This is a genomic window from Paenactinomyces guangxiensis (assembly GCF_016055185.1).
GTDB lineage: Bacteria > Bacillota > Bacilli > Thermoactinomycetales > Thermoactinomycetaceae > Paenactinomyces > Paenactinomyces guangxiensis.
Window position 1 is genome coordinate 173,015 of record NZ_JAECVR010000003.1, and the last position, 54,949, is coordinate 227,963.

Sequence of the window (54,949 nt, forward strand, 5' to 3'; positions counted from 1 at the left end):
TCTCTCTCTTCGTCCACTGGTTTGTTCGTTTGATTATTCACTATTGATATTAATATTCAAAAAATGGACACATGCTTTTATCCCCAACAGAGAGAAAAGGCCTTACAATAATATTGTAATCTTGATGAAAGATTACTGAAATTTAACTCAAAATTCTGTCCTAGAGTAGAAAGGGCGATTATCATATGGCAAAGTATTATGGAAAATACGAAATGAATGAAACCCAAACTCCAAACGCGATGACCTGGCTGCAACTGGGTGATGAGGTCCACTTGGTAAACCGGGTGGGGAAAAAGATGGGCTTCACGGTGAAAAACACATACAAGTACAACAACAAAATTGTGTATGTCACAGATCGTTTTGGCATCGTCTATGCAGATGAATTAAGAAATGTTCCGGTCCCCTCTTTGCAAAATTAATCTGCCGTCACATTCCGGGCTTTAAATAGTCTGATGATTCTTTTAAGTAGCTCAAAAATCCAACTGTGTATAATCACGAATAGCAGGGGATAATGAGATTTCCGTTACTCCCTGCTATTCTTTTATTTTTAGTTTGTGTCCCATATAGAGACCATTCGCTTTTCTTGACCTAAAGTGAATAAAGGAATGCGTTTCCCATACTTTTGGATCATAGTCTGATTATGCTCATCCGCCCCATCAATGTTACCGCTCAGGAAAACCGGCATTTCGGCATTGTTCTCAACCAGGATTTGAATTGCCTCATTTCGTGCTGCTTCTTTTAAAGCTGTCATATCGCCCAAATGGTCACTTAAAAGGATGAAAATACAGAGCCCTGGGCACGTAAACTGTCTCCCAGATCCGTAATGCTCCTTTTCTTTTCATGTCATAGTGTTTTTTCTTTTCTCTACACAGCTATTGTAGATATTTGATGAAATCATAACGTTTCTAAATTAAATTTTTTTTAAAATGAGCTGGTACTCCAGCATATAATGTATTCTTCGAGACATCCTCTTTAACAAAAGCTCCCCCTCCTATAACAGACCAAGCTCCAACTGTAATTTTTTCACGGATGGAGGCACCTATGCCAAGATAAGCCCCTTCCTCAATTGTTACGTTACCAGCGATATTGACACCAGGGGAAACCGTAACATAATCTTTAATAATATTATCATGACTCACGTTTACACTCCGATTAATGATTACAAAATTTCCTATATAAACGTTTGTAGTTAAAATACTTCCTTCACATATTATACTCCCACTTCCTAAGTGATTACGTTTAGAGATATAAACGGAGGGATGCACAATCGTGTTTGCCAGCTTAAAGCCAGCCTTTCTTGTTTTTTCAACAAAACGCTTTTTTAAAGCCGGACTACCAACTCCTGCACAAACAATTTCTACCTTATCTTGAAGGTGAATAATATCCTTAAGATCACCTAATACTGGAACATCATCTACTATTTTTCCTTTCATTTCGGATCTTTCATCGAGAAATCCGATCACCTCATATCCTAATTGCTCACAAAGATGATTTACTTCACGGGCATGTCCTCCACATCCCCAGATAACAATTGTTTTCATCAATCGCAAATCCCCTCAATAACAAAAATTACGTGATTCAAATCCATTTCTTCCCATAATGGCAAACTAATGATCCGTTTCGACAGGTTCTCAGTAACGAATAAAGAAGTATGAGGACATGATTTAAATTGACTTTGTTGATGACAAGCCGGAGAAAAATATGTCCTCGCTTCAATTTTTTTATTAGCAAGCCGTTGAATAAAATCTATATTACTCTGTCCTTCTGGGCATAATGCGGGCATAAATTGATAAGCTATTTTTCCATTAGTCTTTTGAACATGCCAACCTTTTTCTAACAATTTTTTTTGGTTCAATTTCTCTAAATACCACTGATGAATTTTCATTCTAGTCTTTAATTTTTGAGGGAAGACTTTCAAAGTTGATAAAGCGATGGCTGCTGAGTATTCAGACATCTTTCCGTTCAGTCCCTGTAAAGTCGATTCTCTTTCAATGGAAAACCCGAAATTTGCAGCTTGACGTATCTTTCGGATTAACTTTATATTTGCGCTATATAGTAAACCACCTTCACCAATGCCAAAAGATTTAGTAGCATGAAAACTAAATACAACAATACCCGGAAAATTCTTCCCGAAATGTCCTTTTCCTTTGTCTCCCATAGTCCCAAAACTGGCAGCAGCATCAACAACAACGGGTATTCCTGATTCATGTATTTCCCGATAATATCTCAAATCCAAATTAGTTCCAAAAGTAGCATATGGAATCACAATCGCAATCTGATCGCCAAGCCTTTTTAAAAGATCACTAAGTAACTCTTTATTCATACACCAGTCATCTGAGTAAATATCTATAAAATAAGGTTCTAATCCACACCACATCGCTGCCAGAGGTGTAGCAGCAAAGGTAAAACTAGGCATTAAAGCATATTTTCCTTTAGAACGCTTACACTTAGAAATTGCCAGCATTAAGCCGATCGTAGCATTATTAACGGTAGTTACAGCTCCGATATTATCGAAATATTCATTAAGAACCCGACTTTCGAAACGGGTATTTATAGGACCATAGTTACTGTATATTCTGGATTCCTCAATTTCGGAGAAATACTGTGAAAATTCCTCTCGTTTAACTAGATTCGGGCGTAAAAAAGGTATTTTTGTCAAAAGAATTTGATACCTCCTTTCAACATAGAAAATGCATTGTTCAAATCGTCTTCAATATGAATTCGATTCGTTTTAAATCTTCGATCAGCTTATTTTTCTCGGATAGGGTTTGGGGGGCTGGAATCACCTGCTGGTAACGAGAGAGTGCAGCCTTATATAAATCTACAGTATGAAGGAAACCATCTTCCCTTGAATCGATAATTAAATCCAAAAATTCACGGATTGGTAAATAACCAGAACCGAGCGTACTGCTGTTTTGGTTTGGATGGATCCTAAAATAACTTAATGCTTCTGAGATATATACTGCTTTTCCTTTTGATAATAATGACAACCAAGAAGCTAAGTCATTGAGATGAGTATATTGTTTGTTTTTATATACTCCAAATTTTTCAGTAAGATCTCTTTTTCTAAATAATACAGTTGTGGGCTCACCAATTACATTCATACATTTAGTCAAAACGTAATTCCCCAGATGCTTACCATCCAGTATTGTTGTTTCTTCAAATAACTTTTCGGTGCCGAGTATAGGGGGAATAAAGTTACCGTTTAAATCTATGGTTTGCCTGAAAGAAGAGACAAGAGCTATATCTTCGCTTTGTAAATAATATCTCATCATTTTTTCAATTTTTTCTCTATGAAAGACATCATCATCCATAAGATAATTGATATATTCTCCAGATGCTAAGTCAAAACACCTGTGCCAGTTTCCAAGAAATAGGTTTTTCTCATTTTTAAAATATTTGAGTTGAGGGTATTTAGCAAGATAAGGAACAAGCATTGCATAGACTCGATTGTCTGTACTATCATCGCAAATGATAACTTCTATATTCGAATATGTTTGTCTTAAAGCACTGGTTAATGCTATTTCTAAATAATGTGGTCTATTATATGCTGGTATGAGTATACTGACCAAAGGAAGGTTATTCTTTACCATTACCATACTCCCCTTAATTATACTTTTTGAGTTAATCAGATTTTTCGGATCCGTCTCCTTTGTTATCCGAAGATTGTTTTTAACATTTTTAGTACTCTTTTTTGGAAAGTATGTTCACGCATAGTTTTTTGAAAACCCCTCAAGGCCATTTCATATCTTTCATCCTCATGCTGTAAATAATAGTGGATTTTTTCGATTAATTCATTGGGTGAAGTATAAGTAACAATCTCATATCCCGGAGTATAACAGCTGCTTAAATCCTGACGGACATCAGTTAATTGAAATGCTCCGCAAGCTGAAATCTCAAATGTTCGAGGATTAATGGAATAGGCATTTAAATTTCTGGTGTTCTTTTTAAATAGAGTCTTGTCATCATGAGAACGATGAAGATTGATAACGATATTAGCACCGTTGAAAAAATTTGCCACTGTGGTAGATGGTATACCTGTGGGAACAATTTTGTTTGACAGCAGAGAATAATGTGAGAGTTTATTCCATAAAGGACCTATAATGATAATGTTCATATTTGACAAATATTTTGCTATACTGTTGAAAAAGGAAATTCGATTATTCCATGCAGTTCCTATAAAACAAATATCTCTTGCGTAGGCCATATCTACATAGTTTGGATAAAAAATATTTGTATTTGCGGCAAATGGAAGATAATGAACTTGTTTACACCCCAACATCTTATACAAAGAAACACAACTTAGTTCATTGGTAAATACAAAATCATAATATTGGGCAAACTGTGTTGTTACATCCGTATAATAAGGATCATCCGTAAACCATACTGCCGTTTTGATTCCCATTTTTCGAATGGCTTGAATTTGTTGGTAAGGGGTCTGATCACCCAGTAAAACCAAGACAAGATCTGGTTGTGTCTGGACAGCTAGATTTATAATGTCTGCATCAGGAGTTACTGTGATAACCTCACGTACCAATCCCTTAAGACCTTCAACAATTCCTTGATTAATTATCGGATAAGGACCTCCAAGAGGACCTCCGATAAAAAGTAACTTAATGTCCCAAAAAGCTGTTTCATTTTGAATTAGGTGCTGTACCGATTCTTGACATCTTTTAATATGAAGATTACGTTTCCAAGAACCCATTTAGTATCACGCCTTTTTAGGAAATAAGATTTAGTAACAGGATTAAGAGGAATAATGTTGGATAAAAATCTTTTGAACAGCCCTATAATCCGATAAGTTAAAGGTTTGGTTGTGATGTAGGTGGTAATGAAAACACCAGGGTTTGCGCTGATTTGCAACACCGACGAGGTAACGCCGTCTCGTAAATTCCCTCGATTGTGAAATATCATAGAAGTGATAACCTTTAAATAAATCCGACCTCCATGGAATATCATATTGTGTCGCCATTAAGAACCCATCAACGGCTTGTACTGGTTCAAAGAGACCATGAACTTCACCAAAATTCTGTAAAGTTCTAATCCCATTAGGGAGTCCGATTACCTTTCCAACTAACCCTGTACCTTGCCACCAGATGCCATTTGAAGGAAGATTTTTACATCCAGCTAGACCTAGCAGACCTAAAGAAGGATTAGATTGAAATATGGTCAAAATATCTTGAAGAAAATTTTGGTTTACAATATAGGTATCTTGATGAAGATAAACTTTGTATTTTGCATCATTTTTTAAAGCCAGGTTATAACCTTCAAAAATACTTTGTATTCCATGAATTGGGAACAATTCAACTTGATAACCGCTTGGAACAATCAAATTCCGTATATACTTGAGACAACTGGAGTATAGTATGTCATTATTTACACAGGTGACAAACAAAAATTTTCGTTCATTCATCTGTATTCTTCCTCCACTTCTCTCACCTTATATTTTTGTATTTTCCATACAACAAGAAAAATGATTGAAACTATACTGAAATGTTCAATAAATTATGCAAAGATAGGCTGTCCCTTTCTAAATAAACGTTGAAGTTACTTATACTTCTTTTAGTCTAAGTTAAAGATATCTCTTTAAATAATATATAATTCAACTGATAAAATGGTAACGGTTGTTACCTATCCAGATAAGCCATACAGATGATCTGTTATGTCAGACGTAAAAAACCTAGCATCCATTTTACTTTTTATGCTAGGTTTTCAGTCTAATTATAGTCCTGAAAAGGCGATGATTTGTCTAATCGTTAAATCATCTTCTTGATTGTTCGGGATTAAAATTCCTAATCCATTATTTGTTTTAACCCGATAAAAGCGGATGGGAAAATAGGTTTCTCGCAAAAAATCCTCAATAGCTGTTAATACACCATTTTTTTCACCACCCTCATAAGTAGCATTATTTAACCCTTGATTGGTGCCTCCTTGATCTGCAAGTTGAGATTGACCCGCTTTTATTCCTTTGGTAGAGTATGGTTTGCGATAATGAGCCGGAATGGTGTCTGGTAGATAATACATATCCCTTCTGCCATACGGCCATTCAGTGTCGTGCAAGAAAACGATGGGGAACTTGCCCGTTTGTTTCGCTTTGTTTTCGATTATTTTTAATTCATGGTAAACCGTATACCAGTTATGATCACCATCGATTAAAACAGCATCATAATGTTTGATTTGCGGCAAAGCGCAGAGACTTATTTGCCTCCATATTTGCAAGCGATTTCCGTAAATAGATTGAAATGAAGCTGTATCAAATTGCGGAAACGGATCAATGACAAATAATTTGGCATTTCTTTCACAGCAGCATTTCAATATCTTTACCGTATGTGCTCCCGAAGCTGCTCCAATCTCTACGATAGATTGCACATTACGTTTCTTAAAAATCGGTTGTATAATCTTTTCCCAAAAACGGTGCATGTCTTGACCATCTCCTTTATTATATTTTTCATAAAGGTCTTTAAATTATCTCTCCTGTGTCATTCAGTCTATAAAATGTGGCATGTGATTTAAAACAGGTTTTGAAATTAAAGGCTAAATCCTTGTCTTATCAGGTACTGGTTGAATGGTTGCGTGATGTGGTAGTCTATCATTACGAGATAAGTTTTTTATCCTTTTTATTGTTGTGGAGACTTATAGCTTTCTACAAAAGAAGGCAGGTTTGGTGTGGGTTGGTGCTTTCATCTAACCACATTTAGGCGGATTTTTCTATTTAACTTTTAAAAGAGTTATGCAACAACCTCGAATATGATAATGTATATGATTTAAGTAATCTGTTTGTGTAGTTCAAATAGCATTCACCCTGAAAATTTCTGTATTACAGGGTACACTGACGTAACAAACCCACTTGGACGTCAGTGTACTGCGCCCCTAAATGTCAACACAACTAGGCTACTTTTTGTATAGATTGGTTTAATGCAAATATCGAACGGCATGCGATGAAGATTCATAGTTTAAAGAAGATGTAGACGACTATTTTTCAAGGAGAAGGTGTTCATCTGACTAAGTTCAAGAAAAAACTTTTCTAATTAATTGTTTTATTCGTATTTCATAGGTATTTTCTTTCATTGTTCGTTGAAAACCTCTTAAAGCAATTTTCTTTCTTTCATTGTCATTACGCAAATAGTAATCAACTTTTTGAATAAATTCATTAATCGATGTGAAAGATTCGATTTCTACACCGGGTGTATAAAATTCCGATAAATCTTGGCGTACATCGGTTAACTGAAATGCTCCACAGCTTGATATTTCAAAGGTTCGATTATTAATCGAAACAGCTTGAATATTCTCGCTGTTTCGATTATAGGAATCGTTATGGGAACGGTGCAGATTAACAACAATTTTTGCTCCATTGTAATAGCGGGCAGTTTCTTCAGGTTTCATCCATTTATTCAAACGAATCTTGTCTTTCAGGAGCATAAAGTTACGAAGGCGATCCCACCATATACCTGAGATAATCACACTTTTTTCAGATAGATAGCTTGCCAAAGCATCGATTAAATAGACTCGGTTCCAATATCCACTACCTATGAAACATATGTCCGACTGATAAGAAAGATCCACATCTATTGGACGAAAAACACTGTGATCCGCAGCTAACGAAAGATGAAAAACTTTTTGGCATCCCAATCTTTGATAAAACGAAACGCACCCCAGATCCTGTGTAAAAACATAGTCATATTGAGGGGCAACACTCCTTGTTATATCCGTATAATAAGGATCATCTGTAAACCATACAGCAGTTTTGCATCCTAATCCTTTTATAATATTTATTTGATTGACAGGTCGGAAAACACCGCAAAATGCAAGTACAAGGTCAGGATGCAACCTTTTTAAAAGTTCTTCTAAGTTCTGATCAGGATGAATCATTGTAACTCTCTTAACAACTTTTTGCAGCGCATTAAAAATAGCTTGCTCGAGTGGTGTATAAGGTTCTCCCTTGATTCCTGAAGTCACAAAAAGAATATTTTTGTTCAATCTGGAAGATCTTTCGGTCAAACTCATCCTTGATCACCCTTTTTTGTCCATTATCATTGCAATAAAGATCTCATTATGACCAAATCATGAATGTATATTTATTTCATTTTTTATAACTATTTATCAGTTTCAGATCATAAAAATACCCAAGGAAGGTTCTTTATTTTCAAATAAAGCTTTTTTGTTCTGTGCTAACCACTTTGCAATTAAGTCTGTACCTAAATTACCTCTCTAGGAGTGTTTTCTATAATGAATTTACACCAATCCGATTTCGGTACCAAAATTATTGCGATTTATTTGCCACAATTTCATCGGATACCTGAAAACGATCGGTGGTGGGGCGAAGGATTTACGGAGTGGACGAATACCCGTAAAGCAAAACCATTATTTTCAGGACATTACCAGCCAAGAGAGCCTTATCGGGATTACTATTATGATCTGACCGATCCGAAAGCAAGAAAATGGCAGGCAGATATAGCAATGAAATACGAAATATACGGATTCTGCTATTATCACTACTGGTTCAAAGGAAAATTACTGCTTGAAACACCTTTCAAGGAAGTGCTCCGAACGGGAGAACCGGACTTCCCATTCTGCCTTTCATGGGCAAATGGGCATTGGACTCGGACATGGGATGGTTTGGAGCACCACATCTTAATGCGTCAGGACTACGGGGATGAAGAGGATTGGAAGATGCATTTCGATTACTTATTACCGGCATTTATGGACAAAAGATATATTCGTGTTGATAACAAACCGCTTTTTTTAATTTATCAACCCTGGCATGTTAGACGCTGTGAAGATATGCTGGAATATTGGAATAAGTTGGCGAAAATAAACGGTTTAGAAGGTATCTATTTTGTGGAAACAATAGGAATTGGTTGCCATAGAAATATGCCAGGATTTAATGCCCGTATGCTATTCGAACCCTTCTTTACAACTTCATACGATCTCCCTAAACATACATTCTCTAGATTTGTCAAGACAGTACCTGCCCTTGATCAGAAACGATATATCAAATTATTTAATTATGATGTCGTTTGGGAGCAGATTTTGCAGCGCATAGTACCATCAGATAAGCCAACCTTTTTAGGCGCATTTCTGGATTGGGATAACTCAGCACGACGTGGTTATGATGCTCTTATTTTTTATGGAGCACATCCGGAAAAATTCGTTATCTATTTCGATCAGTTAGTTAAAAAGGCGAATCGGGTAAAAAGTGAGTTTGTGTTTATCAATGCCTGGAATGAATGGGCCGAGGGAACTTATTTGGAACCTGATAAAAAGTACGGTTTTGGATATCTGGAAGCAGTAAAGAAAGCATCGGAAATATAACCATATTTCCTATATAAACAGTGATATAGGACTAAAATGATCCATAATCAAGATCACTAATCCAAGTCATACCCCAAGTGAAAAACAGAAATTTATCTATGACTAAATATGAACATGTTTAGTGCATAAATTCGAAGATCAAGTACACTCAAAAAAAGGTGATGTAGACCTTTTATATGGTTATATGGTTATAATGCTGAAGAAAGATATTCTGATGATATCGATATTCCACCTCATTAAAGGAACTTGTATGATAATGCAGGCACCAGGGCTTTGTTTGTTTTGGAACGCCAACCAGGTACCCTTGTTTGATAAACTCAATCGACTGGGAACTATCATAAAAGTGAAATCCTTTACATATGTCTTCCCGCCAGGGGAGGTCATACTGAGTGGCCATCAATAATCCGTCAATCGATTCAACTGTTTCAAAGGGGGCATGAACTTCCCTGAATTCCACTAATTCGTATTTCCCCCCTTTGTAAGCGACCACTTTTCCGAATATATCCTGTGCTTCCCACCAAATTCCATTTTGCGGAAGAATTTTGCAACCAATTGTCCCCAGAATCCCCAGAGAAGGATTTGATTGAAACAAACTTAAAATATCATGCAAAAAGTTTCTGTTTAGAATGAATGTATCTTGATGAAGATAAATTTTATATTTTGCATCGTTTGACAATGTTTGATTATATCCTTCTGCCATGCTTTTTGCTCCACGAATGGGTAACAGTTCGAAGGTATAATCTGGAGGAACGTCTAACTTCTGAATATAGTTGATGCATGTCTCGTACAACTTTTCATCATTTACGCAGGTGACAAACAGAAATTTATGTTCGTTCATCATAACTCCTCACTTTTTTGCTCATACAGATTGAAATGTCTCCACATCAGTGGAGAACTCTTTAGTATTCATTTGAAAACCAGATAACCAAGACTCCCCTGGCTTTGCCACGGGGAGTGGGGTTAATGGTCTTGAAATAGTTTAAACACAAGTGGAATCACTTGCCTATTCTGGATCCGAAAACACCCAATTTCCGGTATTCGCTTCGCCAGCGAGACGATTATATAAGCTAATTCCGGATCGGGGGCATGATCAATGTCATTAGCAGACGGAAAAGGTGGAGCAGTAGGATGGGAATGATAAATACCGATCAGATCTTCACCTTTATTTTTGATCAACTGGAATACGTGCTGGATTTGTTCCGTATCCATTTCAAATGAAACAGGAGTGCGGCGGATATTCTCCATCATCCAAACTGTGTATGACTTGCAGTTCTTGCCTGACAAAAGGCCACAGGCTTCATATGGAAATTCTCTCAGGCAATGGTTAACCATTTGAACCCACACATCGTATTGAACCAGGAAGATATTTTTCCATGTTTTACTAAAATCTTTTTCCACAACAACGTCGCTGTTGAAACGGTTGCTGGCTGGAATGAGACAACCTTCTTTCTGTTTGCAAAGAATCTGATGGTAGAGGTTGGTTTTTATCTTCTTTTCGCTGAGTATTTACAATCACAATCCCATATTTTTTGTATATCTCCCAACGCTGGTCTTTGGTCATTCATGATCCCTTCCTTTGTAAGACGAGATATCTTTATCTTATTCTTTGTCCTACTGAAAGGTTAGTAAAATAATGAAAAACGGGCGAAGATATATTCATCTTTTTTTAGAAGGGTGATATGGAACTTGGTGTTCTCGCAGAAACCTGGATAATTGATTAGAATCTGCACTTGGGGCTTGCGGAACCTGATATTTTGGATCCTGAAAAGCCGCATTTTTTGAAAAGTATTGATGGTTAGTGCTCCTCTGTCTCTCATAAGCTAAATGTTTTTCCTCATCATATCTGTCGTTCCGATCTGGTTGTTTTTCTTCATCATATCTATTATTCTGATCTTGTTCTTTTTGCGAAACCTGATGTTTTGGATCCTGAAAAGCCGCATTTTTTGAAAAGTATTGATGGCTGGTGCTCCTCTGTCTCTCATAAGCTAAATGTTTTTCCTCATCATATCTGTCGTTCCGATCTGGTTGTCTTTGCGTTTCTTCCTTTTGTCTCCACACATTGAGGATGCTAAACAAAGATTGTTTATTATTTTTTGATTTTTCTTTATATTTTTTTATCTCTTCCTCTTTCTTTTTCAAAGTTTTTTGATACTCAGCAAGTTGGTGAATCACTTTTTCTTTTTGTTCCAGGAATTTCTCCAATTCCTTTCCCTTCTCCTGAAGCTGACGAATCAATTCATTCTTTTCAACATTCGCTTCTTGATATTGTTTCAGGACTTGGTCTTTCTCTTCCATCATCCGTTGATATTCCTCTTCCTTCTTCCGCAGTTCCCAGATCACCTGATCCTTTTGATTTTCTCTTTCCTTAAATGTTTTCAACTCGTACTTGAACTGCTCCAATGCTTGTTCATACTCTGTCTCTTTCATTCTAAGCTCCCTGAGCGTCTGCTCTTTTTGTTCCAATAATGTTTGCGATTCCCTTTCTTTTTCTTTCATACGGCGAATTTCTTCTGCATACTCTTTTAAAACCTGTTCTTTCTCTTCCATCACCCGTTGATATTCCTCTTCCTTCTTCCGCAGTTCCTGGGTCATTTGAATCTTTTCACCCTCTCTTTCCTTAAATGTTTTCAACTCGTGCTTGAACTGCTCCAATGCTTGTTCATACTCTGTCTCTTTCATTCTAAGCTCCCTGAGCGTCTGCTCTTTTTGTTGCAATAATGTTTGCAATTCCCCTTCTTTCTCTTGCAAACAACGGATGACTTCAGCTCCCTCTGCTTCCCTGGATTGATGCTGTTTTAGGGTTTGATCTTTCTCTTTCATCACCCGTTGATATTCTTCTTCCTTCTTCCGCAGTTCCTGGATCATTTGATTTTTTTGATTTTCCCTTTCTTGAAGCGTTTTTATTTCTTCCTTCAATTGCTCTACTTCACTTTGATACTTCACATCCCTTGCTTTCAGGTGTTGGATGGTGTGCTCTTTCTGTTGCAGCAACTTTTTCCATTCCGACTCCTTTTCTTGAAGTAAATGGATCGTTTCATTCTTTAAGGTTGACCTTTTTTTGTATTTATTTAAAATTTTTTCCTTTTGTTGTAATTTTTGTTCAAGTTCGTTTTTTCTGTCTTGATGCTGCTTTATCATTTCTAGATATGTTTTTTCGCCCTCCTCATATTCCTCTATTTTTTCTTTTATTTTCATTAAATACTCTTTGTATTTCATTTCTTTTGCTTCATATATTTTCATAATATTATTCAGATATTGAATATTTTTTTTGTAGGCACTAATTGGATCAGATCCCCTTTTCTCTGCCATTTAGAATTCCACTCCAATACATTGCCATTTATCCTACACATATGATGCTGGGCCAAAAATGTGCAAAGAAAAACAGGAGAAGGATGTCTTCTCCTGACTCATTCAAAATTGCTTAAACTGGATAAGGTAATCTCAGACAGTCACGGACGATAAGCGTGGAATCCGGAACAAGCACGCCGCCTGGGACCGTAGCAAATAGTTGTGCGCCTGCGAAGTCAGTAAGTGTGAGTATATAGGTATCGGAAAGTCCAAGAGGTGTTTCGACCAATGTCAGCGAGAAGGTCGTCGGCTGTTGTGTTCCGTTAGGGAATGTCACGATCCCCTGGCCTGTAACAGTCAATACCAGATTACCTACTGCAGGAAGCAGGCAGGTGGGCTGATTAAATTGAGTAGCCGTAAAGGTGAAACTTTGGTCTCCAGGAGCTTCCACATAAGGCGGTGCCGAAGGTGTATCAGTAAATTGGAAGGTGAGTGTGCTGCCTGCCAGGCTGCAGTTCGGACAAATTTCTGCATCGATGCGTGCAGTTCCGGTATCAGTGGGGATTGCACCAGTTCCAATGATAACTGCCAGATTCTCGTTGGTGGCGTGTACCGAACCCTGGCAATCACAGTTTTGCACCGGGAAGAAATCACATTGTGGCGGGAAGTCAACCCGCGGCGGGCATACAAACGGCGGCTGTTCCGGCAGTGTGATAGGTCCGCGCGGCTGGCAGAATTTGGCCAGAACCTCCAGTTTTACCTCAGCTTCCACTTGCACTTCTTTACAGATGCTCACTTCGATTTCCACTTCACCGTCAAAGATTAATCCTGTCGCACTACAGTTAACTTCGGTAATGCGACATAAAATGTTCTCTTCATTCAACGGCTGTGGCAGGCAGAGAACCACATCATCACTAAACCGGACGGGTACTACGAATGGCGGACATATTTGTGTTGGTGTTGGGGCGGTTTCATTGAAAATACTAATCGTTACTGGTACGAGAAACAAAATCCGCACGATCGCTACTTCAACAGGTGTACCCGTTACGGGGCTCGGAATAGTGATCCGCCGGATTGGTTGTACAACCCGACAACTGGGCTGACCCGGTACCGGCTCAGGTTGTGGCTTGGGTAAAAGCGGAAATGTGCCCGTACCCGCTGGGCAAGAGACATCAACGCGCAGGGCATCTCCGTTTTGAAGAGCAGCTTCTACTGCTTCAAGGCATTCAGCTGGAATTGGTGCTTTATTCCGTTCGACATTGGCAAAGATAACCCAATCGTATACTTTTTGTACGCGAATACATTCTTCCTGGGCATTATTTGGCGGTAAAGGTAGCTGCGAACCTTGAATTTTCTTCATTCATGATCCTCCTTTTGATACAAGATGCATTTCATGATTCATTTTATGGAGTTTTTGTGAGAGCGTTTGGTAAAATAGCCTATTTTTTCATATAAATAACTAAAATAGATGTATTAACTACTGCGTTTTTTTCTTTGTGAATTGATGATAAAGACTCTGTAATACCGACAGAACCGTGTTGAAACAAACAAATAGATAGTTTTGCAACCTCTTCAAGTGCCTCTTTCATTAAAAAAGGGCGCTCAGCCGCAATATCTGTTTTCTTTTCCAAGATGATCTAATCAATAATCTTTTAATACGAGTACATTCTTTTCTTGTTCTCAGAAGAGGTTGCTGCCTATAACTTTAAACAAGATGGGTATAGCACGATCATTCTATGCAGTATCGAAATTCCCGTTAGCTCTCAAAAGCCCATTTTTGCATAAAACTTCAAAATAGGCATTCCACATCCAACACGTTCTTGAAAAGGCTTCATACAATGAACACGAGCCCCACAAAGAATTTCATGGAGGGGGGAATCAAATGGACGTACAAATTTACTGGAATGAGGAGAAAAAAGGGGTTATACCGTATCCTTCTCTTCCCGCCTTACGACTCCTATGCGAACAACATGGGATCCGAACGCGGTGGAATGCGGAAGAAAAGAAAATGGAATTATGGGAGGCAAACCTCACAGAAAAAAAAATTTATCTGGAACCAGGCAGCAGCCGGGCACCCCGATCATCTGATTCAGCACAATATGAAACCGAAATACTGACACAAGTTCAGCATTTTCTTGCTGCGATGGGAGCAGAGGTATTATTGCAGCAAAGTCCGTCAGCTCCTCAGGATCACGCAGATGTATACATTCAATGTATGGTCAGTCGTATAAAATCGATAAACAATCCGCAGAGCACCCTTGTCCTCCATTCAAACCACCAGAACAAAAGATTGCTTCATTCAATCCAAAAAGAATTGATTCGAATGGGATTCAATAACAAAGTGAAAAAACGTATAGATAAACGTGATTCCAATCGCTTTATCAATATTCACATTCATCTCCCTGAAGCACAAAAAGAACTCCTCAGGCAGGAATACCAGGAACCTATCGCCATAGGCCTCGCTTCAGGCATTCTCCGATATTTTCATGAGAAATATCCGTTGGCAATTCTTTCTTCTCTACCGCCGGATATCCACGAAATATTTATGACAACCCGACCGAACATTCATCCTAAACCAGCCACACAAGAAGCCGGGCTGGGACCATCCCCAGTATCTGCAGAAAAATACTTAATAGAAAGCAAAGAGTTAAAGGCAGAGGTATTTTTCGACTATACCCTGCTTCTGCCCGGTACTGATGATAACAGGTGTTTAATATGGGGGAATTTGTATATAAAAAACACGGGCACGGAAAATTTAGTCAATCCTCTCGTCTGTCTGCGTTCAACTCCTGCAGATACCATTCAACTGAGAGGACAGATCCTCCCGCCCAATATGACAGAAACGCTCAGTGTTCAAGATTTTGAAGGAGCAAAAGGTTGGAGGTATTTGGAAGAGGATTGGTTTAAAAAAGCGCAAGAACGGGGAGAATTTTGGATTTGTCCGATCCAGTCCATTCAGATCCCGCCCGGGGAAATGGAGGTTCACGCTTTTCAGATTTCAGTTTTAAAGCCACAATCTGAAGGCACAGTAACGATCGAAGGGATCGTATCCTTTCAGGAACAAGGACTACAATTTCCAGCGAACAACCGCATCTCTTTATCATTCTAAAACTGGAGTGATCAAATTGTTTGACATTTCATGGCTTCACTTGATCATTCTTATACTTGCTTCTTTTCGACTAACTCATTTGATTGTGTTTGATGAAATTGCTTCTTTTATCCGGGAACCCTTTTTGAGTGTCACCTTTGAAGAAGATGATTCCGGACAGGTAAGACGTCAAATCGATATCAAAGGATCTGGTTGGCGTTATCGAATCGGATTTCTTCTCAGTTGCCACTGGTGCATCGGAATCTGGTCATCCTTGTTCATTGTCGCACTGTATTGGTTTTTACCTGCTTCTTTTACTTTCATTCTAATCCTGGGAGTAGCGGGAGCTGCCGCTATTCTTGAATCCAAGCTGTAACGCTCAAAGCGAAGCGATTTCCACAAAGACCTCTTATTTCTTTTCTTTCTAAAAACAAAGCGAGTCTCCTCTACACATTGAACCATCGCTTGTAAAAGGGAGCGCGATATAACAGTAACCACACGTTTTGATCTCCAAAATCATATAGCAATATTAACCGGACCATTTAAGAAAGGAGCTTTTTATATGGGCAATCATATAGGTAATAATAAAACAGGAGATCGTTTGGAATCAAATATGGAACCTGAATTGCAGGATAAGAATCAAACGGATAAGGAAAAGAAGGGAAGTCCACGGAGAAGAAGATCAGTTCTAAGAAGTTGCGAAAACAGGCCGAAAAAGAAGAAAAATAAGAGAATGAATAAATGAAAAAATCCATTTTATCAAAACCGCTATTCTTTAAATAGCGCAGGCTGTTGACAAACCCATACCCAAGATTACACATGTTAAACGAAAAAATTTTGACCTTCTACAATCGCTTCTACAGAAAAAGTCCTCTTTTTCATCAGAAGAGGACTTTTTCTACAGTCTGGGACGACCCAAAGGGTCGCCTCAGCTTGTCGACAAAGTCTGTTTTTAGCAAGTACACAAGCTTTTTTTGTCGAATCATATTTAATAGAAAATGATAAATGGGAGATTTTTTATGTTATCCAAACATGGGAAAATCGGTCGAAACCAACTTGAGATCCCCAGTCACTAAATCATCTAATGCTATTGGTCCGCAAGATTGAAGACAGCATTGATTTTGACTTTATCTATGACCTTGTTGAAGACTATTATTGCCTTGATAATGACCGTCCCCAGTGTTGATCCGGTGGTCTTCAAAATGCCGTTAATCCAATGTTTATATGGAAACATGAGGCAAACCATTAAGGAAATTGAAACCAATGTGGCTTATCGTTGATTTCTGTTATGGGCTCACAGAAAAAATTTTCCATTTTTCAACGTTCGGAAAAAATTATGTTCGCCGTTTTCAAGACACGGATCTATTTGAAGTGATTTTTTATCGCAATTTACAAGAAGCCATCGATCAATGGTTTTGTCAATCCAGAAGTCATCTTTATTGATTCAACACATGTGAAAGATAACGCAAATAAAAAGAAATATGTTAAGAAGTTGGTTCGGGCACAGACCCTGGGGAACGGCTATTCAAAAAACATATAATCGTATATAATATTTGTCTACTATTTGACTACAGGAGGACTTATGTTACAGGTAACCCGTGATCTCATTCAATTGGTTCATTCCGGGGAAAAGAAATTTCACAAGATAGATTTTTCTCTCTCTTTTATTGGCAATTATGGGGAAGTAGAAGACGCAGAGGCTCTGCTGGACTTGTATCTGGAAAAACCAGATGGCATGTATGGTATAGAACTGCTGGAGGTCATACAACAGATAGGAAATTTACATACAGCGCAGAGGCTGTTTAAACATGCCGTGGAAGGGAAGCGGGTACGGAGAGGTTACTATGGAAATATATTTAACTGCCTTGCTTACCTTGGATACAAGCCTGTGGAATCCATTCTCTATCATCTCCTGGAGCAAGAGGATGAGCTGGATGTGGATCAATGTTTAGCGCTTCTTCATTTTCCTTGTACTGGATATGAAAAAAGGATCCGCCGGAAGATCTTACAGTATAAGGATAAAAATCTCTTTCCCGAGTTTTTGCCAATACTGGCATGCAGGGTTCCCGATCCTGATTTACCGGATATCCTGTACGAGTGGGGAACCAAATGGGCATCCCCCGATTGTAATGGAGGTCTCATCCTGGGATTATCCCTATATGGGGAACAGGAACGGGAGCGCTTTAAAAAAATCCTCTGGGATCGCCGCTGGGAAGCACACGGGAGATCCACCGGTTCGATTTACTGGACCATTCTTGGAATGCAGTATCTGGGAATGACCTTTGACGAGCTTTATGAAGATATCAGGAAGGCACAGGAAACGGGTTGTAACCCGGAGGATTTAGACTATCGTGTCTGGGTTTTGGAGGAACTGCTGGAGTTCAGAATCACTACTGCTACGCCGCCCCCGCTTCGATTTGTGCAACCATTTTTAGAAACATATGAGGATCTTTATGATATGTTTTTTGATTATTCCAATGATCATTATGAGCACTCCATCATCGAATGGGTAGACCGGAATGTAGAAGATAAGGAGTATTTGGATTTTCGTGGACTGAAGAAGCTGCTTCTCTCCAGGATGGAGCAAGAGTTTTGGAAAAAGTATCTCCGGTAATTATATCATCCTGTGCTTCGTGTTTTTCAGTTATCAAGGGAGGGGTCCAGTTGGAAATACGTTATCATAGAAAAGCTCTGGAACTGATGGGTTTAACACCTGAATTCTCGAAAGAGAGAATAAGGAAGATTGAAACGTTTGAAAAACAACATGGCTGTGGTCTGCCTGCCGCAGTACGGGAGCTGTTCTCCTTATCCGGGGTTGAAGAGTGGTTTCTGGGAGTGAATCAGGATCGTCTTTTACGTATAGAAGAGCTTCGTCTGGAAAGACATGAAGAATTTTTGGAGGATGAAGACTTAAAGCTAAAAGGACTTTCCAGCGAGCTATTTCAGGAGCCTGCCATCACCTTTATGGTGGAGAATCAAGGGGTTTGCTGGTGGGAGGTCATATTGAATGGTTCGGACGATCCACCGGTGTTGGTTCCTCTTCACTATGAAAGTAATACATGGATGATTGCGCAAAAACATTTTTCTGATTTTTTCCTCGCAGTTACTTTTGATCATGCGTTGCTAAGGAAAGAGGAAACATTGTGGGATACGAGTGATCATTGGTCAGGAAAGGATCTGCCAGGCTTTAAACGTCTGCCAACCACATACGGCTGGCCCATGGAAGACCCAAAATACCGATATCAAAAAGGAAGTCTGCTGTTGTCCATTCACGGCGGAGAAAGCGGAGATATCTGGATCAGCGGTTGGAAAAATGAAAAAGAGCTGGAAGAAATAGAGACTTTACTTGAAAAAAACTGAAAGAATGAGTATCCGATCATGCAACTTTTTGTTTGACATTCATACCCCTCTTTGAAAAATTAACCTGCCCGCACAGTTCATGCTTTAAATAGTCTAATGATCTTTTAAGTAGCTCAAAAATCCAACTGTGTATAATCACGAATAGCAGGAGATAACGAGATTTCCGTTACTCCCTGCTATTCTTTTCTTTTACTGAGGTGATAAGGCTTCCTGGCAAATTCGTTCGCACACCATCATCCGGGGGATCTTACACTCATCTGCTTTATAAACAGTGATCGATTGCAAAGTACTTGTACGTTCATTTTCCCTCCAGTTCGCTCCATTTATTGACTTTTGCGGGTGGTTGGTAGATTTTCAGCTTTTCAATCAAGGTAATTGGATCACTTTCACAAATAATCAGTTCCCGCTGTACGGAAGGAATAAATCCTGCCTCGATCGCCCGGTCTACCATTTCTTGCAAAGGTTCATAAAAACCGTTTATATTCAGCAGTCCAACAGGCTTATGGTGTATGCCAAGCTGCCCCCAGCTTACTGCCTCAAAAATCTCCTCCAACGTGCCGTATCCTCCCCGGCAAAGCAATGAATGCATCTGCTAACTCGCCCATTTTAGCCTTTCGCGCATGCATATCTTTTACCTCAATCAGCCGGGTAAGACCCCGGTGTACCACCTCGCCGCGAAACAGGCCTTTCGGCATGACTCCAATCGCCGTTCCGTTTCCCTCTAAAACAGTATTGGCCAGCACGCCCATCAGCCCAACTTGCGAACCACCGTATACCAATTCAAATCCATTTTGAACCAGTTCTTCACCAAGTTGAGCCGCTCCGCTTGCAAACTCCGGATAGTTTCCGGGATTGGAACCGGCAAACACACATATTCTTTTCATGCTGGTATCTCCTTTCCTCCAATATCTATATAATTATAGATCAGAAGAATCTAACTTACCCAGGAGGAGATAAGTATGCAATTAAGCGAACTACAGCGATTCATCGACGAGATCTATCAGATAAGAGGCTGGAAGGAGTTAGATCCATTTATCCGAAGATCGTAGAAACACATATAAGTAAACTGAAAAAACGTTATGAGGAGGAATAACCGAAAAGGAACTATGTTACGGGTAACCCGTGATCTCATTCAATTGGTTCATTCCGGGGAAAAGAAATTTCACGAGATAGATTTTTCTCTCTCTTTTATTGGCAATTATGGTGAAGTATAAGATGCTCTGCTGGACTTGTATCTGAAAGAACTGGATGGCATGTACTTGCGCCCCAGTTCAAGTTGTCTCATATCAGCTTGAATCCAATGGACCGAAACACCTCGATCTAAGGCTTTTTGTTTTGCGGCTTCCAACATTTCCGGAGTAATATCAAAACCTGTCATATCATATCCTCGTTCAGCCAAAGGTATTGTCATCCTCCCCGTTCCGCACGCAATGTCTAAAACGGGGCTACCATATTGGTGAGCGAGATCACAATAAAACTTACTCTCCATTTCGTTCAAATCGTTCACGGAATCATAAATCTCGGTATCACGGAACTCCTCTTAGTTATCGTGGTTTATCATCTCAACACCTCCAATGTCCTCACACCCGATCAAGAATGGACTAATAACCAATATCCAACAAAAAACCTGCCCAAAATTCGGGCAGGTTTCGATCATAAAGGAAATTTACTCTTACTGAATTTTCGCGTTCAACTGTTGCTCCACAGTAGTGGAAACAGATCCTGTACCACCCAGGATATATATCACTTCATTTTCGTTCGCGTTTAAGAACTCGTTCACTTTTCCATCCAGCCTAGTTGGATAGCTGAGCATAATAGGTGCATACAGTTTAGCTGCCAATGGTCCACCCGAAAGAGCATCGGGGAAGTCTAAACCGTTTGCAAACACAAGCGTGTGAGGGTCCATGAAACCATATTGTTGATAAGTCAATCCGAAGAAGTCAACTAGGTTTACTCCTACTTCGAAGCGGTTGGCTCCACCTACACGATATACATTGTCTTTTCCTACATGGCTGTAAGAAGCTATTTTAGTTGCTACTGCATCTGAAACTGTCCCGGGTCCACCCACAATAATAAACTGTTTTACATTTGGGTGAGACTTGATAAAAGCATCAATTTCTGCAGGTACATAATCTTTGGATACCAGTAAGATGGGCATCATCATTTGTCCGGATGGGCTGGAAGCGGAAAGAGCATCGGGGAAGTTTAAACCACTTGCGATAAAGGCTGTATCCGTTCCGGTTACTTTGCTAATCTTACCCGCAATTTTAGCAGATACAGCAAAACGGTTTGCTCCATCATAACGTTCTGTTGTCAAACCCATGGCTTTTAATTGATTCTCTACATTAGTAGAAACAGAGCCTGTCCCACCCAAAATGATCGCATGAGAATACATCATCACTTCAATTTCTTGTTTTATCTTTTCTGGAAGAGCATTCGTTCCAGTCAAGAGAATAGGAGCGCCGTAAAAGCTTGCTAACGCACCTCCTGAAAGGGCATCGGTATAGAGATCACCCCGAGCAATGACAACCGTATCGGTTGGAAAAGGATAAGTGTCCTGGAGGAGTCGACTGATGTTAGCAGAAACTTCATAACGATCGGCACCAGCGATCCGCTTCATACCTGACACCTTGATTTTGAAAAATTCAATCGCCATGTTAGATGACCATTCCGAAGCCGTTAGAGTAGCAAAGTTATATCCTGCTTGAACAGGGATATCTTTCGAGTAAGGTGCTGAGGTACTGACCTCAATAACCCCTTTACCTTGACTTCCCATAGATATACCGGCATTATTAGCCCCACTGACAGAACCTGCAAATGTAACAGATGTCGTCCCTTTAGCAAGATGTACATTATGTGTAGCAGGACTAGTCGTTTCAACGGTTGGGACGTTATTATCCACAGTCATTTGAACGCCGTTTACTGTAAAATCATAATTAAAATCGGTTTCGGTTGGATCGAACTCAATGTCGTTATACTGTACTACGAAATCATACTCACCAGCTGGAAGCGTATCCCCATGATGATATACTTTTTCATCTTCCGGATTCCATGGGAAAATATCATACATCACCTTTGATGGAGTACCGTTTGAATTAACTTGGATGGTCCCGGCTTCAGATACGGTGAGATGATATACATGCCAGTGATAAGAATCGATCTTATCGGAAAAATCAACTTCATTCACATCCAATAGGGATGCACCACTTTTCGAATGAACAGCGTCTCGCCTTTGTTTTTCTCTCTTCGAAGCGAAGTGTTGCAGCATCTGCTTCGTTTTGATCTGTTTGGCTCTCTTTCGTTGTCCATCCAGGTTGATGTTGCCTTGAGCAGAAGAAAAACCGGGAAAAACCAGCATGGATATAACCATCATGGCGGATAAAACAGCTCCAGTCCATTTGCGTTTATTCATTTGATGTCCTCCTTTTATAACATTTAAGAATCTACATCTTATCATTCGTGAAAGCGCACAATTTTGTGGCAATTTTATTGAAATTCAGGAAATATTTTCACTCCCCGCCATATGAGCCGTAGCATTACTCTTTTCGATCCTTTTCATCTGTGATGGTATTTATCTTTGGCCGTCCCTATATGAAAGAAAAGACGCGTACCATTCGGATACTTGCTTAACTCTTTTTGAAGCCACTTCTCGGCCTTTTCATTCTTGTCGCTCTTCATATAATCAACATAAGCGCCGGTTCCGCCCTCTTCGCAAATGTCGACGGCCATTAAACACGATCATATCCATCTTTAGGCGGATAGCCTTTTAAAGCTTCTTTATTTCTAGCTTCTGTATTTTTCTGGTCCAACTTATAAATACTGAAAAATGCCAAAAATGAAATAGGGTTTTTATAAAATAGTTCTATGAGGTCTATAAACTGAACTCTCTTCTCGAATAAATATATATCGACATACATTTGCAGGAGGAAACACGTTGAAAAAGAAAGTATGGTGGGGCATCGCCGCTTTTGCTGTTTTATCTGTCATAGCGGCCTTATCCGACCCGCCGGAACCCAGTAAAGATCAGAAACTGGAGAAAACGGACTATCCCAAAAATATGGACCAAAGCTCTGCTATCTTTGAATTTTATTCAGGAACCATTGAAGAAGCAGTCTCCCCACTCAAATTGAAGATTTATCTCGAAACCAAAGAATCCATCCTCGTACATATTCCATTGGTCAAAGTTCCTGAATCAGACCAGCCTCTGGGAAAAGAAGTGTTGAAATTTGCCCAAAAGTATAAAGGCCAGGCGATCAGATTTTATCCTGTCTATCGAATCAAAAAAGGGGAATATATCGGTCATATTGCATTTATTAAAGATACTTACGGAGAAGAACTGATCGAAAACGGATATGCCGTGCTCCATAAAGAAGGAAAGTATGACCCCATCCGTGTACCCGAGTACCTGGAAAATCAACAATCCGCCCAAAAAGCAAAAAAAGGTGTAAATGCTAATCTAATTATTGACCACTTAGTGGTACAACGCTCAAAAAAAAGTTGACCACCTGAAGACCCCTTTCCTGTATCTTAAAAGTTGTCAGACTAATAGATACAGGAGGAAAGGAAATGCTTCAGATGGCTAACTATGAGTTTATCAGGAAACAACATTATGTGCTAGGGAAATCGATTCGCCAAATTTCAAGAGAGACTGGCTATTCACGTCAAGTTATCCGAAAGGCACTGAGTTCAACATAAATACCAGAGTACAAACTGTCCAGGCCCAAACCTAAACCGGTCATTGACTCAGTCAAACACATCATCTTGGAATGGCTGCGCCAAGATGAGCAAGCCCCGCCGAAGCAGCGCCACACCGCTAAACGAATCTATCAGAGACTCGTAGAAGAGTACGGATTCACTGGCGGCGAATCGACGATTCGCCGTTACGTGAGAGAGTTGAAAACCACTCCTTCAAAAGCTTTCGTTCCCCTCGAATTCCCGCCAGGGAAGTATGCTCAGTTTGACTGGGGTGAGGTAGAAATCTTGCTTCAAGGGAAGCAAGTTAAAGTCCAAGTTTTTTGTATGCGCTGTACATTCAGCCGCAAAATATTTATCAAAACATTCTTTCACCAGAAGCAAGAAGCACTTCTCCAAGGGCATGTTGATGCTTTTGAATTCTTTGGAGCCGTACCCCGAACGATCACGTATGACAATCTCAAAACGGCTGTAAAAAAGATCTTGGAAGGAAAAAACCGAGAAGAACAAGACCGCTTTATTCAGTTACGCTCTCACTATCTTTTCGACAGCTACTTTTGCGACCCGGCTAAGGGAAACCAGAAGGGACAAGTAGAGAACCTTGTAAAGATGTCCAAGCAACAATTCTTTACCCCGATGCCTTCCGTGTCGTCTTTAGATGAACTCAATCAGTTGCTCTTGGACAAATGCATCTCTTATGAGACCACTCTTGTGCCACGTTCAAAGCTGACCGTAAGGGAAGCGTTTCAGAAAGATAAAGAGAATATGCTGCCTTTACCGCCTTACCCACTGGAATGTTATCGATCTCTGCATGTAAAAAGCAACTCCCTTTCCATGGTCACTTTTGAGCAAAATGCATACTCTGTTCCCGTTTCCTATGCTTCATCCCCACTGATCTGTAAAGTCTTTGCAGAACGGATTGAAATTTACTCTAAAAGCGAGCTCATTGCTACGCATGAGCGATGCTTTGAGAGAGGGAAGGAGAGGTTGAACTACGATCATTATTTAGATCTACTCCTCATTCGACCCGGCGCTGTTGCTTTTGCCAGGCCCTTGCAACAAGCGAAGCTGCCTCTGATTTATCTGCAATTTCAAGAACAGTGCAAGCGTCGTCCTGGAGGGATGAAAGAATTTGTCTGAGGACTCCTGTTACACCGAGAGTTTGAACCTTCATTGGTAGAAGATACATTGAAGGAAGCTCAGCAAAAGGGGATGTTTCAATACGATGCCGTGAGGCAATTGTTGTTCCAACGAACATTGCCTGAACATCGTATGCCACAGCTGACGTTCGATTCAAACAGCCACGTCCCTGTGGTCCGTGTTAAAGCACCTAATTTGAAGCAGTACGACGTTTTACATCCAAAAAGGAGTGTGGTTCATTGAGTACTTCCCTGTTACTGGAGTCGTTGGCAAAACGCCTCCGTTTGCCAACGGTAAAGAAGCTTTACAAGGAGATGGCCAAAGATGCAGCTGAAAGGCAGATCCCTTACGAAGATTTCCTTTTGGCTCTTCTCGAACAAGAGGTCATGCAGCGGGAGGAAAATCAAATCGCGAGCAGGATCAAATCTGCAAAGTTCCCGATGCAAAAGTCTCTAGACCAATACGACTTTGCCGCTCTTCCCGTCTTGAACAAACCCAAGCTTCTACAGCTTGCTCGTTGTGAGTTCATCCAGAAGGCAGAGAACATCCTGTTTATTGGGAACTCTGGTACTGGCAAAACACACTTGTCTATTGCCTTAGGGATGGAAGCCTGCAAGCATGGTTATACCGTCCAATTTTGGACGGCGGCTAAGATTTCTAATGAGTTGATGGAAGCACAAACGGAAAAGCGCTTGCTTCAATTGGAAAAACAATGGCTTAAAGCCAATCTCATCATTCTTGATGAGGTGGGGTTTGTCCCCCTAAGTAAAGCAGGAGCGGAGCTCTTGTTCCAATTCTGTGCCTCCCGTTATGAGAGAGGTAGTATGATCATTACAAGTAACTTGGATTTTTCTAACTGGACTCAAGTCTTCAAAGATGAGCAAATGACAGCCGCTCTTGTTGATCGGCTTACTCATCGAGCCCATATCTTTGCGATGAACGGTGAGAGCTACCGCTTTAAACAAAGTATGCAACGGTCGTGATCATGAAAAAATTATCCACCCGTCGGGTGGCTACTTCTTTGCCAAGGTGGTCAATTTTTTGATGAGCACGGTGGTCAACTTTATGATTGACATTTACAAAAGGCTTATGGAAATATCCTACCTACGCCAAAACCTTCAATCCCGCAGACAACCAAATGCAGGAAGAAGCACGCCGGCAAGCAGAGGAACAACAGCGACAAGAACAACAGGCCAAAGAATCCGAATCAAATGTTCGCGATGATGATGACGACATTGATGTCGATTTCAATTCCAAAAACAAGAAACGAGGCCGTTCGGGTCGTAGGTAGGCCAAAACTTGGAGAATATCAAGGAAAAAAACAGCAGAGAAAAGTACTATTTGCGAAATCCCGCATGCCTATAAACCTTGGAACTGTAGTTAAACCACAAACTACTTTACTTTGATCCATTTTTTAATAAACGGGGCAAAACTCATAAGAACTAAGCCGGTTTTTCAGCCAATGATAGAAGAAAACCCGGCTTTTTATTTTATATCTCTTCACTTGTACGACTTTCAGTATATCCGGATCAAACCCTTCCGGTATATTAACGCCCCATTAACCGTTCCCATAACTAAGCAGTGGCGAAAGTGATGCGATGTGCTGGCTTACATATGCTATGAACCATGAATTTATAATTGATCGGATTTCATTCCACTTCTATGTCAAGCAAATTCCAAACCATCGCTAATCAACATGCTTTAAAATGAAAAAAGTGGTCTCTATAATAAAAGTCTACTGTTTCTGAATGACAAAGATAGTGAACTAAAACGATATAATGTTAAACCTTTCCTTCATAAAAAACTATTCGTGTAAGGACGATTTTTGAATTTCCCCATAGATGTAATATCATCAAGTATAACTACTTTTTGCAAGCTTACATTCTATTTATAAATAAAATCTTCATCAAATTCGATATCAGAGAGCTTAACAATATACGTTGCATAAAGCTTTCCATCTTTTTCAGCAGGAATAAATCTTACCTTGTCTCCAATATAAAGTTGTCTAAATCCTTCCGTTAGAATATCTAAATACCGACAAAAAAATTCTTTACCCTCATTATCTTTAATTATATAAGCAGATCCTTTATTATCTTGAGTACGGTGGGTAACTTCTCCGTACAAATATGGATTAGTAGACATTCATTATTCCCCCCTACCCTAAATCCTTACAACATCTAAACCCTATTGCATTACTTACACGATCTAATGTATAAATTCCTTTTGAGGATGATTTAATAGCCCGAAAAGGGTTATCGTAACTTCCACCACACAAAACAACATAATTGGAAGTTTCATCAATAGTTGAACTTAATTCCCATATATTGCCGCATGTGTTTTTAATTCCAAAGGGAGAAACATTTTTAATAAAGTTTTCCGACGGCAAAGGATGACCTACATGTATTTCATTTGAATCAACTAATTGCTTCCATTCTTCATAATCAACTATAACTTTTTTTGCCCAGTAATCAGCCGCATTTGCAATTGTTAAATCAAAATGATCTCCCCAGCTAAATAAGCTGCCGTACTTGCCTCTTGAAGCACATTCCCACTCAAACGATGTTGGTAAACGTTTTCCGTAAAATTTAGCATATGCATAAGCACTAAAAAAGCTAATACATATTGCTGGATATTTTAAATACCGATCATTACTGTAGTAATCCTTTATTTTTAACTTTTGGTAGTCAGGATGATGATCCCAATCTTTTGGTTGAAGGGGATGTTCAAATTCAGTTAAATCTTTCCCCTTAATTTCATCTAAAAATTGTAAATACTGTTCCACCGTAACACTTTCTTCATCAAACAAAATATCTTTGTTATTATATTTAATCAAAACTTTATCATAATCGCCTACTAGATAATATCCTTTCGGAACGATACACTGTCTATAATTCTTATCCAATTTGAGATTGAATTTTTCTGGTTTAGTTGAGATCTCAAAAATATAATCTCTTATTTTGCTTGTGATTCTTTGTACCTCTCTATCTAATTTCCCTGTTTTAAGAAAGCCCATGGCAAAAAAGAATTCATAAAAACACTTATGATTAAATTTAATATGAGTTGGGTCAATATATTTGAAAAACGTTTTTAGTTTCATATTATCAAAAGTAATAATTTGATCCGGAAAAAGCCTGTCGCCGAATACAGCAAATAATTCAATCAAATTAATCAAAGTTTTATTTTCTTGGAAACATTCATAAAAATAGCTGATAAAATTGTTCATTAGTAAAAGGTCATTTGCTTTCAAAAACTCTCCTCTAATGTAGTTATAGATTAGTTCTGCACTATTGAATGAGTTGTTGTCAACATTATAAGCTTCTATAGCTTCGCTTTTGGTGAGATTGTCAATGAAAAAATACTCCAATGGAGTACAACTAACCTGTGTATTATGTTTTTTTAATAACTCTCTGGCTATTTGATTGTGCTTTAAAGAACATTCTTTACTGTTTAACTTTATCTCTTCTAGTTTTAGCACTCTGAAATTGGGTAGCTGCAGTGGATCAATTCCAACGGAAGTCAACCCAAATTTAACTTTGTCCGATACTATAGCGTTTTTATTAAGCAATTCTCTTATATACCTGGAGGACATAAAGAAAGAGATCCGTGAAGTAATAATAATTCTGGATGTTTCCGAAAACAATTTCGATATTTCACCGAAAATATCGAGTATCTCATCCAATCTTATTTCACCAAACAATTCATCTAATCCATCTAGTAAAGTAATGATATATCCTGATTTATTTAAGAAATACACAACATCAAAAATCTCAGTATCATTAAGCTTTAAATATCCACGAAGTTGCCTTGTAATGAAACTTTCTATCGTTTCTCCACGCTTCATAAGCCCAAGGTCAAAGTATAATACATATGAGTCTCTCTTAACCTGTCTAACCTTTTCGAGAATAGTTTTACAAATATTTGTTTTTCCGCCGCCAGCATTTGAGATAATAAATAAATTACCAAAATCGTTATCAGTTACCTTATCAATCAATTTGTTTACATTACTTGTTTCTTCAATTACATAGTCTTGTTTGATCAAATCATACATAAGTAATTGGCCGCTTACCTTTAGAATCTGTTGATAACTTTTTAATGAGCTTAATTTTGACATTACAGCCTGATAATAATTATTGTAGTTTAGAAAATGTCCCAAAAAAGATTCAAAAGATGATATCTTCGAATCTCCAATGCTGTGCTTTATGTCTTCAAGTTGATATTCTTTATCCGTAATAATATATCTGGTTTTCTTAGGATAAACAGTCTTGAACAAACCGTGCTTTTTCATTGTAAAAATCTCTACTAACTCAGATAAACTTTTGGATATAAAAACCTCAACATAATCATATTTATTTCCTATATTACGGACAAAAAGAAGATAAGCTGTTTTAGAGGATATTTCATAACAATTTTTTTCTTTATACTTCAGTACACCATAAAATTCTATAATAAATGCCACTTTATTTTGAATATCGGGGTCTAAAATGGACTGTTTATCAGCTATGGTGTGGGCATTAATGCTTTGAAACCACTCAAGAATCTTTAATAATTTACGGATCGATTCAATTGCATCGCTTTCACTTACCTCTCCACCATGATGAGAGGCCCGATTTCTTACTCGTTGAATATCAATCATATAATCGTAGACTTCACGGCTTTGAATATACGATGAACACACTTTTATTAAGTCATTCAAGGTTTTGTTTCCCGGGTCTCCCTTAACTTTATTATTTATCCAAATACGTTTTAATAGGGACTCTAATATTTTACCTATTAAGTTTGCTGTGTTTTCCGGATACCCATCTTGCAAAGATTTGATAGGTCTTTCAAAATCCTGCCCCAAATATTCTTCCATATTTTTGTATAGAATCAATTCTTTGCATATTTCTTCTAATGTTTTGTGCAGGCTCATAAAAACACTCCCTATTCTTTTAAACCACTAATAAAAACAAACCTATCATTGAACTTTAAATCGGTTTCTTCTTTATACTTATCCATTATTTCAATAACACCCTTTTGAATTTCTTCATCGCTAAAATTTGATAGAAGCGACATATAGCGTTCCTTAACCATTTGTATATATGTTCCTTTATTTATTGAAAGCGGATACTCTACAAAGTCGATATTCACTTTAAAGCCCGCTGTTTCTAAACCATTTGCTATTTCATTATAATGAGGTTGTAACTTTTGGTATAATTTCAATGCATCTTTGAAAAGAGGGTAGTCTATAGTGGGCGGCAACATAATAATAAGTAATGTGCCATTATGATCTAGACAGTCATATAACTTATCAAATAATATGCTTTTATCCTTTGAAGATATATGGTGAATCATCTCTTTAATAAAAACTTTGTTGTATTTATACGACTTTTGAGTGAACTCAATTGCATCATGGTTTATAGTGGTTATGCCTTTTTCGCTATGGAGTTCAAGCAACATCTTTTCCGATATATCTACACATAAAATCTTATGTTTCAACTTCATTTGTCTTAATATCTCTTTAGAATAAATCCCAGTTCCACATCCCAAATCAACTAATCTATCATCTTCCTTGAGATTTAAATATCTGATTATATTTTTGGAAATAAAACTGACAAACTCATTTGAATAAGCCCAAAACTGATCATAATTTGACGCAAGTCTATTATAGTGATTTAGAATATTTTCATTCACATATAATCCCTCCATTTTTGGATATAAGTTTGATCAACGTACTACACTTTTTTACTATTAAGATAAAATATGAATACGTAAACATAAGCCTATTAACGATGATGAAGCAATGAACATCTAGGGAGATATCGTAGGTAAGTCAAGGGAGTTTTTAATTTCACCTATCAGGGTTTATATCGAGAGATAAATTACCTAAATTGAGTTTATAGAAATTCAGAAAGTTTTTCTAGTCAATTGTGTTAACTAATTCAAGCATTTCGTAATAATCCTGACTCCTCTAATTGTCATTATATTGTCCTTACTCAATGATATTTCAATGTCTTCATTCAATATTTTTGCTGCAATTTCCTCTATTGTTGCATTAGTTAACCGGAGCATTACTCTTTTCAATCCTTTTCATCTGTGATGGTATTCATCTTTGGCCGTTCCCATATATGAAAGAAAAGGTTTTTTAATAGTAAGCACCTTTGGTAACCAAGAATCTATAGAGGGACTAATCGAGGAAGTTTAAGATATGAAAAAAGGCGGATTGCCCGTTTGTCCGCCTTTTTTCATCTGCACTTTTGGAAATTGTATTTTACAGTGGACGCCAAGGCTAGCATAAATTATTAACAAGTGTATCAACCATTTCAATTTGTCGTTCTTTTAATACACCCGGGGTCCAATTATTAGCCTGATAAATAAAAACCTTGCATCCAACAAAAACATCAATCCGCTTTTTTAAGTAGCGCTCTTTTTTTTCAGAGAAATCCAGGTTACTAAGGGAAGAGTTTTTAATCTTATTGATCAAAACTAAATTGGCCAATTTATGAACCCAAAATTTCCTTTCTTTTTCCGGAAAGGTTTCTACCCATTTACTGTCAACCTTCGGATTTTGAGGCAACACATGTTCGACACTAATGTGTTTGTAATTTGACAAGTGCACAGTTTGGAGAGACTTTAGGTATTCATATTTTAACAGGATATAACGAGCAAATTTTCGCCCGTATATATCTCCGTTTAGCACATTTCTTAATGAGGCTTGGTCAACTTGAAATAAGATGCCCTGATTCAATATTTCCAACTCATAGCTGGCTTTTTCGATTGCTTTTAATATCCTATTCATATTTTCAATTCTTTGAGTAGGAGAATACTGTAACAACCAATCACTTGTGAATTTGTATTCTAACTTTTTTACAAATTCGTCTAATGTCCCTATCCCGAACTTTTCATAAAATAACAGTAACGGCGGAATCCAATCTTCGGAGGGTAACCCGATCTGCATGATAGTAACAAGATTTCGATAATCATTCGTTAAATCGTTTCTTTCCAATTTTATCAAATCATCATAATGGGATTTATACTTTTTAATCAGGTCAATAGTAGGCTTCCCTACCTCTAACAACTTCTTCTTATAAATATTCTCTTCATACTCCTCAAGCAAGTTTACACGCTGTTTTTCTTTAACCAAAACGGTTCGAACAAAAGAAAGGAAACGATCAAAATCCTCTCCCAGGTCGCTTTCAATCTCTTCCCAGACTCTGGCATACTTTTCATTTTCTTTTTCATCTATTTCTCCAATATTCATCGATTTTAGGATATCTGCACTGGATAATGGAACTCCTCGATTGTTTAAGATCGTAAAGAGCCTGAATGCATCTTCACGATTATCCGTAGAAACATAGATCAGAACGACTTTTTGGAATAAAAATTGAGCGAATTGGCTAATTTGCTGTTGTGTTTTATCGCTAAAGAAATCTTTTATAGCAAATATGGCACTCACCATATTTTGGGTGGAAACGCTTCCAATCCGTGCTTCCTCTTGTAATCCTGTCTTGTTATCTAAACCCTTTTCCTCTTGAATATACTTTTGAATAAAATCTTCAACCTGATCACGAATTTTATAGATGATTCTAACTCTTGACGGAATACCCGAGTAGGGGTTTGCATCTTGATAAATACACTTTTTACATGAGTCCTTTAACAAATGATTAGTAGCTGTATCTCTCAACACTGCCATTAATAGAAGCAATGTAGTTAAACGTTGTTGACCGTCCAGGATTTCATATTCTTTATAATAATCGTTATGCATATTTCTTAATACGAGCGATCCAAGAAAATATTCCTTCGTAGGATTGTTTTCACTGGCAAACCACAAATCGTCGAGCAAATCCTTTACTTGATCATTTCCCCAAACATAGGACCGCTGGTATTCCGGAACAAGAAACCAGAAGTCAGAAAAGATATCATTTAGTTTCTTTTTTTTCGCCTCAATTTCCCTTTCTAACAAAAAAGCCAATGAAGATCTACTCCTTTTATAGTGTCGAAGAATAATATGAATACACAATTCATATTATACAAATAATAAGATTAATTCTGTCATAACTATTATTTTGTTACAAATTTTTTAGAATAGCAACCCCGGACAGAGAAATGCCAATTGTCCGAGCAAAAATTAAATTTTGGAGAATTCGGAAAACCACTTCTGGACACAGTTTCAGAAGTGGTTTTCTACAGTCTGAACCTATTCGTTTTGTCAGATCGCTAAAACATTATTTTAGAGACTCACAGGCTACCCCATTTTTATCACGGTCCAGCTTGGTTACATTATACGCCTTCATGTATGCAGTTGCTTCTTCGCTAGTCGAAAAATCACTGCATGTAACATCAGTTCCTTTATAAGGAGGTTTACTGCTGGCAGAAGATGAATTACCAGACGACGAGGAAGATGATGATGTTTGTTGATCTGTTTTAGCTTTTGCAACCTCTTCTTGTTTTTTCCTTTCCTCGGCAGCTTGTTTCTCAGCCTCTTCTTTTGCTAAAGCTTCTTTTTTTCTCTTTTCTTCTTCAAGACGCTTTTTCTCTTCCTCTAATTTTTTTTGCTCAGCTAATTTCTTGGCTTCTTCTTCTTTTTTCTCTTTTTCTTGATCTTGTTCCTGTTGCGCTTCTAACTCTTTACCAAAGTCCGGGGAGGTTACCGCCCCGATGATTAGCAGTATAAGAGCCAGAATAAAACATCCTAACGAAGACAAGATCGTATGTAGACGTTTTACCGTAAACTTATTTTTAATGATTGGTTGAACCATACGTTTTGGATTAATGGTTAGTATTAAAAAAACAATTGACAGAAGAATCAGTAGCAACCCCAGAAACACCAGTAGTGCTGACATTGATCAAACCCTCTCTAAATAATAGTTTACATTCCATATCTCAGAAATCGTCAAAACTATTATACAAAAATCCCTATTCCAAAAAAGTAACACCCTTTATGGTACATTAGTGGTATAATGTTTATTTTTTGTAATTTATCTGAGGAGGGAGCTTTGAACAAGTCTGAAGGTGTATGAGAATCCGGATCGAAACCTGTCTTCAGGCTAATTAATTGGTCTCAGTTGAAGTTAAGTTTAAATTATTTGAATAGAAAGATTTAAAGGGATGCTCTTGAAAACATCCCTTTTCTATAAATCGTTTGCTTTCCCCCTGTCAACGGCTCAAACACCAACACAAAGCATTTGTTCTTTAAACTCCTGAATCACATCCTGAAATCTTAAATCTATGCCTTCGGGGAGTTCTTGGAAATCAAAGTAGCTTATTTCTTTAAACTCCACTCCATCGGATTTGACATTCTCCTGAATATCACGGGTGAGATAGACAGTGGCCACAATATACTTTTCACTTTCGTTTGCAGCCGGGTATTTCTCTCCAGAGAAAACACGAACGAGACGGAGTTCACCGATGACTAACCCCGTTTGTGCAAACACTTGGCGGCGTGCGGTATCTTCCAGCGTCTCCCCCCGTTTTAAAAGACCGCCGGGCAAGCCCCATGTACCTTTTGCACCTTTTTGTAAAAGCAACTGGCCTTTTTCATTAATCACAAGTACATGGGCCCCGACAAGGAGATCCGGACAATTCCCGATCCAGTTTTTTATTCCTTGAATGTATTCCATAGTGCTCTCCCTTATGCAAAGAGAATGGTATCATGAATGTAACGTGTTATTTTTTCTGAGTCCCTTTTTGGGATTCTTTTTTTGTTTTGTATATCTAAACTCTCCAATCCCGATCTCCATAAAACTTCACTACCTGTCTTTCTTGTTGTTTTGCTCGGCAATGGTCGGCAACAGATTTATCCTGTCTGTCCTCCCTGCTGTCAAATTGGAATCAAACACATAGTTGCGGCACTTCATATTGAAGCAGCTTCTTAACTCCCGGGTGACCTCTTCGATCTGAAGCCGGGAATAGCCCAGTTTCGCCATGACATAGACAACAAACCCCACAGCCTCTCCTTTCTTGATGGTGTCCGACTCACCTCGCGCCAAACCCTTTTTTTGTCCCAAATCTCTTCCCTCCCCTCTCTCCCAGAGCAAGTTTCTCATCCACTCTGCCGGAAAATATGGTAACTCCGTCTTCCATTTCGGCCTGAATAAGATCTTTAAGCGGGATGTGAACCTCTCTGCCATCAGTCGTTTCAAGTCGGACAATTTTGATCCGGTGATAAGGGTGGCCATATACGCCGCCAGTGATCCTTTCTTGATGCAAACCTTTTGCCTGAACCTCTTTCTTCACTGCCTTGATTTGACGGCGTTGTTGTAGATCCGCCCAGCCTTTAAGCTGATTTTTTTGCAAACTTTTAACCTCCTCCCATGCTCTCACCATGTCATTGATCTGTGAGTTCGATATCTCCCGCCTGATTAAATTATAGTATGATCAATTAAATTTTTTCAATATTTTGGTATTTTAACTTACCTTTTTAGATGAGATGCGTTTCCTGGGATTAACAACGAGATTACGCAGGTTTTCCTCTCCTGTGACTGTACTGTTTAAACAATATTCATTTAAACGGAATATTCTATTTCCTCCTCCCCCATTTTATGCCATAATAGGATATTAAAATCAGGGTTTGGGGGTAAAAAGAATGGAGAATCATCTGTACGATGGATTGATTCGTTACATTATTAAGAAAACACGGCTGGATAAAGGGCTGCAACAAAGGGATTTAGCCGATTTACATATTTCTGACGGGACGATCAGCAATGTCGAGCGCGGCAAAGTTGTTGTCAGAGATGATACATTCAATTATCTGTTAAACAAACTGGGGCTTGACGGCGGGAAATTGAACGAACTGGTCAAAAAGGAAAAGGAGTTTATCGAACATTTAAAATTCCGATTGGACTGTATTGAAAGCATGTTAAACAATGGGTATTTGGAATTAGCGAATGAGGAATTGAAACTGATTCACTTGGATGAGTTCCATCCGTTGGCTCCGTTTCTTATGTATTTGAAAGGACGTTATATCTATAAAAAGAAAGAATAGAAGAAAGCGAGCAAATATTTTAAACTAGCTCTTCGCTTATGTAAACAACACCAGATTGAATCCGAAAACAATATAGTTTCCGTTTGCTATAATCAATTAAGCAGTTGCAGCTACCACCAAAATGATTTGATCCGGGCACTTGAATATGTCAAACACGGGTTGCAAAACTACAACGAGTCAAAAGAAAGAAAAGAAATAAAGTATTTTTTGTTGGACAACAAAATTCTCTACTTGATAAAATCATCCCAGTTAGATCACGCATCACAGGTATTAAATGAACTTTGGCCATCTATTCCCCAAATTAACAGCATTCGAGTTGTACTTAATCTATATAAGTATCGCTCTATTCTCTTACGTGAACGTGGACAGTTTGAAGAGGCAATCGCTATTTGCAAGGAAGGAATCGAAATCGCCCGTAGAAATTGGCTTAAAATTCAACACCTTGACCTGCTTAATGTATCAGGAAGTGTTTACCTTAAAGATAAAAAGCTTGATATGGCCCTTCCACGGTTTGAAATGGTCCTCAAGTTGGATCAAGACTTTAATTATCCACGCAGACATTTAGATGCTCACACTTACCTGGGGATTTTATATACCACTCAGGAAAGTTGGGAAAAAGCAGACGATCATCTTAAAAAAGCAATTGCAATTGGACGAAAAACCTCTGATGTTTTTCGGCTTGCAAAAGCTCTTATTGTACATGGGAATTACTTATGTCAACAATATAAACACGATGAAGCTGCTCCATATTATCAAGAAGCCGCAGACCTTTCAGAAAAACATGGATTCAAGCAAAGACAGTTTTCAGCCTTATTGAAATTGTCAACTTGTTTTGCTAAGATGAAATATAATGAAGAACTTTACAAATGTAATGAAAGGATTGTCTCTTTAATTGAGGAACTTAAGATTTTAAACGAGGATGATTTTTATGAAGTATAGCATGTACAGCATGCCAAGTCCGACCGTTTTTTTCCTTTTCAATCCTCTAGTGACTCAAATTACCGGTGATGAGAATGACGACGATACTATAAACTGATTAAGAATTTAAAGGAATTATTGCAGGTTTATTTAGATAACATCCTTAACAGGGTGTTATTTTTATTTTTTCATTAAACAGTACAAATCTTCACTGAAAACCTGATAAATATAGATATTATCAGACAATAATAATAATATAGACATGAGAGGGAATTCCATGAAAGGGGCTTGATGCATGGATTTTAGTCAACTTAGAGTGAAACCGCTAAGATTTATCCCTTTTGATTTGGGAGTTAACTTATCTCCAAAAGAAAGGAAAGAGATCCATCTTTATTTGAAAAATAAATATTTGGTTAAAGAACTAGATGAACGGAAAAAGGCGATTCTCTCCAGGGAGCCCATCATTGCATCTATATATGGAAAAGATGACAAACTAGAATTATATTTATTTGATACGGGTATTGGTGTATTTGTTTTAAAGGATAAAACAATGATGTATAAAGAGGATATACGCTTTGCTGCTAAATTTTTAAAAGACCGCAAAGACTGTCATCACTCCATATTGGAGGGGAAATACTCTGAATCGTTAGCAATTCATAAAGTTATTAATGAAATTAGAAGCGTCTTATCCCCATCTAATAAAAAAATGCGTGTATCAGGATTACCGTCTTGGGAATACGATGGTTTATCTTATGTTATGTCTATTTATTTCTTCTTTCCGATCCAACAAATAAAACAGACAATATCATTTACGTATTTACCTGACTATTTGCAAAAAGGAATTCCAGCCATTTTGAATCCAGCTTACTTTATCAATGAAGAAGGCAGCCCCTATAGACAGTACCTTAACTGGGAACGGTTGTCTTCTGACTTAGAGCAGGAACTCCATCCCCAAATTAAGCCTTATGCTAAAACTGTCTTTAAGAAAGGTATTTATACGGCAATAAATGATGAAACGCTTCTCTATATTAAAGAAAATAATATTAGTAAAATATTTATTTTAGGAATCGATACGGATTGTTGTGTACTTAAAACGGCGGTTGATTTATTTGAACATCATCTCCACCCAATCGTTTTAAGCTATTACTCCGCTTCAAATGGCGGGAAGGAAAGCCATAATGCCGCAATTAAGGTCTTAGAAAGATTAATAGGCAGACAAAATATTATTCATACAGAGCTTACTTCAGAAAGAGTGAAGGAATGTTATCGGGGATGATTTATTCCCCAAAGTTATTAGCATCGCCTACATGAAAAGTAATCAATGTCATATGAGCCTCGTAATCTTAGACAATTATGTTGCGTTTGAATTCCACGGTTTGACGGTAGTGGAAAATAGCCCTCATCTGCCGAACAGGTGGGGGCTATTTTCCGTTAGCCTGTAAATAAAAGACGATTATCCGGACTGGACAACCGTCCAGGCAAAACTTTATTGTAAAAATCTATCGTACTGTGGTGTTTTATATTTTTTTAACCACTCAATGGAGTTACCAGAAGCGATCAGTACATCGTGATGATTAAAACAAAATAAATAATCAAATGCTTTGTTAGTTACATAAAATTCCACATTAAACATTTCAGACAGAATCTTAACCACATTACTGCCACCTACAATGGCAAAAGATGATTTCTCATCCGTGGGATTAAATAGTAACAATGCTTCTGAATCAGCAATATATTCGCCAATCCATCGCCATGCATCAGAATTGTTAACAGCTAATTGTACTGTTAGATGCTCCCATAATGGAAATCTATTCTTTCCATCTGCATATTTTATAGCTAGTTGATGAAAAATGTTTTTTGTTTCTGATACGGACAATTCCTTAACTTCAATTTTCATTGATTGTGCGGCTGAAACTATTTGCTCTTTAATGTTCCACATATGCCCTCCAAAAATCTTATCGATTGACCGGAACACTATCTACTAATATATGTCCACGCACTGCTCCACCACTACCCCGTTTGCCTCCGGTCTGGTATCCTACATGCGGTACATCTGGTCCATTCTTGGTATGTCCGGTATCGATATTTACTTCAGCGCCATTCTTTGCTCTCCATTCAACTGGGAACGATTTCCCGTTAGCATCTTTTCCCCACTTGGTAACTATGAAATCCTCTCTTGGTACACCAGTTCTTTTGAATGCTTCGTCCAAAGCATCCTTATAAGTTTTTCCAGTTCCTCTAAAGTCTAAATCTACACCTTTTTTAAACTTATAACCCGTGACACTTCCAAGTTCAGTGTTATCTGTCCCCTTAGTCCCACCATTATTTTTTCCCTCAATCTTATTTACCCCAGGTTTTTGAGGTATATGCGAAGGGCCACCGGCTGGCTGTAATTTCGGGCTAAAATCTAATTGCGCCGCTAAGTCATCGATTTTTCTGTTTATTTCCTTTAATAAATTCTTTCCATCATTATATACTTCTTCAAGGAATCCCACTATTTTTTTCTTTGAGCTATTGTAAAAACCTTCGATGAATCCCCATGCATTTTTCAAAGGACCTTTAAATAACTTAACTATTTTTACATATGGGATTATCCCCAATATTGACACTACATAATCAAATGCATCCAGTTCGTCTCCGGAAATAGAATCTTTTCCAGAAGCTAAATCAATGATACTTTTTATGGTTGAGGCGATGGGAATACAATCGACGACCGCGCTTAAGGTTCGATCCGCCTCTTTTTCATTCTCAGCTATGCCCAACCATATAAACACATCGCTGAATCGGAATGATTGATCTTCTTCTTTTTTTGGCTGAGTGTTCCGATGAGGGCTTCCTTTGTCAAAATCGTCATTGACCTCAGGCACTTCGAAGCTGCCGCCGGGATCTGCATAACTCTGTCCCACAAAAGAACAACTGAGGACAGTTAAACAAATGAGCAACTTAAACAATAGTAATAATATTCTCTTTATCATTTTGTCACCCTGTTATTTGAAAATCATGAGGAAAAGAAAGATAAACACATTAAATAACACAACTAACAACAATGAAATAAATAAGGTGAAAAATCCTTTTAAATAGGAAAAAGCGTGAATTTCACTTAATGCAATCACTAAAAATACCACCCACCAAACAAATATTGCGAGTTGCAACGTATATAAAATTAAAAATAATACAGACAAAAACATGCTGTTTTCCAGGGTGGGTTGTGTACTTTGAAAAAACTCATTGCCAAGAAGGATAATTTCCAATAACGTAATGATCAAAGATGCAATATAAAAGATACTTGACCACTCTACTACTTTTCTTACTTGCTTCCATTCACCCACGCCGCCTAGCCATTTGCCGGCTATGGTAAATAAGAATGCAGTAATCCATACAAAGATATACCCGGAAAGTGGACTAAAGATGATGCCTAACAACAGAATAGTAGAAAGACTTAAAGTGTCCCCTGGTGATTGTAGAGAGGAGTTTTCCAAATTAATTGCCAAACCAAATAATAATATCAATAGAACAGTCTTTTTATTACTTTCTAAAATCCAACGAACGGTTTGTTTTGGATTCATCCAAATTGAGAGCCACGGGGTATGGTATTTTTCTATCAAGTACTGTGACCTCCTAATCTTTAACCTGTCCTAAAAATGTAGAAAATTCACTTTGAAATTATATACACATAAGTCAATAAATTTCAATATTTATTATTCGTTTTTTGGAGAAATTTGATTTCAGTTTTAGGGGAGCTTTTATATTCTTATGGCAGGTGAACTTTTTTCTTAATGTGTGAGATCTATTCATGAATAAGATGATAAAGTAGGTCAAAATTTTCGACTGGACACAGATGCAAAAGAAGATTGCCTTATTCCTTAAATAAAAGAACAAGCGAAGATGAATTTGCTCCATAAGAAGCAGATACAAAATAATTGAAGATTGGAACGCTGGAGATTGATCCTTATAAGACTAATTGTGACAATCCAGTCCAAGTGGGGCGGATAGAGCATCAATTACGGCTTCTGTTTTATGCAAGATAAATTCAGCTCCCCTGCATTTTTCGGCTTTCCCATCTCAACAGAAAACATCAATTAACTTAGCATTTGTTGATTCTTTGATAAATACGGTCTTTTTAAGGAGCTATATAGAGATGTCCAAAAAAAAAGCGCCATATCAGCGCTTTTGACGTTTTGGTGGAGCATAGCGGGGTCGAACGCTGACCTCTACACTACCAGACTCGGGCCATATGTTAATAAGGGGGAACCACCAACAATAATTTTCAATTGTTTCGCTAATATGGATCAATCACAAGTAACCAATGAAAACACAGTTCGTTAGAAGTTTTGTTAGAAACTTGTTAGAAGGTCAATTACATCTACGGCGGAAACGCTAGCTTCATCAGCGTAGTGTAAGTACCATTAGCGCATATCGTTTGAAAGCATATGTAGTCATTATAAAAACGCCGTTAAACAATCGAGTCTATTCGATTTTTAGCTTCTCGTTTCAAGCTGGTTATAATACTTTTTAACTTGATATCTTTTTCTTGCCTCTTCATTCGATCCACCATGCGTTTAATAGAATCCACTGACGTCAGACAGAAAAGAGGAGGTACCAAAACCGTGACCTTATTGCTAGATTTGGGAACATTGAACGGGAACAGCACTTCATCCTTTACTTGACGCAGCACATCCCCTGGCATATCAGCGATATGGATTCCCTCTTTGCGTTCTTCAACCAAAGCAACCACATCGCGAAGGACTGAGCCGAACCGTACCTTGCTTCCCGCGATTTTTGCCCTTTCTTCCAACAGATGATGGCCAGTCAAGAAATTCATCATTTCTTGAATCATTGCGGCACGAAGGTTTTCTTCCTCAATTCGTTTCACCGCCGCAGCAAACCCGAACTCTTCGACCGCTTGAAGGTACAATTGCCGGCGAAGAGGTTCGATTTCAGACTCGGAAAGAGTCTCTCCTTCGGCAAGACGAATTTCTGTAAAATCATTCCACTTTTTGATAAACCTCACTTCGCGACTTCCATCTTCCCTAGTGCATAGAACCGCATACCCAACTATCTCTGCATGGTGAAGATCAGGGATGGCTACTGAGATTCTCCTGACGCAACCGGGAAGCTCAATCTCCTCTGTTTTACGAAGGATCGCATCGAAATACGGGTCACCATATGAAGCAAAATGCACACGGGTTTTGCCATCAGGGAGACCCGTCTCATAGAGTTCTCTCGATACCGTTAATACGGCTCCATCAGGAACTCCATCCACATTATTGATCTCAAAGATGAGGTTATTTTCATCAAGGATCTTACATCCCAATTCCTGAAGATATCGGGATTCCGTTAACGTTGACCAAATGGACTGAAGATTGATCGGAGCTTGCCAACGCTGATGGAACCCGTTCATATTTTTGTAGATCTCATACAGGTCTTTTGGATTGATCTCCATATAGGCCAAATGTTTACGTTGCTCTTCAATCCGCTCTCTAACACGGGATTCCAGTTCTTCAGGTGTCAACGTTCCTTGAGCCAGTTCCTGAAAATCCTGTAGATCTACCGGAAGCAAGGAAAGTTGCTGTGTACCCACGATTAGGTTGGCATCCTTCAATCGCTGAAGCAGTCGGCCATAAACGATGGACTCCACACTGTCTACATAGCACAGATTCAGTACTTGGACCACTTCGTGCTTCTGCCCAATCCGATCGATCCGGCCGATCCGCTGTTCGATCTTCATCGGATTCCATCCTAGATCATAGTTAATGAGTAAATCGGCGGTCTGAAGGTTCAATCCTTCGGCTGCGGCATCCGTGCAGACAAGGACATCGATCTCAACGCGCAAGAATCGTTCCTTTACCTCTTCCCGCTCCGTAATCACCCATTTTTGGGCTTGCGAATTATAATAACCCGCGCCCTGTCCAGAATATGTCCCGATTCGCATTTCAGCATCAGCTCTTTGCAAACGCTGAACGATATCTACCAGCGTATCGTAGAATCTGGTGAAAATAACTGTTTGGCGAATTCTTCTCGTATAACGGTCCCTACGGTTATCCAGCTCCCTAAGTAAGAACAGCATCTTGGAAGATTGACCGTGTAACTCTTCCATGTCTTCGAGCATTTTTTTGAGCCGTTCTTGCTCCCAGCGCAGGTCAGCAGGCGTCCGATTTTTCAATAATTTTCCAGTGATCCCCAGGTCTTCCTCGTCTTCATCGTCAAAGACAAGATCTTCCGTTCCACTCTCATCGTATTCCTCTCCATTGGATTTGTACTGATGCCGAAGCGTCTCTTCCACTCTCTTGAGACGCCGCTCGATTGTTTTCTGAAATGCATATAAGCTCGAAGCAAATCGAAGTCGCAGGAAGCTGAGCAGGAAACTGATCATCTGCTTGTTCTCTTCTCGGGAGCCGACCTGTTCCACCAGACCTTTGCAGTACTCTTCCAACTGATCATAGATCTTCCGCTCCAGCGCATTAAAACGGATTTGAGGAAGGTCACGGATTTGCCTCTTTGCTAGGGTTTGTTGCAGTTCACCATTTTCCCGATAAATCTCAAGCAATTGACGTGTATGTCGGAGCATCACCCGGGACAGTGGTGAGGCACTGAAGATTATCCGGGACATCAGTTGTTGGTTTCTGGTACCACGTGGAATCCTACTAAATTCCAACCACTGGCGAGCATCGCTTCGAATCCGACCGCTTATAACCACATCGGATAAAAACTCCCAATATTTATGATCCTGACGCTGGATTCCCAAAATGGATTGTCGTAGGAAATCCCAATCAGTAGAACCAATTTCCACTCCTTGTAGCAATCTGCCAAGAATTTCGTAATATTTCATGGTTAATGTAGGGTCGTACTGAAATGCTCCCACCCGATTAGTCAAGGCAATCAAATCGCTGACCTCTACTGGGTGAATCTGCATTGGTGTAGCGGTGGCCAGCCATAAACTGCGCGTCCGTTCACCTAAGTGATCCCGGATCGTCGTATAAAGATGGCCGAACTGGGGATGGGCCTCTGCTCCTTTGGAAGGGTTTTTCCGCCGGGCCATATGGGCCTCATCCACCAAAACGATGTCAAATTCTTCAGCCATTTCCAGTTGCTCGATCCTCTCCCGCCGCGACATAAGGCCGGTTGACACAATGACGAGATTCGGCTCATAAAACGAACCAGAAGTGAAGTCCTCCTCAACAGGCAAGATATAGTGATGCCGTATTCCCGGTGTCATCACCCGGCCAAAAGACAACAATAATTTGGAGGCAAGCTGACGCTGCCATTGGGTGGTTAAACTTGCAGGGGCAGCGATTAAAATCCGTTTGGCCCATCCCGCCAAATGCAAACAACGAATGGCCAGTCCCGCTTCGATCGTTTTACCTAAACCCACCTCATCACACAGCAGATAAGAATACGGCCAGTTCTCCACTAATCGACGCACAACCATGATCTGATGGGGCCACGGTTCAACCGGTGCCGTTTCCAACCCAACATAACGCCCACCCGGCATTTTGGGTGCATCCCGTAACACGGCGAACTTCAGCCGCTCAAGCGCGGAAGGAATTCCATCCGGCTGAACCTTTTCCGCTTTTGTCGAGGGCTCGGGAATCTGGCTGGTTCCGTCGGTTTCCAGCGGCCTTTTCACGTCTTGAGCAAACCGAACCAGCCGGCGTCGAACCGCTTCCGGAAGAGTCAGCACGCGTATATGACGAACTTTCCCTTCCCAGAGAGTTTCAAATGATTCAGCCGCTTCATCGACTCTTTTCCGATCCGTTTCTCCCCACCAGTCACAATGGATATCAATATTCTCCGCATTCAGATGTAGTGCGGTTTTGGACTCATTGAGCGATCCGGCTCCATACATCCGGTTCCCATATTCGTCGGTAAACACAAACCACTTCTCGTGAACATAACCATCTTCCATCGAATCAAAGGAAATCGGCTCTCCGGTATCTTTGTGCAGCCGAAAAGCCACCCGAACTTCCAGATATCCTTTCTCCACCATCCAGGCCAACAATGTCACACCGTTACGAACACCTTCCGGCCAAGAGTCCGCCTGTTCCAATTCTTCAGTCAGCTTTTCCGAAAGTCTTTTTGCATCTCCTTGTAAGATCGCTTTTACATCGTTCGGTTCCAGATTAGCACCAACGATCAGGCGCATTTTTCCACCTCGATTGGCAAAGGCGGAAAATCCTTGGGAAGCTGCTGCCAGAGAAGTGGACCGGAAATACCCGGCCACGCGGTCATAGCGAACCGCGCGGTTGAGTGCCGGAATGTAAAAGTCATGTAACATATTGACTGGCCTGTCTCCGATCATGGTGGAGGAGGTCTTGTAAGAGAGAAGCCACTCGCGTGATCTCAGTCCTTGGTTGTTCCTACTCTCTCTTATCTCGGTCATGATGTTCCTCCTATCTATGATCCGCCGGTGATTCTTTATCTCAAGCCAAACAGGATAGCTTCTCCTTCCCGCCGAAGCTCTTCCTCTGTCATCTCCGCTGTCCAGACGGCCAAAAGGTCCAACACGGTCTGCCCTTTCTCCTTCGCATGTTGTGCCAAGTATGCACGAGCGACTGGAACATCACCTTCCCGATAGGCAAGAATCAGGCCATGCAGCAGATCCCACTCTGTCTGGGGATTGCCCAAACGCTTCGGATGACGCTCTTCCGGTTTTACCAATCGCAATTTGGAACCTTTGCGTACCAATGGCGCATGGAAGCCTCTATCTTCCGCATCTGTACCACGGATGCTGCGGCCCCTGCTGGCGTCGTTGATTCCAACCATCCGATTCTGAACACTGTATCCTGCCGGACGCATCTCCAGCGCGATGTTCAACGAGCGTGACAAGTTCAATGCCTCGTCATAAGGGAATTCATTAAGCCCAAAAATGCCGTAGAGCGTTAACGACATCGCCACTTCCGGGTTCAGGTCTTCTACCTTGAGACGCCCGCGCGTCAGGCGGCTAATCTGGTGCTCTGCCACGACGGCACTGGCCTCGTTCATTGCCCGGATCGGGGTGACAAGTTCATCTCCGTCCAATACCGGCCAATGCTCTGACAGCACCTGCAGCGCCCGTCCGTAACACGCCACCATCTCATCCACGGGATTGAGCTTCAGCGGCTCAAACTCTTTCAGTCCTTCGCGAACAGCCGTACGAATGCGCTGCGCCACACCGGTGCCGCCAAATCCGGTCCAGGTCGCCGGCATTTGGTTGTCCTGCTCCCTTTTGCGACAGGTGAGGAAAATAGAGCTGGCGGCAGCGGCCATCCCTTTTTGGTGCGTGGACTCACCTGCTTCTGATTCCACCGGCATCGACGAGGTAATTGTCCACCCCTGTTCAATCAAGGAACGTGTCAACGCTTCCCACGCCTCTTGTGTTTTATGGGTGAACATGATCGTCAAGATGCCCTCATCTTTCAGTACACGGCGACACTCGGCGAAGATTTCCCCCATCAGTTCTTCATAACGTTGAGCGGCATTTGCATTGGAACCATCCCGGGCCGGATTGGCCACGGCTTCATCCGTTTTGTTGGTCAGCCGTCGCTCGAATAAATCAGGGTAAAGGTCCGATAAAGTCCGCTTCTGCCAGACATAGAAATAGTCGGACATCTCGGCATACTGGACATTGTTGTAATAAGGAGGATCCACACAGATCAAATCTACGGAACGAGCTGGCACTCCGGTATGTGCCGCCGTACCATAGAGAATCGTAACAGGCGGGGGCGCTCCTTGTAATTTCTCATGAAGCGGAGACACCAGTTCCGCTATTCCCTGATAAGCATCTAAAACCTGTGATAAAGCCCAAGCCGGACCAGAATAAGGTCCTGTATAGATCATCTCCCCAAAGGTCCACTTAAGGGAATAGTCATGACGGCCAAATGTATTAACCAATACACCACGTCCGTAATGCCAACGCGTCTGTTTACTGTTGTAATCCACCAATTTATCAATCACAAATTGCAGATAGGTGACAACCACCTTGCCTCTCTCCTGACCCAGTTCTTCGATTATCTGTGGCTTAAGACGGTTCAATTCCTCAACCAAAGTCAGTTGCCCCAACAGCTGCCGTGGCGTAAACATATCGCACCAACGATTCATTCCATAGTTTATTGGACGCATATCATTTCCTTGTGGAAACCTTTCGGTCGGAATCAATCCCTCCTGATCCCATTCATCCCAGCGTTGTTTCAGTTGAAACTCGGCTTCTTCCAAAGCCTTCAGATCCTGCTCATTGGGTGCACGGAAGAACGTGATTTTCTCTGTCTTGATTTCCCCAGCTTTTGCACCGCTTTTATACCGTTGGGGTTGTCCGTCCTTGTCCAGTTTAGGCTGATAGCGTACTGCCACGACACAGTACAGCCGATCCTTCCATGTTCCACGCGGAGACTCCCCACGTGCCTGTGCTTTGATTTCTTCCGATGGAATTGCCTGGCGGCAGTGAATGCAAAGCCCAACTCCTTTGTTTACGGTAGCAAAATCAGGATTCTCTCCATTCGGACCTTTCTTTCCTTGGAGACGGTAAGGTTCAAATTTTACTGTCCCCCCTTTTTTCTTGCCATCCGTAACAATACGAACTGTCCATTTCTCTCCCTCTTTGGATAGCCAAGAGGTATTTAGGAGAGGAGCTTCTCCTTCACAATGTGGACAGGTGACTTGGCGTGCAAATAAATAGGTGGTCGTCTCTTCCAGATCATATTGTGATACAAGTTCAGGAAATTGCGTCAAATGAGCTCTCAAAAACATTCGTTCGGTTTCTGGCAAAGGAAATACACGCGGGAATACCTCATTCAACCGATTATCCAAAGCTGAAATCAGTTTTTGACCCCAATTTTCAATTTCCATTTTGAGATTTTTCCCGAAGCGAGCAGGATAATCCAACGTAGCGTATTGGATAACCGTTGCAACAGGATTCAAATCATTAGCAATTGCCCGGTATCCAAGCCTTAACGCTTCAAAGGGAATAGAACCGCCTCCCGCAGTAGGATCCATTACAGTAATATTTGAATCGCCCCACTCAGGTTGACGGGTATATGCCCTCGAATATCCATACATATTAGGAACACGGACTCCAATATTTTTAGCAATCTCCATCAACTCTTTGAACCAGGCCGGGTCCGCTGCTACTCTTTTAACTCTCAGCCTGGTACCCTCTACCGGAAAGGGTTCCGGGAGCGGTTGACTCAGAGTTTGCCATTTTTGAATTGCAGAGTAATCCTGCACATGAGGGAACTGATCTACAATCTGAGCGATCAATTTCCTATGTTCAGCCCTTGTCGCTTTTTCTCGCTGAAGTGCTCGATAAACAACCGCATCTAAATCCAATGTTTCTTGACCAAATTCATCTCTCGCTACACGTTCTATTAATTTATCATCAAGTATCCACGGCACACCATTCACGATCGCTTGCACCTTTTCTATCCCAAGTTGGCGCAGGAACCAGTCCGGATTTGTTCCGGCCGGCAACAGTGATCCCAAGATTGCCGCCCGACTGGGAGTCAAAGGCCGTCTTGCCCACCAGACATGAAGAAAATAGAGTGGCGGAAGCGCCGAACTAGCTCCTCTCTCTCGCTGAGTCTCCGCCCCCACCTGGTGACAGGGAAAACCCGCTTCAATGAATCGGACTTCCGCTCTTGTTTGGTTCTGAGTTGTCATTTTCTCCTCTCCCATTTCTCTATTTACGTAGCTTAGTCAACATGTGCTGAATCTCTTCGTCTCCCGGCTGTCCGCCCAGCATGATTCTCATACCGGCCAGTGCCCAGCGGCTGGCGGCCTCACCGTACTGAGTTGCACGAGTAAACCAGTAGACCGCCTCTTCCCTGCTGAATCGCTCCACTCGCCAGGCCATCAGTTCAACGCGGTCCAGGTCGGCGACCCTCTCCTGCAATTTGAAAATGAGCGCCAGCTTGGCTCCAGATTCTTCATCCAGAGGCAAGTTGCCGCGGTATTGAATTCGGTCTTTGTTAAAAAATCGCTGAAGTTCCAAGGGAATTCCTGCAACATCATTTACCCTGCTGAGAATCTTTCTGAGAGCTGGCAAACAGCGGCGCAGGGGCTGACCATACAGCAGCCCCTGGTCTTTAAGCATCGATTTGCCTTCAGCCTGTTCACCCCCATAAGGACTGTCACCTGTGTAAATCCGTTTCTTAATAACCAAAACAGGAGCTGGTTTGTCCTTGTACTCCGTCAGTCGGAGAACCCAAGGAGCATGATCCAACTCCGGGAGGATACGGTGCTGAAAGTCCCGTTCCAGTTCCCAGTCCTGTGCAGTGATTTGATTGACCATAACGACTACCTCACCTACTTTTTATTCAACTCCTTCACAAAGGGGCAATCTTCGGCCGGATCCGCGATATCGAGTTCAACCTCTGCTTGCTCCCCATTTTTAACAATTCCATCAAGTACTTCAAACCATTCTCCCAGTGACTTAATGGTTTGCGGGGATGCATCCTCCAACTGAATTCTCAACGCTCCACCCGCTGGCATCCTGAAATACAGATCCAGAAAATCGATCTTTGTTTTGCCGCCTTTGTTATAGAGACTACCCATCCGTCGAAGAAGAGGCAATACTTTTTCGAGAGCTTCATTCCCTTGAATATGGATGCGGTTGGATCGATCATCATCAATCCAGCCGTTTTCCTTTGCCTTGGCTTTGGTGACCAAAACATCATGGGACAGCGGGACATATTGAAATGCTTTTGAACCCGAGATCAGGTCGGGCTTATTCCAAGTATCCCCCTTATTCTGGCAGGCATAGAGCTTAGAAGCTTTTAATAAGGAAACAACGGTGTCATCCAGCTCTTTGCGCGTCACTTCTCCTACGTTTTGCTGAACGATCTCTTCAATCTGCTGAACACTTACGCTTCCTTCCTTATTTACTACTTCATAAATATGTTGCTTCAACACCTCCGGATCAACCTTCCGCTCATCAAACCACCCCCGCCGTTTAGCGCCTTGAAGAGTGATGAGCGCATATGAGGCCGACATCAGGTTTACACCCATTGGTACATCATTTTTCTCGTGATAAAATTCGTCTGGTCGTGATTGATCAGGAGAGTCCATACGAAATACACACCAGACTCCTTTTTGTACTCCACCGCGAATCAGTTGTTCCAAAATCCCCTCATTGGCGAGCACTGGCCAACTGCGGATACAAGCAAAAGAATGTTTTAGCTCTTCCACAGTGACTGTGTCCCCACGTTCAAAAAACAATTTGCTGAGGTTGATAAGGTCGGACCGGTTGTTGTTTTGCTCGGTAAGTAACTCTCCGGCTTCGATGAGTGCCGCCCGAATCAGTTCGATGAAGGAAGCCCCGCTTTCCCCGCCGGTTGTTTTGAATTCCTTACGGACAATATGCCCGGCTGTAGACGGATAATACAGGCTGGTATAGATGTCCGAAACAGCGGTCATGAGCGCATGCTCCCGCTCTGCCTTCCGGTTGCTGAAGCCACTCTCTTCCAACCGCTTCGGATTAACTCCGAAGTTTTGCGGCTTCTTTGTCAGATCCTGCATCGCCAGAACTTGCCGGGCAATGGCCTCCAATCGGTGACGAACATCCTGCGACTTGGCTCCCTGTCCCGGCAACAATTCCAGACTGGGGTTGGTCTCCCCGATCTTGACCGTTTCAGGAACTAGCAAGAAGATCAGATTTTGTTGCATACGCGGTTGGTTTGATCCCTTCATCGTCACCATGGCTTCAATATCGATCGTTTCCACTGTGGGCGACACAATTCCAAGAATCGGCTTTCCTTTTTCATCCGGCAGATGGTCCGGTTGGGAAACGTCATGTTCGACATGGAACAATCCGCTTTTGTCAGCCTTGATAATCCTCCGTGCCATATCTTCAAGCAAGCCTTTCACTTGCGAATGAGTCACTCCATTACGAATGCGCGCCAAGATGCTGTTAATCGTAGGTTCGTCGCTGGCGTAGTATTTTCCTTGTTCAAAGCGGAGATAGTAGGCACTTTCGGTGATCTCCTCCAAGGCGGTGCGGACCTGGGGCGGCGTCATGCCGGGGAACGAGACACTGAACAATGCCTCCGATTCCGTAATCCCAAAAATCTTGGACGAAATCCCTTCATCCCTGCCCACTAGGCTATGCAGAAATACGGTTTTCCAAGTGTACTCGAACAGCGGATGCCCCTCTGGATGAGGATTATTCCGATCTGCTCGCTCTGCGTTGCTGAGTCCTCCGTCCAACGATTCGGTGTCCACGCTGCCAATATCGGCATTAAGCACTAGTAAAAGATCGGAACTCCCCGTCCGCCCAAGAACCTCATTAACAACCCGTTCGGTCCGGAGGTCCAGATGACAGGTATGAATCATGGGAACATCAATCTGCTTTTTCCACAAACTCCGTACGACGAGAGACAAAACGCGAAGCACTCCCCGCGTTCCTTGGAAGTTTTCGGCCTCGGCCAATTTTCTGTTCAGAAAATCTACTAAAGTGGGATGGAACGGGTAATTGGCCAACATTCGATCGCGGAATCGCTCACTGGCGGCCTCATCCGGAAGCAGATTACTGTTTCGGCGATACATCTCCATATACTCTTCTGCAGTTTCTCTTGCTGCCGATCGATTTACGGAGACAAACAGCCGTTTCGCCAAAACGGAAGAAATTTCGGTTGCCTGCACAGGTGTTACCTGAACCGCATCCCGAGCCACCACGCTGGTGATATCCTTGATTGCCTTTTCGCTGATTCCCACCGCATCATCTTCGGTGATTTCTTCTCCGCGAACAGCTGTGATCAATTCGGCTAAACGTTCGGTTTGTTTGGCAAATGCGTCCGTCGAACTGGCAAGTGTCAAAACAATGGCGATCCCTGGGTGATTTCGGACATAACCATGCAGTGTCATTAAAAATGCTGCCAATTGGCTCGCACCATCCGGACGTGCAGCTTCCAGACGCGCGGCATATTGAGCCAACTCATCCAGCATGAGAAGAACTTTTCTTCCGCCAAATACCTTATCAAAATAGGTGCGGCCTGGCGCGGCATAAGAAGCGGCCTCTTCTTCTACTTCTTTGTAAAGAGACTCACCACCGATTTGATATGCGATCTCCCCCCAGAGTGTATAAGGAATGAGATCTTTTCCTTTTGACTTATGTACCGGGATTTCATCCCCTGCAACACCAACGACGGATACGGAACCCGGTTCGGGCAGAAGATTCGGATTGAGAATCTCTCCAATCTGTTCTCCCAATTTCTTGCCCTGATAAGCAATGTGAGTACAAGCGATCAAGGTATGGGTTTTTCCCCCACCAAATGCCGTTTCCAGACGGTGAATAGCTGGAATGGTCATATCCCCTGAAATCCGGCTGAAAACTTCCGTTAAGGTGGTTTTCAGCCCCTGCGTGGGATAGGTTGCTTCCTCAAAAAACTGTTGTGCATTGGTATAAATATTGTCAATGGAGCTACGTCCTGTTCTGTAGAAGTCAATAATAGGACTAAGTGAGGCAGTAAATACTTCTGGATTAAATGTTCCCGCTAGGATCTCTGAGCGCGGTTGACATGTCTGTAAAACGGAAATCATAATATACGCCCCCTTGTTTATATGTATTTAAAATATGACTACTGTTCAATCGAAACCCATAAAGCATTTCAAGAAACTTGTATAAAAATATGTATCCAACCTTGGATAAATAGAGTTATTCGTAAAGGAGCTGTATTTTTTGGTATCATAAATAACGTTCAATATAGATCTAAACTTTTTCCTTACATACATCTTTCCTCCAGTTTTTTAATTCCGGTCTACTATTGATAAAATTCTCTTCTATCTCAGTTAGGATAATGTTATGAAATGCTACAACCTCTCTATATACTAGTTCACTCGCTAACGTATAGTTTATCATCCTTAGTCAAGTTGCTACACCTCAAAAGTTCTTCTAAGCAAAGGTTAGTTTGTTTTAGTTCAGCCACCCTTGGAATCTATACAATATCACCAAAACTTGTGCAGCCTAGCACTACTACATTTAATTCTTTTGAAAAACTTCTATTATATTTTGGTAGACTTCGCATTTCGTACCCCCTATTAAGCTATATAGATTGATTAATCACAGATCTAGTATTAAGTCCCTCCAAATATATACTTTTTCCATATCTCTTGTCCCAAAACCAAACTCACAACGAAAAATAATACTTCTTAATCATCTCCGGCCATCACCCGCAACGCTCTTTCAAAAACTCCTCATAATCCTCTAATTCCATCGTAAAAATAGACTCCGGAATACAATTCATCTTCAAATTTTTCTGCAAAGCCTCCATCACATTAATCCCGCCATATTTTACGCTTCCCCGTTAAATTGGGCAGTGTGAAAATACGCATGGGGTGCCTTGTCTCCGATCCTTTATGTTGATCTCCGACTGCATGTATACGTAGTTGGCGATTTGGTTGTATTTTCTTTTGGACAGCCCGTTCTTTTTCAAGTAGTTTTTAGAGAATACATGGTGGATATCACATTTGTGGGCAATCAGGTCGGCAATTGTGATGTCGGTGGACAGGAAGCCTTTGTCTCCCTGTTTGACTTATGCCGCCAAAAACACGTGAAAGTATGGGCTGTTTGTGCTTGAGGTGCCCCCAGTAGTGAAATCCGTCTTTATCTTAACGTTCTCCCATAATCTTGCAAAAACATGATATTGACACAGGCGTGTTGATTAGCCATCAATAGGAAGAAAAAAGGAAAAGACACCTCTTTGTTTAAAGGTTAAGTTGCCACAAAACCAGAAAAGAGGTGTCTTTATGAAACAAGTTAACACTCTTTTCCGATCTTTACAATCATTTATTTGCAGGAAAGAGATTTCTGAAATACTAGAAATGGTAGATTATCGAAACCCAGCGCGAAAGTTTACAGTTCAGGAATTGTTGAAGTATTGGATCGCTTCCTCCATAGAAAAATGGAGTGGTTTTCGGGATAGCGAGGACAAAATGAAATCACATACGGATCTCGTAGCAGTAGATTATTCCACGCTTTCGAAGAAAGCGTCAGAAGTTCCTTATTCGTTCTTCAAAGAACTCTTTCATCTTTTTCTGGGCAAATGTAATCGAAGCACCCTTCGAAAACTGGATTTACCTATCCTCGCCACTGATTCGACTACGATGACAGTAGGAGTCGGAAGGCTCCCATGGGCTTACTATCGGGATGAAAAAGCAGGTGTCAAATTGCATGTTTCCTTCGATGTGACTAGCTTGCTTCCAAAACAAGTGGAAGAATCAGTTGCGTTGCAACATGATTCCGAAGTCGCTTCCCAATTGCTAACGGGATCTACCGCCATTTTTATTTGTGATCGCGGATATTCCAAGTATGAACGAATGGATTCACTTCAAGAGGAGAACCATTTTTTTGTGATTCGCTTAAAGAAAAATACAGTGATTTCAAGAAACACAATCCCTTCCTTCTATCGATTCCCATTCAAATATCGTAGGCGATGTAATGGCTTATGTCGGAACGGATTCTGTGAAGACGAAGAACCGCTTTCGAATTGTGAGTTTTGTAGATTTAGAAGGGAACATCATTCACGTAGCTACTAATTTACCAGTGAAGCTAGAAGTCATTGCCGACCTGTATCGGGCTCGTTGGCAACTGGAGCTGTTTTTTCGTTGGATTAAACAGCATCTAAATGTAACTCGGTTGTTCGGAACCACTCCAAACGCTGTCTATGGCCAGCTTTATGCGGTTTTACTTGCTTATGCTCTCGTTCAGTGATTGTATCTCCACACCCGCCCAGCCTACTGTTCGATCTCTAGAATCGATTTTTTCCGAAAGCTTTGGTTAAGGGAACTTCCAGCTGAATGGCTCCAAACGATCTATGAATTTCTACAAGCATGTAGCCGGTATTTTTATCCTTAATTTTGGTAAATCAACACGCCTGATATTGACAATAAGACAATGACCTTATAGAGGTTGTTGTATTAATCGTCATAAATAGAAAAATCCGCCAATTTGTGGTTAAAATGAAAGCGCAACCCATCATCAAAACCACGGAGGCGGATTTATTATGAGTTTACCACGACTTTCACCAAGAAACCATCCGCTTTATCAAATTTTTCATTGTATTGATAATTTGATGATGCGTTTTGTGGATCGTTTGCCGCGACGCGGCAAACCCAAGAGATTTAGCGATGCAGAAATCCTGAAATGTCTTGTATACCAAGTGTTTTATCGTATTCGTAGTTTTCGGGAATTAGAGTGGAAACTAACTCAAGATTATTGGGCAAGA

Annotated in this window: 48 protein-coding genes and 3 pseudogenes; 19 read left to right on the forward strand and 32 right to left on the reverse strand. The window is 40.3% G+C overall.

The features are described from left to right. Window positions 1-185: 185 nt before the first annotated feature. Window positions 186-419 carry a hypothetical protein gene (locus I8U27_RS05225; RefSeq protein WP_181751564.1) on the forward strand — a complete coding sequence of 78 codons (234 nt, stop codon included), beginning with the start codon at window positions 186-188 and terminating at the stop codon, window positions 417-419. Window positions 420-905: 486 nt separating this feature from the next. Here the strand turns inward: I8U27_RS05225 and I8U27_RS05230 are convergent, their stop codons facing one another. The 7 genes from I8U27_RS05230 to I8U27_RS05260 all read right to left on the reverse strand — a co-directional run bounded on the left by I8U27_RS05230 (window position 906) and on the right by I8U27_RS05260 (window position 8,004). Beyond that, complete coding sequence (locus I8U27_RS05230; RefSeq protein ID WP_181751565.1) at window positions 906-1,541, reverse strand: acetyltransferase; 636 nt, start codon at window positions 1,539-1,541, stop codon at window positions 906-908. Beyond that, window positions 1,541-2,659 carry a DegT/DnrJ/EryC1/StrS family aminotransferase gene (locus I8U27_RS05235; protein WP_181751566.1) on the reverse strand — a complete coding sequence of 373 codons (1,119 nt, stop codon included), beginning with the start codon at window positions 2,657-2,659 and terminating at the stop codon, window positions 1,541-1,543. The genes I8U27_RS05230 and I8U27_RS05235 overlap by 1 nt, the downstream gene beginning before the upstream one ends. A gap of 40 nt (window positions 2,660-2,699) precedes the next feature. Further along, window positions 2,700-3,593, reverse strand: a complete 894-nt coding sequence (locus I8U27_RS05240; RefSeq protein ID WP_181751567.1) for a glycosyltransferase family 2 protein — start codon at window positions 3,591-3,593, stop codon at window positions 2,700-2,702. Window positions 3,594-3,655: 62 nt separating this feature from the next. Further along, a complete protein-coding gene (locus tag I8U27_RS05245; protein WP_181751568.1) occupies window positions 3,656-4,705 on the reverse strand; it encodes a CgeB family protein in 1,050 nt (349 codons plus the stop codon). Between the two features lie 42 nt (window positions 4,706-4,747). Continuing rightward, complete coding sequence (locus I8U27_RS05250) at window positions 4,748-5,413, reverse strand: glycosyltransferase family protein (RefSeq protein ID WP_181751569.1); 666 nt, start codon at window positions 5,411-5,413, stop codon at window positions 4,748-4,750. A gap of 308 nt (window positions 5,414-5,721) precedes the next feature. After that, window positions 5,722-6,420, reverse strand: coding sequence for a class I SAM-dependent methyltransferase (locus I8U27_RS05255; RefSeq protein WP_181751570.1), 699 nt, complete (start codon window positions 6,418-6,420; stop codon window positions 5,722-5,724). Between the two features lie 588 nt (window positions 6,421-7,008). Beyond that, entirely contained in the window at window positions 7,009-8,004 is a 996-nt protein-coding gene (locus I8U27_RS05260; protein ID WP_181751571.1) for a CgeB family protein, read from the reverse strand. Window positions 8,005-8,226: 222 nt separating this feature from the next. On the opposite strand from I8U27_RS05260, the gene I8U27_RS05265 reads away from it, so the two are divergent. After that, window positions 8,227-9,312, forward strand: coding sequence for a glycosyltransferase WbsX family protein (locus I8U27_RS05265; RefSeq protein ID WP_181751572.1), 1,086 nt, complete (start codon window positions 8,227-8,229; stop codon window positions 9,310-9,312). Between the two features lie 172 nt (window positions 9,313-9,484). Here I8U27_RS05265 and I8U27_RS05270 read toward each other — a convergent pair whose 3' ends face one another. The 6 genes from I8U27_RS05270 to I8U27_RS05295 all read right to left on the reverse strand — a co-directional run bounded on the left by I8U27_RS05270 (window position 9,485) and on the right by I8U27_RS05295 (window position 14,231). Further along, window positions 9,485-10,150: a glycosyltransferase family protein gene (locus I8U27_RS05270; protein WP_181751573.1), complete on the reverse strand. Its 666-nt coding sequence runs from the start codon at window positions 10,148-10,150 to the stop codon at window positions 9,485-9,487. Window positions 10,151-10,272: 122 nt separating this feature from the next. Then, a complete protein-coding gene (locus I8U27_RS05275) occupies window positions 10,273-10,710 on the reverse strand; it encodes a M67 family metallopeptidase (protein ID WP_309506116.1) in 438 nt (145 codons plus the stop codon). After that, complete coding sequence (locus tag I8U27_RS05280; protein ID WP_181751574.1) at window positions 10,694-10,873, reverse strand: hypothetical protein; 180 nt, start codon at window positions 10,871-10,873, stop codon at window positions 10,694-10,696. The genes I8U27_RS05275 and I8U27_RS05280 overlap by 17 nt, the downstream gene beginning before the upstream one ends. 95 nt (window positions 10,874-10,968) lie before the next feature. Next, window positions 10,969-12,621, reverse strand: coding sequence for a coiled-coil domain-containing protein (locus I8U27_RS05285; RefSeq protein ID WP_181751575.1), 1,653 nt, complete (start codon window positions 12,619-12,621; stop codon window positions 10,969-10,971). Window positions 12,622-12,733: 112 nt separating this feature from the next. After that, window positions 12,734-13,960 carry a BMQ_0737 family morphogenetic spore coat protein gene (locus I8U27_RS05290; protein WP_181751576.1) on the reverse strand — a complete coding sequence of 409 codons (1,227 nt, stop codon included), beginning with the start codon at window positions 13,958-13,960 and terminating at the stop codon, window positions 12,734-12,736. A 79-nt stretch (window positions 13,961-14,039) separates the two neighbouring features. Further along, complete coding sequence (locus tag I8U27_RS05295) at window positions 14,040-14,231, reverse strand: hypothetical protein (protein WP_181751577.1); 192 nt, start codon at window positions 14,229-14,231, stop codon at window positions 14,040-14,042. 251 nt (window positions 14,232-14,482) lie between these two features. On the opposite strand from I8U27_RS05295, the gene I8U27_RS05300 reads away from it, so the two are divergent. The 6 genes and pseudogenes from I8U27_RS05300 (at window position 14,483) to I8U27_RS05320 (ending at window position 19,048) form a co-directional block, all read left to right on the forward strand. Next, window positions 14,483-15,709 (forward strand): hypothetical protein, encoded by a 1,227-nt coding sequence (locus I8U27_RS05300; RefSeq protein WP_181751578.1) that lies wholly within the window; start codon window positions 14,483-14,485, stop codon window positions 15,707-15,709. 7 nt (window positions 15,710-15,716) lie between these two features. After that, window positions 15,717-16,064 carry a DUF1360 domain-containing protein gene (locus I8U27_RS05305; RefSeq protein WP_309506117.1) on the forward strand — a complete coding sequence of 116 codons (348 nt, stop codon included), beginning with the start codon at window positions 15,717-15,719 and terminating at the stop codon, window positions 16,062-16,064. A gap of 186 nt (window positions 16,065-16,250) precedes the next feature. After that, window positions 16,251-16,433, forward strand: a complete 183-nt coding sequence (locus I8U27_RS05310) for a hypothetical protein (protein WP_181751580.1) — start codon at window positions 16,251-16,253, stop codon at window positions 16,431-16,433. 274 nt (window positions 16,434-16,707) lie between these two features. Then, window positions 16,708-17,198 (forward strand): annotated as a pseudogene (locus I8U27_RS20505) (transposase); the annotation flags it as partial. A gap of 72 nt (window positions 17,199-17,270) precedes the next feature. Continuing rightward, window positions 17,271-18,302 carry a hypothetical protein gene (locus tag I8U27_RS05315; RefSeq protein ID WP_181751581.1) on the forward strand — a complete coding sequence of 344 codons (1,032 nt, stop codon included), beginning with the start codon at window positions 17,271-17,273 and terminating at the stop codon, window positions 18,300-18,302. Window positions 18,303-18,352: 50 nt separating this feature from the next. Further along, entirely contained in the window at window positions 18,353-19,048 is a 696-nt protein-coding gene (locus tag I8U27_RS05320) for a hypothetical protein (protein ID WP_181751582.1), read from the forward strand. 298 nt (window positions 19,049-19,346) lie between these two features. Here I8U27_RS05320 and I8U27_RS05325 read toward each other — a convergent pair. The 4 genes and pseudogenes from I8U27_RS05325 to I8U27_RS05340 all read right to left on the reverse strand — a co-directional run bounded on the left by I8U27_RS05325 (window position 19,347) and on the right by I8U27_RS05340 (window position 22,777). Continuing rightward, window positions 19,347-19,932 (reverse strand): annotated as a pseudogene (locus I8U27_RS05325) (LOG family protein). A gap of 314 nt (window positions 19,933-20,246) precedes the next feature. Beyond that, complete coding sequence (locus tag I8U27_RS05330; protein WP_258567762.1) at window positions 20,247-20,537, reverse strand: class I SAM-dependent methyltransferase; 291 nt, start codon at window positions 20,535-20,537, stop codon at window positions 20,247-20,249. Between the two features lie 183 nt (window positions 20,538-20,720). Further along, on the reverse strand, window positions 20,721-22,460 hold the full coding sequence (locus tag I8U27_RS05335; RefSeq protein WP_181751584.1) for a cell wall-binding repeat-containing protein: 1,740 nt from the start codon (window positions 22,458-22,460) through the stop codon (window positions 20,721-20,723). 143 nt (window positions 22,461-22,603) lie between these two features. After that, window positions 22,604-22,777: a hypothetical protein gene (locus I8U27_RS05340; protein WP_181751585.1), complete on the reverse strand. Its 174-nt coding sequence runs from the start codon at window positions 22,775-22,777 to the stop codon at window positions 22,604-22,606. 205 nt (window positions 22,778-22,982) lie between these two features. Between I8U27_RS05340 and I8U27_RS05345 the strand changes: the two genes are divergently transcribed. From I8U27_RS05345 to I8U27_RS05365, 4 genes are all read left to right on the forward strand, one after another. After that, window positions 22,983-23,549 carry a thermonuclease family protein gene (locus I8U27_RS05345; protein WP_181751586.1) on the forward strand — a complete coding sequence of 189 codons (567 nt, stop codon included), beginning with the start codon at window positions 22,983-22,985 and terminating at the stop codon, window positions 23,547-23,549. A gap of 209 nt (window positions 23,550-23,758) precedes the next feature. Further along, on the forward strand, window positions 23,759-24,880 hold the full coding sequence (istA, locus tag I8U27_RS20510) for an IS21 family transposase (protein ID WP_258567820.1): 1,122 nt from the start codon (window positions 23,759-23,761) through the stop codon (window positions 24,878-24,880). A 239-nt stretch (window positions 24,881-25,119) separates the two neighbouring features. Beyond that, entirely contained in the window at window positions 25,120-25,863 is a 744-nt protein-coding gene (gene istB / locus I8U27_RS05360; protein WP_198065850.1) for an IS21-like element helper ATPase IstB, read from the forward strand. 86 nt (window positions 25,864-25,949) lie between these two features. Further along, window positions 25,950-26,171 carry a hypothetical protein gene (locus tag I8U27_RS05365; protein ID WP_181754630.1) on the forward strand — a complete coding sequence of 74 codons (222 nt, stop codon included), beginning with the start codon at window positions 25,950-25,952 and terminating at the stop codon, window positions 26,169-26,171. Window positions 26,172-26,764: 593 nt separating this feature from the next. Here the strand turns inward: I8U27_RS05365 and I8U27_RS05370 are convergent. From I8U27_RS05370 to I8U27_RS05405, 8 genes are all read right to left on the reverse strand, one after another. Beyond that, window positions 26,765-27,022: a S1 domain-containing protein gene (locus I8U27_RS05370; protein WP_181754633.1), complete on the reverse strand. Its 258-nt coding sequence runs from the start codon at window positions 27,020-27,022 to the stop codon at window positions 26,765-26,767. 13 nt (window positions 27,023-27,035) lie between these two features. Continuing rightward, window positions 27,036-29,789, reverse strand: coding sequence for a formylglycine-generating enzyme family protein (locus I8U27_RS05375; protein WP_181754642.1), 2,754 nt, complete (start codon window positions 29,787-29,789; stop codon window positions 27,036-27,038). Between the two features lie 11 nt (window positions 29,790-29,800). Beyond that, a complete protein-coding gene (locus tag I8U27_RS05380; protein ID WP_181754644.1) occupies window positions 29,801-30,550 on the reverse strand; it encodes a class I SAM-dependent methyltransferase in 750 nt (249 codons plus the stop codon). A 595-nt stretch (window positions 30,551-31,145) separates the two neighbouring features. After that, a complete protein-coding gene (locus I8U27_RS05385; protein WP_232345258.1) occupies window positions 31,146-32,828 on the reverse strand; it encodes a DUF262 domain-containing protein in 1,683 nt (560 codons plus the stop codon). A gap of 253 nt (window positions 32,829-33,081) precedes the next feature. Further along, window positions 33,082-33,699 carry an excalibur calcium-binding domain-containing protein gene (locus I8U27_RS05390; RefSeq protein ID WP_181754646.1) on the reverse strand — a complete coding sequence of 206 codons (618 nt, stop codon included), beginning with the start codon at window positions 33,697-33,699 and terminating at the stop codon, window positions 33,082-33,084. Window positions 33,700-34,020: 321 nt separating this feature from the next. Beyond that, on the reverse strand, window positions 34,021-34,476 hold the full coding sequence (locus I8U27_RS05395) for an NUDIX domain-containing protein (RefSeq protein WP_181754648.1): 456 nt from the start codon (window positions 34,474-34,476) through the stop codon (window positions 34,021-34,023). 129 nt (window positions 34,477-34,605) lie between these two features. Next, a complete protein-coding gene (locus I8U27_RS05400) occupies window positions 34,606-34,863 on the reverse strand; it encodes a hypothetical protein (protein ID WP_181754650.1) in 258 nt (85 codons plus the stop codon). Continuing rightward, complete coding sequence (locus I8U27_RS05405; RefSeq protein ID WP_181754652.1) at window positions 34,832-35,152, reverse strand: hypothetical protein; 321 nt, start codon at window positions 35,150-35,152, stop codon at window positions 34,832-34,834. The genes I8U27_RS05400 and I8U27_RS05405 overlap by 32 nt, the downstream gene beginning before the upstream one ends. A 289-nt stretch (window positions 35,153-35,441) precedes the next feature. On the opposite strand from I8U27_RS05405, the gene I8U27_RS05410 reads away from it, so the two are divergent. From I8U27_RS05410 to I8U27_RS05420, 3 genes are all read left to right on the forward strand, one after another. After that, the gene (locus tag I8U27_RS05410) at window positions 35,442-35,840 is read left to right on the forward strand and encodes a helix-turn-helix domain-containing protein (RefSeq protein ID WP_181754654.1); all 399 of its coding nucleotides are present in this window, start codon (window positions 35,442-35,444) and stop codon (window positions 35,838-35,840) included. A 159-nt stretch (window positions 35,841-35,999) separates the two neighbouring features. Then, on the forward strand, window positions 36,000-36,779 hold the full coding sequence (locus I8U27_RS05415) for a tetratricopeptide repeat protein (protein WP_181754656.1): 780 nt from the start codon (window positions 36,000-36,002) through the stop codon (window positions 36,777-36,779). A 274-nt stretch (window positions 36,780-37,053) separates the two neighbouring features. Further along, complete coding sequence (locus tag I8U27_RS05420; protein WP_181754658.1) at window positions 37,054-38,034, forward strand: isochorismatase family protein; 981 nt, start codon at window positions 37,054-37,056, stop codon at window positions 38,032-38,034. Between the two features lie 210 nt (window positions 38,035-38,244). Here I8U27_RS05420 and I8U27_RS05425 read toward each other — a convergent pair whose 3' ends face one another. The 7 genes from I8U27_RS05425 to I8U27_RS05455 form a co-directional block, all read right to left on the reverse strand. After that, a complete protein-coding gene (locus I8U27_RS05425) occupies window positions 38,245-38,697 on the reverse strand; it encodes a DUF6756 family protein (RefSeq protein WP_181754660.1) in 453 nt (150 codons plus the stop codon). A 16-nt stretch (window positions 38,698-38,713) separates the two neighbouring features. Beyond that, the gene (locus tag I8U27_RS05430) at window positions 38,714-39,733 is read right to left on the reverse strand and encodes a polymorphic toxin type 47 domain-containing protein (RefSeq protein ID WP_181754662.1); all 1,020 of its coding nucleotides are present in this window, start codon (window positions 39,731-39,733) and stop codon (window positions 38,714-38,716) included. 12 nt (window positions 39,734-39,745) lie between these two features. Then, window positions 39,746-40,363 carry a YIP1 family protein gene (locus I8U27_RS05435; protein WP_181754664.1) on the reverse strand — a complete coding sequence of 206 codons (618 nt, stop codon included), beginning with the start codon at window positions 40,361-40,363 and terminating at the stop codon, window positions 39,746-39,748. Window positions 40,364-41,211: 848 nt separating this feature from the next. Beyond that, the gene (locus I8U27_RS05440) at window positions 41,212-45,138 is read right to left on the reverse strand and encodes a helicase-related protein (RefSeq protein ID WP_181754666.1); all 3,927 of its coding nucleotides are present in this window, start codon (window positions 45,136-45,138) and stop codon (window positions 41,212-41,214) included. Window positions 45,139-45,173: 35 nt separating this feature from the next. Beyond that, on the reverse strand, window positions 45,174-48,389 hold the full coding sequence (locus I8U27_RS05445) for a DUF1156 domain-containing protein (RefSeq protein ID WP_181754668.1): 3,216 nt from the start codon (window positions 48,387-48,389) through the stop codon (window positions 45,174-45,176). Between the two features lie 19 nt (window positions 48,390-48,408). After that, complete coding sequence (locus I8U27_RS05450) at window positions 48,409-49,020, reverse strand: DUF7680 family protein (protein ID WP_181754671.1); 612 nt, start codon at window positions 49,018-49,020, stop codon at window positions 48,409-48,411. A 14-nt stretch (window positions 49,021-49,034) separates the two neighbouring features. Beyond that, a complete protein-coding gene (locus I8U27_RS05455) occupies window positions 49,035-52,265 on the reverse strand; it encodes an ATP-binding protein (protein WP_181754673.1) in 3,231 nt (1,076 codons plus the stop codon). A gap of 914 nt (window positions 52,266-53,179) precedes the next feature. On the opposite strand from I8U27_RS05455, the gene I8U27_RS20915 reads away from it, so the two are divergent. From I8U27_RS20915 to I8U27_RS20520, 4 genes and pseudogenes are all read left to right on the forward strand, one after another. Then, entirely contained in the window at window positions 53,180-53,302 is a 123-nt protein-coding gene (locus I8U27_RS20915) for a hypothetical protein (RefSeq protein ID WP_258567811.1), read from the forward strand. A 355-nt stretch (window positions 53,303-53,657) separates the two neighbouring features. Further along, on the forward strand, window positions 53,658-54,260 hold the full coding sequence (locus I8U27_RS21270) for a transposase (RefSeq protein ID WP_374057948.1): 603 nt from the start codon (window positions 53,658-53,660) through the stop codon (window positions 54,258-54,260). Then, a complete protein-coding gene (locus I8U27_RS20920) occupies window positions 54,163-54,435 on the forward strand; it encodes a transposase (RefSeq protein WP_258567812.1) in 273 nt (90 codons plus the stop codon). The genes I8U27_RS21270 and I8U27_RS20920 overlap by 98 nt, the downstream gene beginning before the upstream one ends. 292 nt (window positions 54,436-54,727) lie before the next feature. Then, a pseudogene (locus tag I8U27_RS20520) lies at window positions 54,728-54,949 on the forward strand (hypothetical protein); the annotation flags it as partial.

Bases quoted from the DNA above. Each gene is read 5' to 3' on its own strand.
- I8U27_RS05225 (WP_181751564.1), top strand. From the start codon at position 186: ATGGCAAAGTATTATGGAAAATACGAAATGAATGAAACCCAAACTCCA.
- I8U27_RS05230 (WP_181751565.1), bottom strand. From the start codon at position 1,541: ATGAAAACAATTGTTATCTGGGGATGTGGAGGACATGCCCGTGAAGTA.
- I8U27_RS05240 (WP_181751567.1), bottom strand. From the start codon at position 3,593: ATGGTAAAGAATAACCTTCCTTTGGTCAGTATACTCATACCAGCATAT.
- I8U27_RS05245 (WP_181751568.1), bottom strand. From the start codon at position 4,705: ATGGGTTCTTGGAAACGTAATCTTCATATTAAAAGATGTCAAGAATCG.
- I8U27_RS05250 (WP_181751569.1), bottom strand. From the start codon at position 5,413: ATGAATGAACGAAAATTTTTGTTTGTCACCTGTGTAAATAATGACATA.
- I8U27_RS05255 (WP_181751570.1), bottom strand. From the start codon at position 6,420: ATGCACCGTTTTTGGGAAAAGATTATACAACCGATTTTTAAGAAACGT.
- I8U27_RS05260 (WP_181751571.1), bottom strand. From the start codon at position 8,004: ATGAGTTTGACCGAAAGATCTTCCAGATTGAACAAAAATATTCTTTTT.
- I8U27_RS05265 (WP_181751572.1), top strand. From the start codon at position 8,227: ATGAATTTACACCAATCCGATTTCGGTACCAAAATTATTGCGATTTAT.
- I8U27_RS05270 (WP_181751573.1), bottom strand. From the start codon at position 10,150: ATGAACGAACATAAATTTCTGTTTGTCACCTGCGTAAATGATGAAAAG.
- I8U27_RS05280 (WP_181751574.1), bottom strand. From the start codon at position 10,873: ATGACCAAAGACCAGCGTTGGGAGATATACAAAAAATATGGGATTGTG.
- I8U27_RS05285 (WP_181751575.1), bottom strand. From the start codon at position 12,621: ATGGCAGAGAAAAGGGGATCTGATCCAATTAGTGCCTACAAAAAAAAT.
- I8U27_RS05290 (WP_181751576.1), bottom strand. From the start codon at position 13,960: ATGAAGAAAATTCAAGGTTCGCAGCTACCTTTACCGCCAAATAATGCC.
- I8U27_RS05300 (WP_181751578.1), top strand. From the start codon at position 14,483: ATGGACGTACAAATTTACTGGAATGAGGAGAAAAAAGGGGTTATACCG.
- I8U27_RS05310 (WP_181751580.1), top strand. From the start codon at position 16,251: ATGGGCAATCATATAGGTAATAATAAAACAGGAGATCGTTTGGAATCA.
- I8U27_RS05315 (WP_181751581.1), top strand. From the start codon at position 17,271: ATGTTACAGGTAACCCGTGATCTCATTCAATTGGTTCATTCCGGGGAA.
- I8U27_RS05330 (WP_258567762.1), bottom strand. From the start codon at position 20,537: ATGGAGAGTAAGTTTTATTGTGATCTCGCTCACCAATATGGTAGCCCC.
- I8U27_RS05335 (WP_181751584.1), bottom strand. From the start codon at position 22,460: ATGAATAAACGCAAATGGACTGGAGCTGTTTTATCCGCCATGATGGTT.
- I8U27_RS05340 (WP_181751585.1), bottom strand. From the start codon at position 22,777: ATGGCCGTCGACATTTGCGAAGAGGGCGGAACCGGCGCTTATGTTGAT.
- I8U27_RS05370 (WP_181754633.1), bottom strand. From the start codon at position 27,022: ATGTCTACTAATCCATATTTGTACGGAGAAGTTACCCACCGTACTCAA.
- I8U27_RS05375 (WP_181754642.1), bottom strand. From the start codon at position 29,789: ATGAGCCTGCACAAAACATTAGAAGAAATATGCAAAGAATTGATTCTA.
- I8U27_RS05390 (WP_181754646.1), bottom strand. From the start codon at position 33,699: ATGTCAGCACTACTGGTGTTTCTGGGGTTGCTACTGATTCTTCTGTCA.
- I8U27_RS05395 (WP_181754648.1), bottom strand. From the start codon at position 34,476: ATGGAATACATTCAAGGAATAAAAAACTGGATCGGGAATTGTCCGGAT.
- I8U27_RS05410 (WP_181754654.1), top strand. From the start codon at position 35,442: ATGGAGAATCATCTGTACGATGGATTGATTCGTTACATTATTAAGAAA.
- I8U27_RS05420 (WP_181754658.1), top strand. From the start codon at position 37,054: ATGGATTTTAGTCAACTTAGAGTGAAACCGCTAAGATTTATCCCTTTT.
- I8U27_RS05425 (WP_181754660.1), bottom strand. From the start codon at position 38,697: ATGTGGAACATTAAAGAGCAAATAGTTTCAGCCGCACAATCAATGAAA.
- I8U27_RS05430 (WP_181754662.1), bottom strand. From the start codon at position 39,733: ATGATAAAGAGAATATTATTACTATTGTTTAAGTTGCTCATTTGTTTA.
- I8U27_RS05440 (WP_181754666.1), bottom strand. From the start codon at position 45,138: ATGACCGAGATAAGAGAGAGTAGGAACAACCAAGGACTGAGATCACGC.
- I8U27_RS05445 (WP_181754668.1), bottom strand. From the start codon at position 48,389: ATGACAACTCAGAACCAAACAAGAGCGGAAGTCCGATTCATTGAAGCG.
- I8U27_RS05450 (WP_181754671.1), bottom strand. From the start codon at position 49,020: ATGGTCAATCAAATCACTGCACAGGACTGGGAACTGGAACGGGACTTT.
- I8U27_RS05455 (WP_181754673.1), bottom strand. From the start codon at position 52,265: ATGATTTCCGTTTTACAGACATGTCAACCGCGCTCAGAGATCCTAGCG.
- I8U27_RS21270 (WP_374057948.1), top strand. From the start codon at position 53,658: ATGAAATCACATACGGATCTCGTAGCAGTAGATTATTCCACGCTTTCG.
- I8U27_RS20920 (WP_258567812.1), top strand. From the start codon at position 54,163: ATGGCTTATGTCGGAACGGATTCTGTGAAGACGAAGAACCGCTTTCGA.